The sequence below is a fragment of the Nostoc foliaceum FACHB-393 genome (genome assembly GCF_014698505.1).
Lineage (GTDB): Bacteria > Cyanobacteriota > Cyanobacteriia > Cyanobacteriales > Nostocaceae > Nostoc > Nostoc foliaceum_A.
In genome coordinates, this window is the sequence record NZ_JACJTD010000029.1 from 1 (window position 1) to 57671 (window position 57671).

Here is a 57671-nt window from a genome sequence, read left to right on the forward strand (position 1 = left end):
TCGAGTTGAGGTTATTAGCAAAGGGGAAGTCAGAAGCGAGAACAGCACAATAAGCGCTCAACTCGTACTTCCCAATTCCCTTGTTATCCATCCAGTAGCGAAGACAAGAATTACGGATAAAACGAGCGGTCCGAATTGCTTCATCAAGCTTTTCGTATTGCTCGTTACTACCCTTAAGTTTTGCTTCAAATACAAGCATGGTTACGCTGCTACACTTAGCGTAATTATATCATAAATACGAGCAAAAATCACGAAAAAGCCGTGCTAGAAGCACAGGGCTTTAGATCCAATCTTTCGGTAAAGAAGCACTTTTGACCTGAGATTATGCACTCCTCTAAAAAATCCCTCACTTACCCATCCAGTCACAAGAACAATCAAGTCGATAACTACCACGGTACTTTAATCGCAGATCCTTATCGTTGGTTAGAAGATCCTGACTCTGAAGAAACAAGGACTTGGATTGAGGCACAAAATCAAATTACTTTTGGCTACTTGAGTGAAATTCCTACCAGGGAAAAAATTAAACAGCGCCTCACCAAACTTTGGGATTATGAAAAATATGGTATCCCTTTTAAAGAAGGTGAATCTCTGCAAGACAGTTCTACCGAACGCTACTTTTATTTTAAAAATGACGGACTGCAAAATCAAAGTGTCCTCTACACTCTGAAAACCCTCGACGACCAACCCAAAGTTTTACTCGACCCAAATAAACTTTCAGAAGATGGCACTGTTGCTCTTTCAGGATTATCTATTAGCGAGGATGCTAAACTTTTAGCATATGGTTTATCCGCCTCTGGTTCTGATTGGCAAGAGTGGAAAGTCCGGGATGTCGAAACTGGTGAAGACCTACAAGACCAGTTGAAATGGATTAAATTTTCTGGTGCGTCATGGACACATGATAATCAAGGTTTTTTCTACAGCCGTTACGATGAGCCAAATGAAAAAACTCAATTAGAAGATGTTAACTATTATCAAAAGCTCTACTATCATCAGCTAGGTCAACCCCAATCAGAAGATGTACTGATTTATCATCGTCCTGACCAAAAAGAATGGGGTTTTAGTGGCGGTGTTACTGAAGATGGATGCTATCTAATAATTTCAGTTTGGCTGGGTACTGACTCCAAAAATTTGGTTTTCTCCAAAGATTTGACTAACCCTAATGCTGAAGTCTTAGAGCTAATTAACCAGTTTGAGGCAGATTACAGCTTTATCGACAATGATGATAGCGTGTTTTATTTTCGCACAGATTTAAATGCACCACGGGGAAGAGTTATTGCGATTGACACGAAAAATCCTGCCAAGGAAAATTGGCAAGAAATCATTCCTCAATCAGCAGAAACATTGGAAAGTGTCGGGATACTCAATAACCAATTTGTTGCTGATTACCTCAAAGATGCTCACAGCCAAATTAAAATTTTTGACCTCAAAGGTGCATTTATTCGAGAAGTAGAACTACCTGGACTCGGTTCAGCAAGTGGTTTCGGTGGTAAGCGTCATGATACCGAAACTTTTTATAGTTACACCAGTTTCACTACACCAGGAACTATCTATCGCTACGATATGATAACTGGTAACAGTACTGTTTTTCGCCAGCCAGAGGTAGATTTTAATCCTAACGATTATGAGACAAAACAGGTTTTTTATCAGAGCAAAGATGGTACTAGAGTACCCATGTTTATTACGCACAAAAAGGGCATTAAATTAGATGGAAATAACCCCACTTATCTCTATGCGTATGGTGGTTTTAATAACTCAATGACTCCTGGTTTTTCTGTGAGTCTGTTGGTGTGGATGGAGATGGGTGGTGTCTATGCTATGCCCAATATACGCGGTGGTGGAGAATATGGCGAAGAATGGCATCAAGCAGGAATGAAGGATAAAAAGCAGAATGTCTTTGATGACTTTATTGGCGCAGCTGAGTGGTTAATTGCTAATAAGTATACTAAGACTGATAAGCTAGCGATCGCAGGTGGTAGTAACGGCGGTTTATTGGTGGGTGCTTGTATGACGCAACGTCCCGATTTATTTGGTGCAGCTTTACCAGCAGTCGGCGTGATGGATATGTTGCGCTTCCACAAATTCACCATCGGTTGGGCTTGGACTTCCGAATATGGTTCCCCGGATAATCCAGAGGAATTTCCTGCACTCTATGCCTATTCGCCATTGCAGAATCTCAAACCAGATACAGCTTACCCAGCAACCTTAATTACCACAGCCGATCATGACGATCGCGTTGTCCCTGCTCATAGTTTCAAATTTGCCGCAGCTTTGCAAGAGGCTCACACAGGTGATGCGCCAGTGTTAATTAGAATTGAGACTAAGGCAGGACATGGTGCAGGTAAACCCACAGCTAAAATTATCGAAGAAGCCGCAGACAAATGGGCTTTTTTGGTGCGTACTTTGAATGTTGAAGTTTAAGGGTTGATTTATTTGTGAGTGCGTTAACGCAGTGTAACGCACTACATTTTCTTGATTAGACATATTATAAATTTTGCTTGATTACCTGCATCAGGCGGGGTAGTTTAGATACTCATCTAACATAAAATTCCGCTTATGCGCCTGACTTCACTGGATGTTTTTCGCGGCATTACCATAGCTGCGATGATTCTCGTCAATATGGCGGGAGTCGCAGATGATGTATATCCTCCCTTAGCCCACGCCGATTGGCACGGTTGCACACCAACAGACTTGGTATTTCCCTTCTTTCTCTTCATTGTCGGCGTAGCAATGACTTTCTCGCTGTCAAAATACACCAAAGATAACAAACCAACCTCAGATGTTTACTGGCGTATCTTACGCCGCGCTGCCATTCTCTTTGCCTTAGGCTTGCTACTCAATGGCTTTTGGAATCAAGGTGTTTGGACTTTTGACTTAAATAGTATCCGCATGATGGGAGTATTGCAGCGCATTAGCATTACCTATCTGCTGGCTTCCTTGGTAGTTCTCAACCTTCCGCGTAAAGGGCAATGGATACTTGCAGCAGTGCTACTTATCGGCTACTGGCTAACGATGATGTATTTACCAGTGCCCGATTATGGAGCGGGAATGCTGACGCGAGAAGGTAATTTTGGCGCTTATATTGACCGCCTGATTATTCCCAAAGCACATCTATATAAAGGTGATGGTTTCAACTTTATGGGAGATCCAGAGGGGCTGTTCAGTAGTATTCCCGGTATAGTAAACGTCCTCGCTGGCTACTTCACTGGTCAATGGATACGCAGCCAACCTGTACAGTCACGCACAAGTATAGGTTTAGGATTATTTGGAGTTGCTTGTTTAATTATCGGTTGGGCGTGGGGGTGGATATTCCCCATTAACAAAAAGCTATGGACAAGTTCTTATGTAGTTTTCACCAGCGGTTGGGCTTTACTTTTATTAGCAGCTTGTTATGAACTCATCGAAGTCCGGCTGATACGTCGCTGGAGTAAACCTTTTGAAATTATGGGCTTAAATGCGATCGCACTTTTCGTTCCATCCGTTTTGTTGATTAAAATCTTAGTCAGAACCACTATCGGTACAGGCAAAGACGCTCCCAGTACCTACAATTGGATTTACCAGAATTTTTTCGCATCTTGGGCGGGAGTCTTGAATGGTTCCCTGTTGTTTGCCATAGTCACCGTGTTGTTGTGGTGGGCTGTTGGTGTTCTGATGTATCGGCAACGCTGGTTTCTCAAAGTGTAATAATTGCGATGACCTCCGGTCGGTCGGAGACCATCGCCTACGGCGGGCGCTTGCGCCATCGCAAGGTTTTTAGGTTTGCTACTCTAGCCTACGAGAATGCTGAGAACAAGCGATCGCAAAAACACTTATTTGAGCGGACATGATATAAACTCTGGCTTTTTCTATCAAACGCAAATATGCAAAGTTTTTATTTGCGTTATATTTTGTATTAGCCAATATTCTTAATTATTGTACTTAAAAACAGGCGTAATAAAGTAAAAATTTTTTGTGCTTTACGTTTGGGTGTTAGCTAGGTTACAACAGGTATTAAGTAATCCTTTTTTCACACTCAAGGAACAAAGACGAGCGCAGCATTATCTTTACTCTTGATCAACTTATTTCCGTTCTTCTTAGGGGACTGATCGGAGTTTTGATATCTGGCAAAAAGCCGCTTCTAAAATTCCGAATAAAGAAGCGTCTACAAACTTCTGTGTGTGTTGAAAATTATTATTTCTTCTAATTCACTAAATTAATCCATACAAAATTGTGAGGTTATAAATGCATCGCATTAAATTTTGGGTATTTTTGCCAGCTGCCCTAATTTTCGGCTGCTCAAATCAATTGTTTCAATCTAGTCCGTCTGTGGCAAACTCTAATCCAGCAGTAGTTCAACCAACTAGTCCAACTTTATTAGCAAAGGCGAGTTATCTTTCACCGCTGGAACAACAGGTAATTGTGGAAACAAATAAGGTACGAACAAACCCCAAAGCATACCTTCCAATTATGGAAAACTATAAAAAGCGCTTTGAGGGGAACCGAGTCAAAATTTCTAATAATGCCTATTTGCGAACTCAAGAAGGAGTCAAAGCAGTCAATGAAGCGATCGCATTTTTGAAATCAGCACGTCCTGTAGGAGCATTGAGTGCCTCGAAAGGTATGTCTTTAGGAGCAAGAGACCATGTTAAAGACCAAGGCCCAAAAGGTGCTACAGGTCATGATGGTAGCGATGGTAGCAACCCCTTTAATCGCATTAACCGCTATGGTAGATGGCAAACAACCGCAGGCGAAAATATCAGTTATGGCCCAAACACCGCCCAAGATATTGTCATGCAGTTAATTATTGATGATGGTGTGCCCGATCGCGGTCATAGAAAAAACATTTTTAACGCCGCTTTTAAAGTGTCTGGTGTTGCTTATGGAACCCACAAATCCTATAGAACAATTTGCGTAATTAACTACGCTGGGGGGTATAGGGAACAATAATTTGAGGTGGACAAGGAGAAATAGAAAGAATATATCTAGCAATTAAAAATCGTGGCTACACAAACAGGAGCTACACCTCCGTGGGCTAAGAGAAAATTAAGGTTTTTTAACCAGCGGAGGCGGGTTTTGTCTGTGTAGACGCGGTTTGTAACCGCCCATTTAGCGTTAAGTTGACTATTCCTGTGCAACCCAAGCACCATGAAATCCATAAGGCACTCGTTGAGGAATTATCACCCGCGCTACAGGTTCAGCAGTTACATCTTGGGCATTCACCACTACTAATTCGGAAGTGTTTGAATTCTCATCGTGGACGAAAGTTATAAGCCAACCATCATCCTCAGCAATTGCACCAGGACGCGGCGCAAACACAGCTTCACCGCCATAGCGCCCCTGTCCGAATTCGTGGGTTTGGGACTGTCCATTGCTGAAGTCGTACTTAATGATCCCTTCAAATAAAGGTAGGGGACTATTTGCCATTTTGTTACTGTAGCCATATCGGGTTTTTCGCCCCAACAGATTTTCGTTGACGCGGGGAAATTCTGAAGCTACATCGTCCAACATCTCTTCACGCACTGTCCCCGTACTGAGATTAAATCGCCAGCGATGTAAACGGGGGATATTTCCTTCTGGGTCGAGTTGCGAATCATCAGAACTCAAAACAGTAGTAGAACTCATGCGACAGGCAATAAGGACTACTTCATCTCCCTCTTCGTAAGCATTGAGGGTATGGAAGACGTAGCAAGAGGGACTTTCAAACCAGCGGATATTACTGTTATCACCGTGACGTGGTAGAATGCCAAAACGACTTGGGCGATCGCGCTCAAACATCATAACGGGTTCTCCCCGTTGCGATCGCTCGGCGCTAAAAGTCAGCGGCAAATCCATAAAGATCGTATAGTTTTCAGTGATGGCGAAATCGTGCATCATCACTCCCATTGGCAGGTCAATTGGCACTGTCCGCAACAGTTCGCCTTGGGCTGAGACTACACTATATTGCAGATACGGTGGCACAAACAGAGAGTAGCCAAAGAAGATCATTTCGCCTGTAACCGGGTCTACCTTAGGATGGGCTGTGAAGGCAGAAACTAGTTTGCCATTATAGGTGTACTCACCAATAGTTTCTAATTCAGGAAGCTTGATGGTGTGAGGTTTACCTCCCTCGTTCAGCGCCAACATCTGACCAGCGTGCCACACTAAGGCAGTATTGGCAGTATTTTTGTAGCCACCGTGGGGGTTATCCATTTGTGGTGGTTCTAACAACCCACTCCAGAGAGCCTTACCCGCTTCTCGTTCTTTTTTCCATGCGGCTGTCTGGACGTAGCGGTTACAATATGTAGCTACGCCGTTGCTAATTTGCACACCATGCAACATCCCATCCCCATCAAACCAATGATATTCACCGATGGGTGTCCATTGAGGGTTAGGGCCATTTCGGACAAACATCCCCGATAGGTCAAGGGGTAATTCACCGATGACTAGCAATTTGTCTGTGGTAATTTCTTCATGGATTGGAGCAAAATTGCGATCGAGATACGGATTGACTGCTATTGTTGTCATTGCCTTGATTTATAGAATCTGATAATGTGATGCATATGGTTTTTGGTGACTGATAACATTGATCGCTATCTTCAACCAATTAATATAAGTCTGTTCTCTTCGGATCAACAACTCCAGCACAAGCCTTTGCATCACCTGCTCACGGTTGGCAGACTCATCATCAAGTGATGGCAAATCAATGATTTCACATTCAGCAAGCTTTTTGCTTCGGGCCGCCAATTCTTGTTCCAGTAGGTAAATGATGGTTTCATTCGGCAACTGGTCTGCAAAATGCAACTGGACAAGCATTGGTTCTCGTACAGTCGGTAACGGCTGATGAGTCCCAAGCCATCGGGCAAATTCGGCTTTCCCTGCCTCCGTTACGCTGTAGACTTTGCGGTTAGGGCGATCGTGCTGAATCTCAATCTTACAGGTAATCCAGCCTTGCTCAACTAGCTTATCGAGAGTTCTATAAATTTGTGCCTGGTCAGCTGGCCATAAATAAGCAATGCATTGATCAAAGCAGCTCGTTTTGAGGTCGTAGCCTGTCATTTCTTGCTGCTGAAGAAGACCTAGAATTACATATGCTAGCGACATTAAGACTGTTTTCCCATAATTGATATTTTCTCGATAGGTTCTACACTATGTACTTCTTATAAGTTTATGCTAATATATGAGTAATCAAATATAAGATATAACAGTTATAAAAAGATATGTTAAATGTCATGCGTCTTAAAAAGGATACCGAATACATGAACTGAGATTGGGCAGATGACAATACGGTTCGGATAAGATCCCCCCGCCTGCCGCGATCCCCTTCCCCTTACAAAGAGGGTGAAGAGGAGAAAAAGCCCGCCAATTTATCGGGGGATTGGGCGGATATTCGAGAGACAAACCTGTTAACCGAAACGTATTAGGGCAGTTGTTCGCTACAGTCTATTCGTGATGAATACCGACGCAGAAATTATTTAAGCCATTGAAGACTATCGTAATGAAAGGATGGGTAACATTGACTTCTAACACACTTTCACAAAGAATACGTCAACATCAATATCTGCGTGATTTACGAAACAAATTACTCCACCTTCATAAGATGTTGCTGGAGACAGAACGTATTGCCTACGAACAGGTTAGTGGACGAGTATCAAGCGGAGAACTTCTTCAGCTAGTTATCGCTCATGAACAATTTGCTTGGCTACATCGCATTTCTAAGGTGGTTGTGCAAGTTGATGAAATGCTCGAAGCAGATGAACCGATATCGATGGACGATTTTGAAAAGTTGATTGCTGATGTCCGCACGCTGATTGTACCGTTAGAGACGGGCAACACCTTTGAGAGAAAGTATTACAACGCTCTCCAGCGCGAACCTGCTGCTGTGTTGGCACATGCAGAAATATCAAGATTTCTCACGACTAAGGTTTAAGAGTAGATATGGCAAGACTTGGGGCTTAAACCCCAAGTTCTAATGACCATCAGTTCATTCGACTCTTGCGGGAATACAAAATACCTTGAAAAGGCTACAGCGTTTATCTTGTAGCCTTTTTTCGTGAAAATAGATAGAGCGATCGCTTATTTGAAGCGATCGCCATAATATCATCTGCGGTTAAACACAAATCAATTGCGATCGCAACATCTGCCGTTTAGATTTATTTCCCCTGTCTCCGTTGTTTAACAGCATAGCCGTAGGGCAAAGGCCAGTTTGGTTCCTCATCCAAATGGTAACGGGCATGAATCGACCAATATGGATCGCGGAGCATTTCTCGACCGACGAGAACCAAATCCGCACATCCACAAGTAATTACTTGGTTGGCATACTCAGCCTCCTTTATCATCCCCACAGCCCCTGTTCTAATCCCAGCCTCTTCTCGGATTTTGGCAGCAAAAGGCACTTGATAACCTGTCTGCACGGGAATCCTGGCATGAGGGACTAAGCCTCCTGTGGAAACATCGATTAAATCAACGCCTAATTCCTTTAGTTCACGGGATAATATCACTGACTGCTTGAGATCCCAACCTCCCTCTACCCAGTCGGTAGCAGAGAGGCGCACAAAAAGCGGCATCCCGCTTGGCAGAATCTCTCGGATTCGTCTTGTAACCTCCAGTAACAAACGCATTCGGTTCTCCAACGAACCTCCGTAACGATCTGTTCGTTGATTACTTAGCGGCGAAAGAAAAGAATGCAACAGGTATCCATGAGCTGCGTGGATTTCGATAATCTGAAAGCCCGCTTGAAGGGCACGCTGCGCTGTGGCAACAAAGGCTTCAATCACCTCTTCAATCCCAGCCTCATCGAGGGGTATGGGAACGGGGCCGCCCTCTTGAAACGGAATTGGGCTTGGCCCGACTACCGGCCAACCGCCTTCTTCAGGTGTTAACGGTGTACCACCCAGCCAGGGAACATTGCAACTCGCCTTTCGGCCAGCATGGGCTAATTGAATCCCTGCGATCGCTCCTTGTTGGCGAAGAAAGCGGACAATGCGAGCTAGTGGCTCGATGTGCATATCGTCCCAAAGACCAAGGTCACCGGGGGTGATTCGTCCTTGGGGTGTCACGGCTGTCGCTTCGACTACAATCAGGTGAGTGCCTCCAGTAGCCCGACTCCCCAAATGGACAAAATGCCAATCATTTGCGAATCCATTCTCTGCCGAGTATTGACACATTGGTGACATCGCTATGCGATCGGGCAGGGTGATATCTCGAATTTTCAGTGGACTAAACAAGTCAACTTCCGGGACATCCGAATCGTGCAGACTCGTTGATTGACAACCGGGGGAATCTATGAATTCTAATTCGGTCTGGGCTGGAGATGATGGCAAGGTACTTAGTTTCTCTGTAGTCATGCTGTTACTTTTCCGTGCTTTGTGGACTAAAACTCGTGTCCGAGTTAGCTCGTCAAAATCAATTCTGGATAGGGAGTTTCAGATATTGGGTGTCCGATTTTTTGTGACTTACCAAAGGATTTTTAACTAATCCCCGTAATTCCCCATCCCTCTATAGTGTAGAAATGTAAGGAACTTCCACATAAAAAAACATCCCATTGCCAAGGGACAAGAATGACAAGGTAAAATTTTCTTTCCCAGCTCCCTTATAGCCCAGCAAACCACTCATAGCCCTGATCCTCCCAATAGCCTTTACGAGGTAACAAATTGCTGACGAATGTAATTTGAGTCACCCACTTGCTTTGCTTGTAGCCAAGTTTAATTGGGGATGCTAGGCGCATAGGTGCACCATTATCAACTGATAAAGGTTGTCCATTTTTTTGATAAGCCATGAGAGTTTGGGGATGTACAGCAGAGGCAATATCCCAGCTTTCATAGTAGCCATCCGCAGATTTGAAGTAGACATAGCGGACATTTGACTTAGGCTGTACCAGCGCTACTAAGTCTCGCAATCGCACACCTCCCCATTGAGCGATCGCAGCCCAGCCTTCAACACAGACATGGCGAATTACCATTGAAGTCAAGGGAAGTTTTTGAATATCTGCCATGCTCAATTGTATCGGGTTACTAACCTCGCCATCAATCTTCAGGCGAAACTGCGCCGGATCAATTTGCGGGGTGAAGTCAAAGGTATTAATCAGCAATTTGTCTGGTTCTATGGCACTGACAGGAAATTCAGGTACAGGTTTTTGAGTTAGCAGGAGTGCTTCAAGACTTTGGTTTAGTGGCTCAGATATTTGCCGCAGATTATCTGAGAACAAACTTGTTCCACAGCCACCTAAAAGAAAGCCTACGCCTGAAAGTCCAGATACTTGCAGTAAGCGACGACGGGATAAAGTGCGTTTGGGAAGAATCAGACTCATAGAACCTCTACAGGAACATAGATTTAATTAGACGGATGCTTCCTACCTTCAGGGCAAGTAAGAAATGAGCAATTGTAAATAGTATGACAGTGATAAAGTCACTAGACCCAGAAGACCACATCGCCTAATCCACAAAGTTTCAGAACCAACAATATCTCTGGCTGGCTATCCTAAACTTTGGAACATCTAGTGCAATCATCCGAAAGCTGACAAAAATTGGTACCTAAGGCTTGATATGCGATGCCTATGACGGCAAGCTACGCAATCCAATTTCTGTATGTAATATTTTATTATTGAAGAATATCTGCGCTTTGATGCTTCTGATACTAATCCATGCGCGACACAGGAACAAAGCGACTTTTAAGCAACCGCTGGGACATCCCAGCCCTAACTAGCGATTAGGGTGGGCACTTTTCCCACCCAAACACTCTAACTTGCTACTGCCTCAGCAGGGGCTGCCTCAGCAGCAGTTATGGGTAAATAAACACTAACCTTTTTACGGGTTTTGCCCTTTCTCTCAAACATTACAACACCGTCGATTAAGGCAAACAGAGTGTCATCGCTACCAATACCGACGTTGTTACCAGGGTGGAATTTGGTACCACGCTGACGCACGAGAATGTTTCCTGCACGCACAACTTGACCGCCATAACGCTTTACACCCAGACGTTGGGCATTAGAATCACGACCGTTGCGTGTACTACCTGTTCCTTTCTTATGAGCCATGATTTCCTCTTGTGTATCTTCTCTTTATTATTATTCAGCAGCGGTTTCAACTTCTTCGGCAGGAGTCTCATCTAAAACGGGGGTTTCCTTCTCCGGTGCTTCTTGGGCAGCAAACACTGCACCGTTAAGAGTGATGGAGTCAATCATAAGTCTGGTAATTTCCTGACGATGCCCCCGCTTTTTGCGGGTTTTCTTTTTGGGCTTCATCTTGTATACCAGAACTTTACGACCCCTGTAATGTCGCATTACAGTCCCTTCTACAGTCGCACCTGTCACTAGTGGCTGTCCAATGGTGACTTCACCATCGTGCTGCACGAGTAATACAGCGTCTATTGTAACTTTTTCATCTGGTTCGGTCGGAAGCAGTTCAATATCGTAAAACCGCCCTGGCTCTACTCGTATTTGTTTGCCGCCAGTTTCAATAATCGCGTAGGTCATGGAATTGTCCTTGAGGTTGCCGTACAGGTAGCTGGTTTTTATCTCGTGTAGAGAGGCTTTTGCCAGCTTTTGTAATATGTCTACCTGATCCGAGCAGGAATTAGACAGACAATCTAACATACTATTTTATTAACAGGTGTCAAGTCAAGCTTTCATTTGCTAAAAATCGTCATGGCTGAATTATCCACGCGAAAAATGTAAAATGCATTTGCAATTCAAAATCAATCTTATTTAGATAAATACAGCTTCCCTCTTAGGGCTTAATTCTAAAAATTAGCAGAAACATTTAAAATAAAACTTATATTTTCTTATCAGAATCTACACATTTTTATTCTTTGTTTTAAAATTAAATTTACACACTTAATCTAAAGGTTATTCACAGAATTTAGTGAATCCACAGGAATCAGATTAATACATTCAAACCTGATATTTAAAACAGGAGACAGACTGTCATGACACAGGAAAATGCTACCCGACTTTTTCAAGCCGTAAAACAAGATCAAGCATTACAGCAAAGACTCAAAGCAACAGACGATCCAGAAGCCTTCATTAAGATTGCTCAAGAGCGTGGCTATGATTTCAGTGTCGAAGAACTAGACAGTGAAATCAACAAATTGTCTGAAGAAGATTTAGCTGCCATTGTCAATCCAGGATGGGGGACTAGACGGCACATTAATCCTAGATAATTCCTTTTCTAGGAAACCGAAAGTATCAAAACAACTGAATTGACAAGTTTTGCTCCTCAAGGGGATATCGTTGCATCATCTCCTTTAGGGGCATTTCTGTTAAACTAAGCAACTCTTGGTATTAGTCATTGCTCATTGGTCATTTATTCTTCTTCTCCTCCTCTACATCCTCATTCCCCACTTCCCACCTGCTTAACTCATGAGTTAGGATGACTATATTTTATTCAGGTGATATGGAAAGAATAGAAGTTGAGCAAAGAACTATTTTAATTGGTTTGGCAGGTAGCCACGGCTATGGTTTAAATCGTCCTGATTCAGACTTTGATTATCGGGGAGTATTTATCGCACCCAAAAGGTATTACTTAGGATTTGATCGCATAGAACAAAAGGATACTGGTTGGGATGAACCAGGAATATTTCCATTCATTGATGGCAACAAAGACACAGTTATATATGAATTAAGAAAAATCCTTCAGTTATTAGCGGGCGCTAATCCCAATGTTTTAGAATTGCTGTGGTTAAGTAACTATCCTTTTTTAAGCGCAGTCGGACAGCATTTAATTAATCATAAGCAGTTATTTTTGAGCAAGAAAGTAAAACATACTTACACTGGTTATGCCTTTGCCCAAATCAAAAAGATGGAAACTCATCGAAAATGGTTGTTAAAACCACCGCAAAAAAAGCCAATACCATCTGACTTCGCTATAGAAGACGAAGCACCCCTCAGCAAAGATGAGTTAAATGCTTTTCTGGAATATCTTTATAACTTAATCAGAGGACGGATTGAGTTTTTGGAAGAAGCGGAACAACTATACCAATTGCTGACAGCAGATATTGATTTTAAAGGCGTGTTGAAACAATACACTTTGCCAGATGAAACTTTGGAATATACCCAAAAGTTAACTAATAGCCGTAAAGATTTTATCCGCCTGCTTCAGAAAAGCCAAAGTTATCAAATAGCTTTAAGAGAATGGAAGGCTTACTTATCTTGGCAGGAAAATAGGAATCCAGCTAGAGCAGAAATGGAAAGAAAATCGGGTTTTGACCTCAAACATGGAATGCACTGCATTAGATTGTTACGCAGTGGAGTAGAAATATTGCGGCGGGGTGAAGTGATTGTAGATAGGAGAATAGCTGGTGATTTTGAGGATTTAAAAGCTATTTTAAAGGGTGAATATTCTTATGAGCAGGTGATGAAAATGGCAGAAGATTTGGTCACCGAAATGGAAATTGTTTATGATCAATCTGCCTTACCTCACAAACCTGATTTGGAGCAAATCAATGATTTGTGTATGGAATTGGTGGAAATGCGGAATTGGTAATTGAAAAGAGACGCGATTAATCGCGTCTGTACATGAGTTAGGAGAGACACGATTAATTTCTCATTCATAACTCCTAACTAATTTTATAGAGTGTACATTAAGTCAGCAAAGCCATAGAGGCTGATGATAAGCAATAGCGATGCTGTTAGTTGGGTAATTCGTGTCTGAGGTGAGGGGGCGATCGCTTCTCGCACTAAGATGGAAATAGATGCCCCAACTACTAAGCTCAAGCCTAAAATTAAATAGGGTATATCCGGTAAAATACTGGCTATTGCCAGCATAGCGATTGCTAATAAAAGCATCAATAATTCTACAAACCTGGGCGGGTTGTATTGGCTAGATAAAATAAAGCTGTTGAACCAAAAAGACCAAAATCTCATAGTGAGTGTTGAGTTAGGAGTTAGGAGTTAGGAGTTATATAGTCAGTGTTGAATGCTGAGTTAGGAGTTGTGAGTTATATACTCAGTCTTGAGTGAGGAATTAAAGTTGTGAGTTATAAAGCAGCTTTCCATTCAAAACTCCTAACTCCTCACTCTTAACTTTTAACCCCTAGCCCCTAACTTTTGACCTGTGCCGTTCTTTTGTGCAGCATCACTTTCTGGTAGTTCGACACCAAAGACGCGGCTAAAAACTTTGGCGACTTTGTAGCCAGAATCAATCGATTCTAAGGGGTCTTTCCGCAGCCTGTGACGCAAGCATAGCGTAATTACGCGGTGGATATCATCAACCGTAACTTCAGTACGTCCTTCGTATGCTGTTAAGGCTTTGGCGGCGCGGTTACTAACAATGTCACCCCGCAAACCATCTACATCCAGTTCTGAGCAGACTTCAGAAATTTTTACCCGCAGATCATAGTCAAGCTTCACTTCTGGCAAAAGCTGTTGAGCATTGACAATTTGCTGTTGCAATGCTTCTTGCTGGGGTTTGTACTTTTCGAGAAACACTAGAGGATTTTGGTCAAAATCCGCCCGTTGTTCCACGATTTGCACCCGCAAGGCTGGTTCTTTTACGGTGTGAATTTCTGCGTGCATCCCAAAGCGATCGAGCAGTTGCGGGCGTAGTTCGCCTTCTTCCGGGTTTCCAGAACCCACAAGAACGAAACGCGCTGGGTGACGGATAGAAATACCTTCCCGTTCTACAGTGTTCCATCCACTCGCGGCGGAATCTAGTAGCACGTCTACGAGGTGGTCATCTAGTAAGTTGACTTCATCCACATAAAGAATGCCCCGGTTAGCCTTTGCCAGAAGTCCCGGTTCAAAGGCTTTGACACCTTCAGATAAAGCTTTCTCAATGTCGATTGTGCCACAAACTCGGTCTTCTGTAGCTCCTAGCGGCAGGTCTACCATTTGGACTTTTTTGTGAGCTATAGGAATTTCCGCCCCTTGTTCTAACAGTTGGCGGACTTCATCGCTCATCAAGTCGGGGTCGCTAGGATCGCTACTGAAGGGGTCATTGGCAACCACAGAAATTTCTGGCAGCAGATCCGCCAGCGCCCGGATAGTTGTGGATTTCCCGGTGCCGCGATCGCCCATGATCATTACACCACCAATTTTGGGGTCAATCACGTTCAATAGGAGCGCCAGTTTCATTTCTTCCTGGCCCACAATTGCCGTAAAAGGAAATACCACGCGACGCGCACTTGCCGTGGATTGAGCAGTTGGACTCACTAAATTACCTTAACAATATTTTTCTTATTACAGTTCTCTATTGTGACACAGGTGGGGTGTGGGGGAGTGTGAAGATCGGGAGCAGGGGGCAGGGGGAGCAAGGGACAAGGAGGACAAGGAGGACAAGGGGGAATTATTGAACAAGTCTCTTCCTTGTCTTCCCCCTCTCCCTTGTCTATTCTCTATGCCGAATGCCTTATGCCCCATTCCCCACGCCCAATGCCCTATTCCCCATACCAATATCTATTGGGCAATTGGGCACAAATGCCTACTTGCTGCGTCAACTATCTTAAATATTGTCTGCTTTAGTTTTTCTGGTGCAAAAGTTCCATAAGCAGGGAACGAACAACTACCAACTCATCAATCCTGTAGTAAGCATAAATACTTGTAGACTATATGGTTAGTAGATTCAATTGTAAAAGCGAGCAATGGCGTGTGTGGGTAGCTAATGCATCATTCAAATCTATGAAATCACCTTTTATTGTTCAAACTTGGCGGCGACTACTCAAGTCTCTTTTTCCGGTTCTCATTTTAATATCCTTTTTTACCGTATTACTGGTGGACAGTTTCACCCCTGCCGTCGCACAGTTACCCCGTCAGGAAATTCGCGGGGTTTGGATGACCAACAATGATTTTGACACTCTCAAAAATCGGGACAAAGTGCAAGATGCGGTGAGTCAATTACGACGGCTGAACTTTAACACAATCTATCCTGTGGTTTGGAATTCTGGCTATGTAATGTACCCTAGTGCGATCGCACAACGTGCAGGTATTCAACCTTTTGTCTACAAAGGTTCAGATGGACATGATATTCTTGCAGACCTGATTAACCAAGCCCATCGCAAAGGATTGCTAGTAATTCCCTGGTTCGAGTTTGGTTTTATGGCTCCCCCAACCTCAGAATTGGCAATGAATTATCCTGATTGGTTCACACAGAAGCGGGATGGTAGCCAAACTTCAATCAGTGCGGCGGGTGAGGTGATGTGGCTCAACCCGTTCCATCCAAAAGTGCAACAGTTTATCACTAATCTAGTGTTAGAAACTGTTACCCAATATGATGCCGATGGCATTCAGTTTGACGATCACATGAGTTTGCCTCACGAATTTGGTTACGACCAATATACAGTTGCTTTGTACACCAAAGAAACCAAAAATGCTCCCCCAAATAACCCCCAAGATGCGGCATGGGTCAAGTGGAGGGCAGATAAAATTACAGCGTTCATGGTACAACTTAACCAAGCTGTGAAGCAGAGAAGACCCCAGGCGATTTTCTCTGTTTCTCCTAATTACTATGATTTTGCTTACAAGTTTCACCTGCAAGATTGGCTGGGTTGGATGCGGCAAAATATTGTGGACGAGTTAATCGTGCAAATTTATCGTCCGGATCTGCAAAGTTTTGTGGCTAATATTTCCCGCCCAGAAATTCAAGAAGCACAACAAATAATTCCAACTGGAATTGGCGTTATGACAGGGTTACGAAATAATCCAGTTCCTATGCAGCAAATTAAGTCTCAGGTGCGGGCTGCTCAAGAACGCGGTCTAGGCATAACTTTCTTTTATTATGAAAGTCTTTGGAACGATGCTCTAGAACCTTTAAATGAGCGGCAAGCTGGATTTGCAACTCTATTTCGGTCTCCCGCGCTCCGCGCCAAAGTTGAATAACTTTTCTGTTCAAGATTATGTTATGGCTAGTAAGGGCATGGCATTGCTATGCCCCTACGATCATCTAGATTATGTATCGGGGTTTTCGTGAATTGGTATAAGGTTTTTGCACCTAATGTTAGTGCCTTGCCTGTTGCAAAAGCTGAGATTCCCGGCTTATTGTAAAAGTCGAGAATCTTGTTATAACCGCTTCAGATGTGTACTTCTATCCATTCTGAATTAGCTTTTGAAATTAACTCTAAAATTAGATGAATCGGACAACTGTTCGACCTTGCAGCCTACCAAGCTATCCGACTCGGTTTTATATTCGGAAGTCGTCATCAACCTCACTGGATTAGGCCTGGACTCTTTTTTGGTACGCCCGATGAATTCCCATTCACCAGTTCTGACACAAAAGAGTACTGCCACGAACCAACACAACCCGAAAACCCACGTTGTTGTTACGATTGTCACGCGCGTTATAGTTGCGATACGCCGAGCGGCAATTCCTGGGATTGTTGTTCCACGAACCACCACGCAGCAGCCGGTGTCGCCTACCCCATTATTTAGATTAACACGATAGACTCGCAATACTGTTTGGTTAAGACAAGAGACGCGATGAATCGCCGTCTCTACAATAATCAGTCTTTTGTCTTGGCGGCAATTTATCGCGTCTTTGTGATCTATAATTTTCATCAAAAAACCTTAACCGAACCGTATTGGATAGGCTCGGAACTAAAAAATTGACTTACAATATTTTCTAATTGCTAAGTAATAAATATTTGCTGGCGTAGTTGCCATGTATCACCATACTTTAAGTGGGCAACCCAACTCTGCATTGATTGGGATATTTTTTCATATTCAATTTTTCCTTGATCGTATTCCCAAAGCATTTTTCGTAATCTTTTTCTTGCCAGACGCAGATTATCACTGCGTACCCGAATCCGGTCTGGTAAAATGCGAAATCCAACAAAATTAGCTCCGTGTTTTGTTTCAAACAATTGGCTTTTTATTGGATGAATTTTAACTCTTAAACCAGCAAGATATTCCTCTATTCTGATTCTGGCGTTTTGCAAAAATACTTTGTCATCTGAAAATAAGGCAAAATCGTCTACATAACGAATATATTGAGATGCTTTTATTTGTTCTTTAACAAAATGGTCAAAGCTATTTAGATATATATTTGCAAAAAATTGGCTGGTTAGATTGCCAATTGGTATACCATGTCTTCTTTCGAGAGGTGTGAGTAAATCATCTCCAGTAAAATAATTAAGTACTAGTTCTTGATGATTACTGCTATCAATAATGATATTAATTAACCAGAGTGTGTTAGGACATTTAATTTTATGATATATCTGTGATTTCAATATTTCATGGTCGATACTAGGAAAATATTTACGAATATCAGCTTGCAGAACATAACGGCTGGAACGAGCAAATTTAGTAAAACGATGTAAAGCGCGATGAGAGCCAAATCCAACACGATTGGCGTAGGAATCGCTGATAAATGTGCGTTCAAATATGGGAACAATGATGTTACAGAGAGCATGATGTACAACTCTATCACGATAAGGAGCGGCTGAAATTATTCGCGGTTTGGGTTCAAAAATTTGAAATGTGGTGTAGTTTCCAGGAGAGTATGTTTTTAACTGTAATTCTTCTTGCAATTGAAATAATTCTTGCTCTAGATTGTAGTTAAACTCTAAAACATTTTCGCGAAAACGTTTACCCCGTTGTGCTTGCTGGGCGGCTGATAGTAAATTTCCAAATGCTATAATTTCATTCCAGAGATTCCCGTATTTTTTCATCAATTTAACCCAGGTTCGCCCCTGGCATTGTAGCTGCACTTTCTAACAAGTTGTTTGCAAAGTGTTTCGCTGTGACTTTAGGAACTTTTAGATCCCCCCTAACCCCCCTTAAAAAGGGGGGAACCGGAATTAATCAAAGTCCCCCTTTTTTAAGGGGGATTTAGGGGGATCTCCAAGGGTTAGGTGTATACAAAAACAGTTTTCAGACATCCTCTAATCGCTAGGTATAATTGCCTTGATTTTTTGCTGTTTTATCCATCCACCCAAATCAGTGCCAATATCATTTAAAAGTTTTTGAGCATATTCATAACGCTCTGTCTTAATTAAGTCAAATTCTAAAAGTAGGCGAGTTTGATAGCGTAAAATATCTAGTTTACTATTCAATAATTCTAAATGGGCTAATTTCTGTTTAGCATACCGTGCTATGATTCAGAATATCTAATAAATTGTATAGTTCTGTAATAATTCGATTTCCTAGCAAAAACTTATGATCTCTAGGAAGCCGATTTAAAATTGGCACATACCACTTGATTAAATCGTAAGTTTTTTGTATTATTGGTAAATCACTCATCCATGCAAAATTTGAAAAAAAAATGATCGCGCAGAGCGCGAGACATTAAGAAGGGTAAAGAAATAAAGAGCAGAGTGCTAAAGGGCAAGAGTATAAAGGGCTACTAAGTCCTGCCACGAACCAACACAACCCGAAAACCCACGAAGTTGATACGAGAGCCACGCGCGTCATAGCGGCGACACGCCGAGCGGCAATTCCTGGGAGAGCTGCCCCACGAACCACCACGCAGCAGCCGATTTTGATTATCAACTAACCAAGCGCTTCCGTCTTTTGGCGCTCCTTTATAATTTTCGTGCCACTCATCCTGACACCATTCCCATATATTACCATGCATATCAAATAAACCAAAGGGGTTAGCAGGAAATTTCCCCACATCTGTTGTTTGCTGACGATATTCACCCTTTGGGGCAGAACCATAAGTATAATTACCGTCGTAATTCGCTAAATCCGTTGTAATCGTTTCGCCAAAATAAAACGGTGTAGTCGTTCCCGCACGACAAGCATATTCCCATTCTGCCTCACTGGGTAAGCGATAGGTTTTCTCAGTCTTTTTAGATAGCCTAGCGCAAAACTCAATTGCATCATCCCAAGAAACCTGTTCAACAGGTCGATTAGCACCTTTAAAATTGGTTGGTTCGGGATTTAAATCAATATTAACCTTGGGTAAATCAGCAACGGCTTTCCATTGGCTCTGAGTTACCGTAAATTTCCCCATAAAAAAGGGTTGAATGGTGACAGAGTGCTGTGGACTTTCATCGCCACTTCTTTCTGGCTCACTCTCTGGCGAACCCATGATAAATTTACCACCCGGAATTGCAACCATTTCCAAAACTACGCCATTACCCAAGTCTTCTGTAGCAAACTCGGTTTGTCGTTTTTGATACTCTATTTCTTGTTCTTTTTTTAAGCGAACTACATCCACATCTTTAAGCAGATAATATTTCTGCAATGTCTCTAATTCAGCTTCAGTTTTTTCACCCAATGGATATCCCTGTTCATCTACAACCCTTGTCAAGTATTGCTTGTATTTATCTAGATTTTTCTTATATATTCCGTAAGGCTCTAATGCTTTTTCTCGAGATGCAATGTCTTCTTTATCTGTTAATTTTAACTTTTCTTGTAAATCTTCTAATATATAAGATTCCACAGAAGAAATCTCGCCATCAGACGCAAATTCCTCAGCCTTTTGAAGATACTCAGCTATAGCGGCTTCCTTCCTTACCCGCTGTTGTTCACGTTCCTTAATTAGTTGTTCAGCCGCAAACTTAATTCCCTGAGCTACATTCGTGAATGCATCATCTTGATTACTCCAAGACTTAATAGGTTGAGCATTTTTGGGCAGAGCTTGTAGTTTAGCAAATGGTGCATCTTGCCAAAAAACGTTTCGCAGAATAATTGGAATGACACAAGCCTCCCCATTTGCGTGGCGTTCTATTGCTTTGGTAACTTCAACATCCCAGCAGTATTTAGAAAATATAAAGTCTGAACTGACTAGTAATAAAATGATATCGGCTGTATTTAAATTTTCATTAATCTGCTGATCCCATTCTTTTCCAGGTGGTATTTTGCGATCGTGCCAAGTTGAAGTTATACCTTGGCGTTCCAACATCGTCAGGTGTTTAGCCAGTTCATCCTTTAGGGGTTCGTCGTTGTGAGAATAGGAACAAAACACCTTGAGTGGTTCCAACGAAACATCTGCCATTTTGCGTCTTCAGGGGTAGTATAAATTACGCTTCTCACAAATTATAGTATTTTTGCCTGATTTCCTTGATAAAATAACCGCGATCGCCAGTGCAACTCTTCATCTCGTCGTCTAAACCCGGAGATATGGTATTGCGATCGCTATTCTATTTTGATGGTATTGCGATCGCTTATAGCATAGAAGGCGAGGCTTTTTCTGGTATTGCGATCGCTGTATTCTTTTATATATTTTGATGGTGCTGCGATCGCTGCATAAAATCGATAGGGTAACTTTTATCAAAAATCTATTCATCGTTCACATCTGCAAATATAGATTTTAAATCTCGATAACCGCTAATTACCCGCACAATCACAACACTATCTTCAAAAACTCGATAAAAAATAATGTAGCCATACATTTACTGGCAGACGAATTGTTGAAGGAATCAAGTTTAGTTCCATCGGATGCTGAGGACAAAGTAGCAAGTCTTGGTTTATATGATTCTTTTGAAGCTGCTGCGGTTTGAGCGAAGGCATTAGCAGAAGAAAAAGCGGCAACACATGGTTGAGAAAGTTAGATTTGCATTTACTGAGGTAAACCCAGATTAGCGTTTGATGTGTGCTTCTATCGTTCGGAATTAGCATTTGAAATTAGCCCTAAAATAGCCTGATGGAAATAGTGAAACCCAACATCATATTAAGTTAACGTTGGGTTTCACAGCATTCAACTAGCTTGATTAGGCGGTATTTCTTCAGGTGGTGCTTCCGCTGGGGGAGCGAGTACCGCATCCGGCGCAATTTCTTCTACGGGAATCGGTTGCTTATCCTCAGTTTCCGCATCTGGTTGCGCTGCTTCCACCAATTCAGGAGATGGGGGATGTGGTGGAATCGCTTCCGGTACACTCTCGGTTTTTGCTTCGGTGTCAGTCGTAACTGTCTCCTCTGCTGGTTTTTCTGGTATAGGAGTAGTTTTATCGATAATCTCAACAGCAGGTTTCTCTGCCAGAACAGAGGTAATGTCTTCAGGTCTGGGGGTTGTGGGTGTTTTTTTGCTAACAGTCTGTTGCACCTTATCTTTCACGCCACTGAAGGTGCTACCAAGACCTTTTTGCAACTGGCCCAGCTGTTCCTGAAGGGACAATTTATTTACCTGTTCCTGAATGCCAGTTTTCACCGTCTCAGGACTAGGTACTTGGGTTTGTTGTGCCTGCGGGGTTAGTTGGCGACGTAATGATAGAGTTTGCCAGCCAAACCAAACTAAAAGAGCCACACTAGCCACATGACCCAGCAACAAACCCCCAGTAATACGTGGTGCAAACACCCATAAGACTAAAGCGTAGAAAAGTCCTACACCACTCCAGATAAAGTCATTCTTGCGGTGGATTTCTGGGAAAAAGAAAGCTGCTATATAGATGGCTAAACTACCAAGACCGACCACCAAAGCTAGGACAAATGCCAGCATTATTTGGTTACTCCTTACTGCGTCCTTTGACTATTTAAATTTTGCAAATTTTGCCAGTCAATTGTTGATTTAGATACAAATTAAAATTAATTATCCGTGTTAGTTGTGGATTTTTGCCCTTTATTCAAGTCTTAAGGTCTTCTTTAGGGGAGAACGGAAAATATCGGACTACCCTTATAGGTAAAGGATCTGCAAGAGTTAGCCAGAAATTTTTTATGACACTACAAAGCTTTGGTGTGATTGGATTAGCCGTTATGGGTGAGAACATCGCTCTAAACGTGGAGCGCAATGGCTTCCCAATTGCAGTTTACAACCGCTCCCGAGAAAAAACGGATGCGTTTATGGCGCAGCGTGCTACAGGACGGAACGTCAAAGCCGCCTTTACTCTAGAAGAATTCGTCGCCTTATTGGAACGTCCCCGCAAAATCTTAGTAATGGTGCAAGCTGGTAAACCAGTGGATGCGGTGATTGCTCAACTCAAACCCTTGTTAGAGGAAGGCGATATCATTATCGACGGTGGCAACTCTTGGTTTGAAGATACGGAACGACGCACTCAGGAATTAGAACCCGCAGGGCTTCGGTATCTTGGTATGGGTGTCAGTGGCGGTGAAGAAGGAGCGCTAAATGGGCCTTCACTGATGCCTGGAGGTACAACAAGCTCTTACGAATATCTATCGCCAATTTTCAACAAAATTGCTGCCCAAGTCGATGATGGCCCTTGTGTAACCTACATTGGCCCTGGTGGTTCTGGCCACTATGTAAAAATGGTACACAACGGCATTGAGTACGGCGATATGCAGCTAATTGCTGAAGCCTACGACTTGCTGAAAAATGTCGCTGGATTAGACCATAATCAGCTACATGAGGTGTTTGCTGAATGGAACACCACCGATGAACTCGATTCATTTTTGATTGAGATTACGAAGAATATCTTCCCATATATTGACCCAGAAACAAAAAAACCCCTGGTGGATTTGATTGTTGACGCAGCAGGTCAAAAGGGAACTGGACGCTGGACTGTGCAAACTGCATTGGAATTGGGAGTTGCTATTCCCACAATTACAGCAGCAGTTAATGCCCGGATTATATCTTCGATTAAAGAGGAGCGGGTTGCAGCATCTAAAGTCCTCACAGGCCCCAGTGGCAAGTATGACGGGCAAACTAAGGACTTTATCAACAAAGTCCGTGATGCTCTCTATTGCTCAAAAATCTGTTCTTATGCTCAAGGGATGGCCTTGCTATCTACAGCTTCAAAAACATATAACTGGAATTTGGATCTGGGCGAAATGGCGCGGATTTGGAAAGGTGGTTGTATTATTCGCGCTCGCTTCTTGAATAAGATTAAGAAGGCTTTTAGCGAAAATCCAGCTTTGCCTAACTTGCTGTTAGCTCCCGAATTTAAGCAGACAATTCTTGACAGACAGACAGCTTGGCGGGAAGTGATTGCAACAGCTGCAACAGTGGGAATTCCAGTACCTGCATTTAGCGCATCCTTGGATTATTTTGACAGCTATCGCCGCGATCGCTTGCCTCAAAATCTAACTCAAGCACAACGCGACTACTTCGGCGCACATACCTACCTGCGTCTTGACAAGCCCGGAAGTTTCCACACTGAATGGGTACCCATTGCTGAAGCCGAGAAGTAAACTTTCGTACATCTAAATTTTCAATTTATTGAGAAAGTTTAGACTGTTTCAGAATAAATATTACAAGTGACTCTGAAACTCAGAGTCACTTTCTTTTTAATGCTGAGTTAAATGCAAAATAAAACTGCTGTATCTTATTGATTGATTTTAAGGCAATACGCTTGGGTTAAGAGTTATTGGTGTAGGTAATTGGTCTTTGAAGACGCGAGAAATCGCCGTCTCTTAATTGGTCTTTGAAGACGCGATAAATCGCCGTCTCTACAAGTGTTTTGGTCTTATCTGAACTGTATTAGATTTTAAGGATTATTATTACCAAGATATTTGGCTTTTAATTGTTCTAATTCTTCATCTATTTTATTTGTACTAGAAGGCTGAGATGTGGGATTTGGTGGCTGTATTTTATTTGGTTGAGGTTTGCTGCTACCCAAAAACTGGGTTTTCATTTCCTCTAATTCTTTCTCAAGTTGACTCGGAGATTTCGATACAAAAGCGGCTGGAGATTTGAGTGGTGATTGAGGGATAGGTTTTGGTGCAATAGCTGGTGTGGCTGCTACTTGCGACTGGTGATTTAAATCGTTGAGAACTTCATCTACTGTTTGATAACGCCGAATTGGAATACTTTCTAGCATCTTGTTGAGAATGCGACTCAACTGATTACTGATGGGAGTTTGCAAGTATTGCTGCCAAATCCAAGTATCGTTATTAGTATCATAAGAATCGAAAGGCGATCGCACTGTTAATAAATTAACACAAGTAGCCCCCAAACTGTAAATATCGCTGGCAAAGACAGCCCTACCTCTCATTTGTTCAGGGGCAACGTATTCTGGACTACCAATACTTGTACCAGTTTGATTTAAGGCAGCGCCAGTGGCAGATTTAGCAGCACCAAAATCTACTAATACTAGTTTGCGATCGCTTTCGCGCAAAATAATATTTTCTGGCTTAATATCGCGGTGAATTACGTGTCTGGCATGACAAAATTGCAAAACTGACAATAAATCATTTAATAGTTGCTGGATTTGTATTTCATTGAAAGCACCTCTATGCGCCAATTCCTGAGCTAAGTTTTTCCCGTCGATAAATTCTTGTACAAGATACTGCCGATCTTCTTGAGTAAAATATGCGAGTAGTTCGGGAATTTGAGGATGTTTACCCAATTCATCTAACTGCACCGCTTCTTGGTTAAATAACTCTACGGCTTTTGCAAGAGTGTTAGTGCCTTGAGATTGGGGATAAAATTGCTTAATTACGCAGCGTGGTTTTGAGGGCTTATCCTCATCCACAGCTAAGAAGGTTTTGCCAAAACCACCTTGTCCAATTGGTTTAATAGCACGGTAACGTTCTTTGAGGAGTAACTTAGAACCGCAAGCCTGGCAAAACTTGACATGATCAGGATTTTCAGGCTTGGGACAATGGGGATTAAGGCAGTAGCTCATACAGGCGATCGCTCTTATATCTCTTTATTTTACTGGCGTTGAGGGTGGGGAACTTTTGCAAATGGGTTAAACTATGAGCGATGTCTATGACGAGCTACGCCTACGCACTGCTAGCTAACTACCCTATACCTTGTATAACTGGATGGAAGTAGAAGGCGAACCCCAACACTGTATAGGTAGCTAATAATAAAGTGCCTTCAAGCCAATTGGACTTACCATCAGAACTAATACTGTTTGCAATCAACACTGACGCAACCACAGCTACTAATTCAAAAGGTTGGAAATCCAAATCCATTGGTTTACCCATTACCCGCCCTGCTATAACTAACACGGGTGCGACAAATAGGGCAATCTGCATACTTGATCCCACAGCTACCGAAAGGGAAAGATCCATTTTATTTTTCATTGCCACGGTGACTGCTGTGGCGTGTTCAGCCGCGTTACCGACGATGGGAACCAAAATCACCCCTGTAAACAGCGCCGTTAAACCTAGCTGAGATGTGGCCACCTCCAGAGAATCGACCAACATTTCTGACTCAATTGCCACCATTAAGGTACATACTAGCAACACGCCAACCCACAACATCATATTTGGTTTAGCATGAGGGATTTCCTCTTCTTCTGTCTCTGCTACACCCACATCATATAAATAGGAGTGGGTTTTCATCGAAAATAGCAGAGTTAAGGCATAAACCAGGATTAACACTACAGCAACAGCAATAGAAAAATTTTGCAGTGTTTGTTCGTTAATTCCTTGAGAGGTATAATTCATCGCCGTTGGCATCAAAATAGCAATCACCGCCAAATTCATCGAATCAGCATTCACCCGCGCCACAATTGGTTGAAATGTCTGTTCTTTGTAGCGCAGTCCTCCCAAAAGCATGGAAAAACCCATCACCAGTAGTAAGTTGCTAATAATCGATCCCGTGATACTGGCTTTGACTACATCTATTAACCCAGCGTTCAGCGCCACTAGGGCGATAATTAGTTCCGTCGCATTGCCAAAGGTGGCGTTTAATAAGCCCCCCATTGATGGCCCTACTACGACAGCAATTTCTTCTGTGGCTGTACCCATCCAAGCTGCTAAGGGCAAAATTGCTAATCCAGCTGTAATGAAAACTATCAATTCTCCCCACTCTAGAAAGTGGGCTGCTACAGAAACCGGGATAAACAGTAATAAAGCGAAAAGAATAATGTTTTTGGTTGACATTTGTTGTCTTGAGTTGAGGGTATCATTCACAGCGAGCAATCCTAAATTTTAAATTTGGAGTGTTGAATTAACAATTACTTTCACTCAGCACTCCCATAGGATACTCTCAACCGTCTGTAGAGCAATTCAGAAATTGTACTGTTTTCAGTTCACTGCTGTGTATGTAAAATTAAATTGCGATATAATTAGATTCTGTAATTTTTTGTTGCAAAACTATGAATTTGAGCAAAAGTTTTACACCAAAAATGGGGTTTAATATATTAAAAGACAATTAAAATTTTGATTGGCGCTGCTAACGAGAAAACCCCTAACTGAGGCTTTGTTCAATGGCTAATTATTTTGAGCCTTCAGGGAAAGGGCTGTGCGATAACGCAGATTTCCCACTACAATAAAAACGCTTTGTCAAAAATTTGGTTGGATTCCATAGTTGTTGTTTATACCGGATTTTGTGTGAAAACCATTGTAGAAAGGTTTATGCACAATGTTTTCGGTGCAACTGCAAGTTTTTTGTTTTGGATAAATATACATGACTTCTGCTGCTGAAATGCCAGCTAGCTCTGGCTCAACGTTAACATTACATTCAGATCCCAAAAACACCAAAGAAACCGATCCCCTGAGAAAGGCTAATGGTGTTTATGTGACGGTGCATGGTCATTTTTACCAGCCACCAAGGGAAAACCCTTATCTGGACGCAATTGAACGCCAACCGAGCGCTGCACCTTTCCATGACTGGAATGAGCGGATTCATTGGGAATGCTATCGCCCGAATGCTTTTGCCAGAGTCTTAAATGACCGAGGCGAAGTGGTGAAGATCGTCAACAATTATGAGTATTTTAGTTTTAATATTGGCCCAACGCTGATGTCGTGGCTAGAACGCTACGATGTGGAGGTTTATCAGCGGATTTTAGAGGCGGATGCCAAGAGTAGCGATCGCTTGCATGGTCACGGCAATGCGATCGCGCAAGTATACAATCACATCATCATGCCCCTGGCGAACGAACGCGACAAATATACCCAAATTCGCTGGGGTAAAGAAGACTTCCGCTCCCGCTTTGGACGCGATCCCGAAGGAATGTGGCTAGCGGAAACAGGTGTAGATTATGCCACCCTAGAAGCTCTGGTTGCTGAGGGTATTCGCTTCATTATCCTTGCACCATCTCAAGCACTGCGTTGCCGTCCCGTCCCTACTCCAGATCATCCCCATCCTGAATGGCACGAAGTCGGTGGTAGTCAGATTGATCCCACCCGTCCCTATCGTTGTTATTTGAAGCCCACGCTAGACACTTCTTCTTCACCTCTAAGTGCTATCACCACTAGCCCCAAGGATGATAGTACAGAAGAATTACCCTACATTGATATCTTCTTCTACGATGGGCCGATATCGCGGGACATGGGTTTTAGTGATGTTGTTTATAATTCCAGTCACTTTGCCGGACGTATTGGCTCGGCTGTGCGTGGGGATCATCGGCCAACACAGTTAATCTCTGTGGCGACGGATGGAGAAACCTTCGGACATCATAAGAAGGGAACTGAGAAAACTTTAGCCTACGCCTTTACCAAAGAGTTTCCCCAGCAAGGTTGGACGGTGACGAATTTCGCCCACTACCTCAGCCTCAATTCTCCCGGTTGGGAAGTGGAATTGAAGTCAGTCACAGCCTGGAGTTGCGCCCACGGTGTAGATAGGTGGCAAGATGACTGTGGTTGCGGTGGAGAAGGCAGTATTTGGCATCAGAAATGGCGTCGTCCTCTGCGGGATGCCCTAAATTGGCTGCGAGATCAGCTAACTGAGGTGTATGAAGAACATGGTAGGCAGTTATTTCGTGATCCCTGGCAAACACGAGATGAATATATCCAAGTGATGCGCGATCGCACTGCTACCAATGTCAACCGTTTCCTAGCCCGTCATCAAACCCACAAACTAACCGCAGCCGAACAAGTAGACGCACTACGCCTATTGGAAATGCAGCGTCACGCTTTGTTGATGTTCACTAGTTGCGGTTGGTTTTTTGAAGAAATTTCCCGTCCAGAGGGGACACAAATTCTGCGCTACGCCGCCCGTGCTTTGGAATTAGCAGGGGAAGTGGCTGGCGTGCAGTTGGAAAAAGGCTTCGTCAAACGTCTTGGTTTAGCCCCCAGCAATGTGGATGACTTCAAACACGGTGGCGAAATTTATCGGCAACTCGTGTTAACTGCCCAGCTTGGCTTTAAGCAAGTAGCAGCCCATTACGCTATTACTTCTCTGTTTACAAATCAGAAACCAGCACAGACGCACAATTCTTTGCCTAGAAAAGATGCTGCTGATAAACAGTCTCAGCGTTACCACAAAAAGGTTTATTGCTACGCTGCTAATGAGCTAGATTACCAGCTGCAACGTATGGGATCGCTAACTCTGGCTGTGGGAAATTTAAAGCTGGTATCAGAGATTACTTGGGAAAGCGAGCATTTGGTATTTGCGGTTCTCCATTTGGGAGGCTGGGATTTCCACTGCTGTATTCAACAATTTACTGGGCGGCGTGACTACAGCCAATTAAAAGAAAAGCTGTTTGGCGCACTAAAACAAGCTAGTGCAGCTCATACTATCTTGGCGATGACGCAGCTATTTGGCGAAGAAGCTTTCAACTTGCAAAATCTATTTGCTGAAGAACGCCACCGGATTATGCGACTGCTTAGTGAGGAAACGCTGACACGCTTAGGACAGTTGTATACCCAAGCATACCGTGATAATTACGGTGTGCTGATGGCGTTTCATCGAGATGAAATAGCAGTACCACAAGAATTGCAGGTAGCAGCCGATATTGCTTTAGGGCATCGCTGTTTGATGACATTGCGATCGCTTGAGCAAGATATCGCTGATCCCCAAAAGAGTTGGAGTCACATAATAGAATTGGAAGCGATCGCTACTGAAGCAAAACATCTGCGTTGTCGGCTGAATATTCCCGACGGTAAGCAGATGTTAGAACAGTTAATTGCGCGATCGCTCTGGCAATTGTTGCATGATGCTAATGGTAGCTTTAATGCAGATATCCAACTATTGGAGAGATTGATTGATGTCGGGGATCAACTAAATATTGACATTTCCCTACAGCGATCGCAAGAACTATATTTTAGTTGTCTGCACAGTCAGATCGCGCCAGTGTGTATCACTAGCGTTGGGAATGAAGGAGATAATCAGTGTCTTCAGTTACTTAAGTTGGGCAAAAAGTTAGCCGTTGATGTTAGCATGATCTCAAATCAGTTGGGATAGATGTAGACACGCACAGCGGTGCATTGATATCAACTTAAGTGAGTTGGGGGAAATTTTCACACACAGAGAAGGGGATAATTATCCCCTTCTCTTTTTGATTTGCTTGATTATGATGTCCGCCAAATCACCCATAATACAATACAGTTCAGAATGAGCAACAAAACCCAGATGTAGAGACGCGATTTATCGCGTCTTGAAAGACCAATCATCTACACCAATAACCCTTAACCCAAGTGTATTGACCCATAAGAAGCATTTTTTGGTATGGACTTCAGTCACCAAAGCCAGGACTTTAGTCCTTACTACGAACGAACATTTTTTATTCCGCTTGATTAACCGGACATGATATTACTTAACCTGGGAGCGATCGCAATGGTAAGGATAAAGCCATTCACACTTGAAGAGTCCGTGGGTATGTTTCTCAAAAAAGGTTCCTGCATGGCGGCCAGGTGATATATCGATCCCAGCTTTCGTTTTAATCTCATATAGCCAAGGAAAGGCTACTACTAAAATAGCTATGACAGCGAAGAGGTAGAGAATCGTAGTTCTAATATTCAGAAATCTTAGGGAATTGCTATTGTGATTTTGAGGCATAGATCGTGAGAGATTAATAGCTCATCCAATCCTAACCTAAAGCTGAAAATATCGCTGGAAGCGGGAATCAAGGTTGCTTGATTTCTGCTGATTGCACGTTAAACAGAGGGTTTGTAGATTGCTAATATCATTTTACCACCACGGAAGAGGGGAATAATATGGTCAATACTGAGATTAGTTTCTTCAGTGGTTTTACCGCAACTTTGGCATTGGTATTTGTCACGTTTAAAAACATATTTCTTTACTTCCGGCGGGATACGAATGCGAGGAGTTTTGCTCATTTTTACTTTAGTTGCTAAGAAATCCTTCCAAGCTTGGTACGTCTACCCAGCTTGCTTTTGTATGAGATTCATGGGATAAATCCATCAACAACTGAGAATAAATTCCTTCTCGCAGCGATGGTGTAATTTCCTGATTGCAGTTAATTCCTTGTACCCATTGGTTTACTACACGGATAAATGCAGAAATGCGTCCATCAGCATAATTTTTGGGAAAAATTAACCGATTCGGTATTTCTATTTCCGTTAGGGGTTTACCTGGCTGGGAAGCCCAAACACGAAAGCCGTGTATATAGTCTTTTTGATTTTCACTACCTACTATTAATGTACCGCGATCGCCATATACTTCTATCCAATGGGTTCTTGGTGCGTGAACAACTGCACTGATAGAAAGTTGGCAAGGTGTACCATCTGCTAATTCCAGCGTTAATATACAGTTGTCATCTGTATCCACTGGCTTAGATTCTCCACTAATAGGGTCAACTCGTGTGGGAATAGCAGTACTCAAATGGGCGTTTAATCTACGGACTGGCCCGAATAACCAGTGAATGTAATCGAAGGCGTGGGAACCCAAAGATCCTAATGCACCGCCTCCTTTAGCTTTGTCAGAATACCAATTCCAAGGGCGTGAAGTATCAGCACGAGAAGAACCTAACCAATCAATTTTAATTAAACGCAATTTACCCACATAATCTTCTGACAATAATTCAGCAAATAACTGCCATGCTGGTACAAAGCGAAATTCAAAGTCTACAGTCGCAATAACACCTTTTCTTTTAGCTAACTGATAAAGTTCTTTAGCCTCAGATGCATTTAAGGTTATAGGTTTTTCTAGTAATAAATGTTTCCCCGCTTGCAGTACAGTTTTTGCCATTTCATAATGCAAAAATGGCGGTGTAGAGATGCTAACTGCTTGCACTTCTGGCAATGCCACAATATCTGTAAGTGAGTCAGAGGCGTGGGGGATCTTATGAGATTCTGCTATAGCTTTAGCTTTATTTATATCTCGGTGATAAACAGCAACTATCTCAGTCTGAGGATGTGCTTGGAATCCAGGGATGTGGACTTTTTGACCAAATCCAGTGCCTGCGATCGCAATTCCAATCATATCATTATTTACTCCCATATTTGTATATTTTACTATTCACTTAATAATATCATTTTGTCTATGATATCTAATATATCCGAGTCTTTACTTGTATAAAATTTTTTAGCGAGTAATTTTTCTGATTGCCTAATATTTTCAAAATCCTGTAGAAAATTCTTGGATGATAGGTATTAACGTCACTTAAAGTATCATTGCGAAATTATGGAAATCTAAAAAGTCTTAAGTTTGTATCATGCTAATGTATCTCATTACATAAGCAATAAGGTGTAAAAATTTAATGCTTTTTCAAAATTGTAGATGTTAAATAACAGACGTTTAATCATTTTTTACCGTAAAACTCTAATTGTCAAAGGATAACGATAATACTCACCCTTGTAAGCTTTTATAGCGGCAAAAGTCACTACAAACGATTGTAGTACAAGTTTAAATAGAATTAATGACGTAAGTACAATTAATAAGCTATCTAAAGTATTTTTGATCTCATTACTTGAACCATTGATAGTTACTGCTCGACCAAAGGTAGTTAAGACTATAACTAAAGATATGGCTATAATAATTAAGGTATATATTGTTAAAGAAAATTGAAAATTTATTGATTCCTTGCCTTGTAAATCAATCCAGGGATATTGTGTTTTTTTAAATAGCCAAATTATTAGTGGAGCTAAAAGATTTAAGGGTAAATATAAAGGGATACCAATAAATACTAAAAAAAACACTAATATCCATCCTAATAAAGCCGATAAATGACACAAAGTAGCCCATATACGCATTTGCTGTTTAGGTTTTTCTCTCATGGTTTTTTATTTGTAAGTGGATTTAGCAGATAATTCTCCATTGTAATTATCTATAAAAAAGCCAAATAAAAGCTTAAAACCTGAGTATTCCTCTGTCATAGTATTCGGAAAGAGGTTCTATTTCCCAAACTATACCTTTTTCTGGCAGCAGCGCAACTTCTAAACCTTTGAGGACTTTATCAACTTGAGCGATGGCGTAACCGCCCGCCGGAGGCGATGGTCTCCGACCGGAGGTCATTGCAAGCTGAAAACCATCTGACAGTTTATACTGAGTACTGGGAAAACAAGCAGTTGGCTTTTGCAATACCCAATAGCAAGGATCATATAGAACTTACGCATAAGATATCCGCTCTATGTCGTAAACTTAATAACACTAACGGATTTTCAATATGCGAGTTCAAATAACTGTAGTTGCGATCGCAGTAATGTTAGTGGGCGGGAAAAATCCAGAGGCCCTCGCAGACTCGCAATTTTCTACTCAGGATGGGTTTAGTAGTATTGCGACACCGGAAGCTACGATCCATATAGAGGGGGAGTATGCCAAATATGGTAATTATATAGGAGCGACTTCAGGAGATAGCCAGACGCTTGTATTTTCCCAAAAAGTTGTCAAAGACATCCAGATTCGTTTTATTAATGACAAAGATGAGTTGCTCGATGACAAAGGTCAGCCCATCAAAGGGCGTACTCAGACAGATTTTATCATTGGTCTGCTGAGACTCAAACCTGGTCAGGTATTCCGTGAAGATTTACTTCAAGCAGACTTGCAACGATTGAGAAGATTAGAGTCATTTAATCAAGTAAATGTTGAGCGAGAAGAAGATGCCTCCAGTGTTAATATCATCTATGAAATCAAAGAACGTGCCTTCCCTTCTCTAATTTTAGGAGGCGGAAATAACGATGATGTTGGACTATACGGTCGGGTGGGTTACAAAGATGCAAATATCAGCGGTCTTAACGATGAATTAGATACAACTGTGCAGTTCAGCAGTGAAGATGTCCAGTTTAATGGTCAATTCATTAGTCGTTATCGTCCTGGAGAACCAAACCGCTTAGGCTATAGCATTAGAGGTTTTCGTAGTCGAAATATATCGGGAACCTTCAACGAAGATATCAGATTGTCTAACGGCAACAAAGTGCGGGAGGGAAGGTTTGGCGGTTCTGTGGGACTCTTACAATCTTTCGATGATTGGGATACAACTGTGGCTCTCAACTATACCCGGATTAGCCTACGCGATCAAGAATATAACGTTGCACAGGTAGATAGATTAGGGAGTCCCCTATCTGTCAGCGGTACTGGTATTGATGACCTATTTACAGTATCATTTGCTGTATCCAGAGATCAACGCGATCGCCGAGATAATCCGACTCAAGGATCAATCTTCACCCTCAGCACAGAACAAGCGATTCCCATTGGACTGGGCAATATTTCTAGCAATCGCCTACAGGGAGACTATATTCAGTATTTACCAGTTAGTTGGATAGGTAATGGTAAACCGACCGACAATCCAGAAATGTTGGCAATTAATTTACAAATTGGCACCACAATTGGAGACTTTCCACCAGCGGATGCCTTTAATATTGGTGGACTAGATTCTGTCAGAGGTTATGGTTATGGTAAAGTTGCCAGTGGTCGCAGTTATGGTTTAGCTTCCGTGGAATATCGTTTTCCAATTTTCCAGTCAATCGGAGGAGTTATCTTTACTGACTTCGCCTCAGATTTCGGGTCTAGCGAAACCGTACTAGGAGAACCAGGAGTACTGCGAGACAAACCTGGAAGTGGCTTTGGTTACGGCTTAGGATTGCGAGTCAAGTCATCCTTTGGGCTGATTCGAGGTGACTTAGGAATTAGCGACCAAGGAGAAGTTAGATTTGAAGTTACTACAGGTCAGCGATTTTAACTTTTTCTAAATAAATACACTTCGCTTCAAACTTAGATTAATTGCTTCTGGAAGTAGATGCTTCCAAGATAAGAATGAAGCGATCGCCCATTTTGGTACTATTGAGCAAGTTGCATCGGGCGTTGTCATTCTCAACCTAAACAATGCGCGGAAGGGTAGGTGTACAAATTTCACAGCGCCAAAAAAGTGCTTCTATCCCAACTCCAGTAAGGCTTTTAAACCATTATCTGCCGAATCCTCATCCGCGCAACCTTTGAAATGCTTATCAATATACAATTTCAGCCTTTAAACTTTCCTAATGCTCTTTCCAAACGAATTCTCTAATGCTATGATTGCCCTTGAATCGCGCAACCGCACCTTGAAAACTAAATATAGCTTGGCTTTCCGGCCCCCGCCATTGCAATTCATTAAAATCCCTATTAGGGATTGAAACAGCAATTTCATTACTAATCACATCGCTCAAAATTACATTGCAATTCATTAAAATCCCTATTAGGGATTGAAACAGTTTGGCTCTGGAAAGTCTCTCTATCAATTAGAGCTTATTGCAATTCATTAAAATCCCTATTAGGGATTGAAACACCAATTTCATTACTAATCACATCGCTCAAAACTACAAATTGCAATTCATTAAAATCCCTATTAGGGATTGAAACACCTACCCCACTGCCACAATCATGAGTGGCAACTTATTGCAATTCATTAAAATCCCTATTAGGGATTGAAACACTTCACTACCTACGGGAGAAGAAGCGACTGTAATAAATTGCAATTCATTAAAATCCCTATTAGGGATTGAAATGCAAAATTAGCTCTGGATGCTTAAATTGTTAATTGCAATTCATTAAAATCCCTATTAGGGATTGAAACTTCAACTCTGGCTTTTCATCTTTATAATTATTCAATTGCAATTCATTAAAATCCCTATTAGGGATTGAAACAGCATCGATGCAGAGCAATCCCTCCCAAGTTCCACCGGATTGCAATTCATTAAAATCCCTATTAGGGATTGAAACGTACTATTCTCGATGCTGCGGGTGCTCTTGAGAAAGAGGATTGCAATTCATTAAAATCCCTATTAGGGATTGAAACAAATTATGCTTATTGCTGAGATGGGGGCGGGTAAAATTGCAATTCATTAAAATCCCTATTAGGGATTGAAACGAAAAGTTCAAAGCACTCTAAATATACTGATTGAAGAATTGCAATTCATTAAAATCCCTATTAGGGATTGAAACAGTTTCCCGCTCAAAGCTTGAGGAAGAAATACGGATTGCAATTCATTAAAATCCCTATTAGGGATTGAAACACAAAGCCCAAAGGATAAAGTAGGTACCGAGGATGATTGCAATTCATTAAAATCCCTATTAGGGATTGAAACGTAGGGGAATACTCACACCGAAATCTAATCGCCACATTGCAATTCATTAAAATCCCTATTAGGGATTGAAACGGGTTGCAGTGCAAGAGCTAAGGCTTTATTGGTGGATTGCAATTCATTAAAATCCCTATTAGGGATTGAAACATCACTTTTAATTCCCCTGGCATTGATAGTCAAAGATTGCAATTCATTAAAATCCCTATTAGGGATTGAAACAAAACCCTGAAAGCGTCATCTTGATTTTGAATCAATTGCAATTCATTAAAATCCCTATTAGGGATTGAAACGGGAGATTTTGATAATTTAGAATACGCTTGGTGGCTGCAAATTGCAATTCATTAAAATCCCTATTAGGGATTGAAACTGACACTAATACCATTTCACTTTAATAATAATGATACAAATACACTGGTAAGGGCATGGCAATGCCATGCCCCTACGATAAATCTATATGTATCAGGATTTTTGTGAATTGATATAAGTCTTTGGCGGATTCTGCAAGCAAGGCTATTGCGGATTTTGCCCCTTGTCTGGCTAAAAGGAAAATAGCAAGAGAGTGTCAATTGCTCAGTCTTAGGAACGATTTTGAGGGAACAGATAGGCGATCGCAGCATAACCCGAAACACTAAGAAAACTAACCAAAAAAGCAGCCAGAAGAAAAGTAGACATAATATTACACTTATGCATTTCCAAAATCTCGGCATCCATCAAAAAACCTAGATTTCGGATACTTTCAAATTAGCAATTGGGTATGACACAGCCGTGGCTACCTTGTGTCAATCCCTTGTATCTCATATCATGTCCGCTTAATTAGTTATTATTCAGGGCATCTATGCAAAAATCTTAAAACTCTCTTTCCCCCTGCTCCCTGCCCCCAGCGAGAAATGCGGTCTTAATGATAAGTCTTTTACCGGACATGATATCAAGGGTTTTGACTTAACTTAAGCCAAAGGCAGAAAAAACCGAAACGTACTGCCAACTCCTAACTCGCTTTCTACTTGAATCTGACCGCCTTGTAGTTCAATTAAACGACGGGAAATAGTTAAGCCAACACCCGTGCCTCCCGAATGGCGATCGCGCGATTGGTCGGCTCGCCAGAAGCGTTCAAACACATGAGGCAAATTTTCTGGAGCGATACCAATGCCTGTATCTATAACCGCAATCCAGAGTTGAGATGCTTCAGTCCCAGCACGAACGGTAATTAAACCTTCATTAGTGTAACGCACTGCATTACCTAGTAAATTAACCAATACCTGTTCTGTGCGGTCAATATCTGCCAATACAGGAGGCAGCACAGATGGACATTGTAAGAGCAGAACTGGCCCATCTTCCAACAATTGGTCGGTGAATTTCTCCACTAATGACTCTAACAACGGACGCAGATTTACCTGTTGTATATTAATTGGTAGATAACCAGCTTCTGCCTTAGACAGTTCTTGTAAATCGTTTACCAAGCGCTCTAACCGCCTAGTTTCTTTAGCTAAACGCCGATAGATTTCAGGAGACGCTTCAATTTCCCCATCAGCCAGTTCTTCCAGGTAACCGCGCACCACTGTTAACGGTGTTCGTAGTTCATGGGTCATATCTCCAATCACTTCTCGCCGCCGTGCTTCAACCCCTTCTAAACTGGCTGCCATCCGATTGAAACTAGCACTCAGTCCACTGAGTTCTGGAATGTCAGACACAGGTAATCGTGCATCCATCTGACCAGCAGCAAATTTTTGGGTGATTTGTTCCATCTCGGTCAACCGCTGCATAATCCGTCTGGACACCCAGTAACTCAATCCTCCAGCTGCGGTGGTGCCGGCTAAGACTGACCAAATAGTGCTTCGTTGCCAAGCAAGTTCAAATCCTGTAACTAATTCAGTACGGATATTGATTAAATCGAACCCTCGATTTTCTAATCGTTCCAAATGCAAGACAAACAAGCGGGGAGAAGAGATTTTGCTGATGCTCACCAGACTAGCTACCCCCACTATCATCACCACTAAGTGGGAGAAAAATAGGCGTGTTCTCAGCCCCATCTTCATAACATTTACGCTACCAGAGGATCTTCAAATTTATAGCCCACCCCAACAACAGTTTTAATAAAAGTAGGATTTGCCGCATCAGGCTCAATCTTTTTTCGCAATCTAGCTACATGAGTATCCACCACTCGTTCATCGCCAAAAAAGTTATCTCCCCAAAGTTTATCAATTAGTTGAGTGCGGTTCCAAACTCTACCAGGATTGCTGACAAAGGTGGTTAGTAAGTTAAATTCTAGGGTAGTTAAGTCCAAAATTTCCGGTTGTTGAGAATTCAACTGACGACTGGCAGTTCGCTGGTCTACATCGACAATAAAGTGTTGGGTACGATTGATTTGATGTTGTCCTCCTTGGCGGAGACTACGCCGCAATAGTGCCCTCACCCTAGCTACCAACTCTCTGGGGCTAAAGGGTTTAACCATATAATCATCAGCACCAGTAGACAAGCCAATAACGCGATCGATTTCCTCACCCTTAGCCGTGAGCATTAAAATGTAAGGATCTTTTACACCTGGTTTTTGGCGAATTCTAGCACAAACTTCCAACCCATCCAAATCAGGAATCATTAAATCTAGAATGATTAAATCAGGTGGTTGCTCCTGAAACATCCGTAAAGCATTCATACCATCGCGGCTAATGCGACAAAAAAATCCTTCTTTTTCTAAAGAGAGTTTGATTAAATGAGCAATTTCTGGTTCATCTTCAACTATTAAAATATCCATTTCAATTAATAACAAGACTTGGAAAAGGCTTGGGGCAAAATTCCCTTGTTAAACATAGGTAAACTTGCGCCATAGTATTGGCTACTTTAAGCTCATCCCAACTCTAAAAGGGGATGGGATTTCACTTTGACTGATGACAGTTGACGGTTAACAATCATCAGTCATCTATGGATGGGGATTCAAACCCCACCCAACCTGATAAATCTTCTACAGACTTGCAATAACTCAGTAGAGATTTCGATAGATTTGAAATAAAGTTTTAAAGATTTGAATTTGAGGGCGTGCGATAACTATAGCCAACATTAGAATCTTTTTGAATGTGTGCTTTAATACTATCGAGATCAATGAAGCAGTCAGCAACATCAATCAAGCTTTCGCTAGTAGTAGTTTGTAGACTAACCACTTCTACTCGCACCCCCATTCTGCTGACAGCGTTCACAGCATAGGCTAGATCCCCATCTCCACTGACTAAAACCGCAGTATCATAATAAGGAGCTAAAGTTATCATATCTACAGCAATTTCTACGTTCAGATTTGATTTTTTGAAATTCTCTGCTGGTTGCATGATATCTTTAGCTACTACACGATAGCCATTACGACGCATCCACAATAGAAAACCCTGTTGCTTTTCATTGCTTATATCAACCCCAGTATAGAAGAAAGCACGCAACAGCCTTGAACCGTTAGTTAAATGACAAAGCAATTTAACATAATCAATTTCGATGCCGAGTTGTAAAGCTGTATGAAATAGGCTTAAGCCATCAATAAAAATAGCAACTCGACCACGATTTAAGCTATTGAAAATCGAGCTATCAGTTGCAGTATCTTGCATCTTGTTATCTTTACCTTTGACAGCAGTATCGTTCAAATTTTGCCCTTGCCAATGTGGTTTAGCTTTGAGTACTTTAGGTTCTTTAAATTCATTTCTTTGTTTGCTAAGATTAGTTATAATCATTGATACCTCTGATTTTAAAGTGGGAATAGTTTTGGGTAAATTGTCTATACTATAGTCTGTGCTGATTTATAACCCTAGAAGGTAATGGTATTAAGCCAATACATACAGATAAACTTAACTGGCGCTCAACAGGATTAAAAGTAGACAGACCAAGGGTTTTTCACTCTTGTCAGGGTTTGTTTAAAGAGATATTGCGTCTGTCCACAGATATGTTAATCTTCACCCACCCAGACAGCAAGAGTTTGGAGAAAATAAATCCTTCTGTAAGGGTAGGGGCAAGAATCCACAAACATCATCTATCTATATTTTATTTTACAGCCAGGAAGTTGAAATTTACCGCAGACTAAGGACGTTCAAATATTGACAAAGTTAGAATCACCAATAATGTAATATGCAATCGCCCCTCAAAAGGTAAGTTTAGTAAGGTATTTAGGTAATCTTTAATGCAGTTTTTTTAAAGTTTATCTTAATGAGGGAGTACTCAACAGTTAAGAGTCAGAAAGCACTGACGAATATATAAGATTCCCGACTTCTTGAAATAAGTCGGGAATATGAGTCTTAGCCTTTAGCTAACTTATTGTTGGATGTGTAGTAAACCTTACTACCAGTATCAGGGACAAAATGGCAGCTGATACATGAATTCCATACTGACTTCCAAATCGGTTCTTCCGATTTGTGGAAATACTCACCCATCACTGGTTTTATTGCCTCAGTTGCCTTAAGCAAATTGTAGTGAGGGATGTTAAGGAATATATGGTGAGCAACATGAGTACCAATATCGTGATGGATATGATTAACTAAACCATAATCACGGTCAATACTAGAAATTGCGCCTTTAAGGAAAGTCCAATCTTCTCCACGATACCAGGGAAGGTCTGGCTCAGTGTGGTGTAAGAATGTCACCAAATCTAGCCAAACTATGAACACAAGGTAGGGCACAGCGTAATATTTCAGCAACCACATCCAACCCCATTGGTAGGTGAGGAAACCTAGCAAACCTACCATGCCAATCAAAAGTACAGTACTAGTGATGACATCCCATTTTTCCGATGGTTTGAAAAGTGAACTACTGGGCAAAAAGTGGGAGCCTTCTTTATTAGGAGAACGCTTAAACAAATACACAGGATAAGCCAAAAGAAAAACATAATATCTGCCGATCTTTTGGGCTAAAGGCATCTCCTTGTATTGTGATTCGGTCACAGGATACCAGCTTTCATCGTTATCGATATTGCCAGTATTTTTGTGATGAGTTCTGTGACTAATCCGCCAACCATGATAAGGAACAAGTATTGGTGTATGAGAAAGATGTCCAATCAAATCATTGAGCCATTTCTGCTTAGAAAAAGATTGGTGTCCGCAGTCGTGTCCGACTACAAACAAAGCCCAAAACATCGTTCCTTGCATTAGCCAGAAAATCGGGAAGAAAAGCCAAGAATCCAGGTAATTAGCTACTGCATAAAGCAGACCGATAATCAGGATGTCACGAAAGAAGTAAAAAAGTGATTTTGTTACATTGGGCTGAAAGCATTCAGCAGGAATTGCAGCTTTTAAATCCTGAAGAGTGAAAGGTAATTTAGTCGTATCCTCAGACGTTTCACAGCCAGGAGGATTATTGAAACTGATGGTATCTAATTGCACTGGATTCTTTTGTTTAGATATAAATCGGAACTTGATTTGAGACAAGATAATCTCATCTCTAGGATGCCCACGACACTAGCGATCGCTAACACACAAGAGGATAATTTCTGGCAATTTATCTAAAATTTTATTCAGTAAACAATTGCCAGATTCTATTAAAACACAGCATGATAAACGCTCTCGTTGGTTCAAGAGCGGGAGTGTAATCACAGTGCTATTTATTGCTCTGTGTAATGTTCGTTGAAAGTCTTATAGCCAACATCAGTTGTGTACAGTTGACACTCATCTGTAATCTGCTTCATTAAAGGCCAAGAAAATTGACACTCATTATGCAGATAAGGCTGCCAATTTTCTTTGATGCTGCTGTAAGCTAGCCGCAAATTATAAGAAGGAATAGCAGTGGAAATATGATGAGGGACATGAACGTTGATATCGTGGCACAAGATTTCTACCCAACGCGGATAATCGCAATGAATAGTGCCATTTAGCTGTGCTAGAGCTTCGTTCCACTTATTCGCTGTCGCAAAAGGAACATCTGCGGCAGTGTGGTGAACAATAGTAAAAGTACTCATCCAAAAATGGTAAATCATCCAGGGCACTAGCCAAAACTTGACAAATCCCCAGATACCAGTTGTGGCGATGAGAATCGGAAAAGCGATCGCAGCAAACACAACTACTACAGCCACAGAAAGCTTGATACTTGATTGGTCTTTAGTTTTGAAGTTCCGCCAATCAAAATGCACAACAGCCCAATGTCCAATGGAACCTACCCACCAGAGGCGTTTACGCATAAACAGCTTAAAAGCAGACTGTCGGGTTGTATCCCAATTTTCAAACACTTCTGGTCTGATTGGATGCCAAGCATTGTCCTCATCCAACTTGTTGGTATGAGTATGGTGATAATTATGCTTAATGCGCCAACTGTGAAAGGGGTAAATCAACGGCATCATGAAGAAGTGTCCCACCAAATCATTTACCCAACGACGTTTGGCAAAAGACCTGTGACCACAATCATGGCCAATTACAAAAAAACCTGTTAAAGCAGTGCCCGTAAAAATCCAAGCTAGGGGCAAAAGAAACCAAGGAGTGATGATCAGGCTGTAATAGCCCAAGGCAACTGCCAAGACACTGAGCATTACTTGTGTCCAAGCTTTGCGACGGTTCTGCTGAAAACATTCCCGTGGCAGGGTTTTGATAATATCTTTGAGCCGGAAGTCGGAATTAGCAGGCTCGTCACTTAGTTTCTGGCTATTAATTATTGATGTAGTCATGGACACCTGAAAAACAACAAAATCCTCCACCAAGTTACCAAAAAGCAACTTGCCGCAAAATTTCTTCACATTAGCGCTTCGGATTATAGCAACCTAACTGGTACAAGCGCACCCGTAAATAGCTTTTTGAAAAGTTAGGAGTTAGAAGAGATGAGTTTAAAAAGGTACACGTCCTAACTCTTAACTCCTAACTCCTAACTCCTAACCCCTAACTAGTTTTTGTTGGGGCCAACTTCACATTAGTAGCCAGACCAACCGCTTGTAGCAATTGAACAGTCATCCAAGTTAAATCGATTTCCCACCATTCCAGCCCATGACGAGCTGAGTATTGAAAAGCATGATGGTTATTATGCCAGCCTTCACCGAAAACTAGTACGGCTACCCACCAGCAATTAGTCGATTTATCACCAGAATCATAGCTCTGATAGCCAAATTTATGAGTAGCGCTGTTCACTAACCAAGTGCAGTGGTAAACCCAGACAATGCGAACAAAAATTCCCCAAATAACAAAAGGCCAGCCACCCAGAGCCAAAAGCAATACACCCAGAGCAACCTGGATCAAAATGAAATATTTTTCTAAAAACTGATAAACTGGGTCTTCGGCAATGTCTTTGGTGAAACGAGGAACATCAGCGTGAGCGGGACAATAATGAGTCAGCCAACCCATGTGGCTCCACCAGAAGCCTTTATTAGAATCATGGGGATCAGTGTCAGTATCAGAGTTTAAATGATGAATGCGATGTGTCCCGATCCATTCAATTGGGCCTCCTTGACACGAGAGTGTGCCGAAGAAAACCAATAGATACTCTAGCCACTTGGGAGTTTGAAAACTGCGGTGGGTGACAAGGCGGTGAAATCCTAGAGTAACTCCTAAACCACCTGTTACCCAGTACAGCAAGAAACCCACACCAACTGCCGTCCAGCTAAAGTTACCAGGAACAAAGGCAAATAAAGCGCCGATGTGCAGTCCAATGAAAAACAGGGTATTAACCCAGTTAATTTGAGGTTTGGTTGAAGTAGCAATTGTCATGCAGTAACCTGAATTTGAATTTTCCAGCCTAATCTGCGCGATCTTAAAATCCGCATATCTATAATTTTTTTTGAACGAGGAACTGATGAACAGCTTAGAACAGCTGCGGCAAGCAGAACATGCACTGTTAGAAATTTTTTCTGGAATTGACACTCAGGTCAAGCATAATCTAAAACGAGTGCTGGATGCTTTTCGTAATCACCGTGTAGGCGCACACCACTTTGCTGGGGTAAGTGGCTATGGTCACGATGATTTAGGACGAGAAACTTTAGATAAAGTTTTTGCCGAGGTTATGGGTTCTGAAGCTGCGGCCGTGCGGGTGCAGTTCGTTTCGGGAACTCATGCGATCGCTTGTGCTTTGTTTGGTGTTCTCCGTCCCGGAGATGAAATGTTAGCAGTGGTCGGTTCTCCCTACGATACGCTTGAAGAAGTCATTGGTTTACGAGGTCAAGGCCAAGGCTCCCTTATCGAGTTTGGCATAAATTACCGACAATTGGAGCTAACCTCCGAAGGAACTATAGATTGGCAAGCTTTAACTACTAGTGTGGCTGAAAACACTCGTTTAGTGTTGATTCAGCGTTCTTGTGGCTATTCTTGGCGACCTAGTTTATCAATTGCCGATATTGAAAAAATCGTCCACTTAGTTAAACAGCAAAACCCGAACACCGTTTGCTTTGTGGATAACTGCTACGGCGAATTTATCGAAACAAAAGAACCTACAGCCGTAGGTGCTGATTTAGTGGCGGGGTCATTGATTAAAAATCCTGGTGGTACCATTGTCAGCGCTGGCGGTTATGTTGCTGGTCGCGCCGACTTAGTGGAAGCATCGGCTTGTCGCCTCACTGCTCCCGGTATCGGTAGTTATGGCGGCGCTACTTTTGACCAAAATCGCCTGCTGTTCCAAGGATTATTTCTGGCTCCGCAAATGGTAGGAGAGGCGATGAAAGGGACATACTTAACTGGTTATGTATTTGACAAACTTGGTTATCCAGTGAATCCCGCACCCCTGGCTCCTCGTGGAGATGTAATTCAGGCAATCAAACTCGGTTCTGCCGAAAAGCTAATTGCCTTCTGTAAGGCGATACAACAGCATTCTCCCATCGGTTCTTACTTAGACCCTATTCCAGATGAAATGCCGGGGTATGAGAGCAAGGTAGTCATGGCTGGGGGGACATTTATTGAAGGGAGTACCTTGGAATTATCAGCAGATGGGCCTTTGCGTGAACCGTATGTGGTTTATTGCCAGGGGGGAACTCATTGGACTCATGTAGCGATCGCATTGGAGGCTGCGATTAATGCAATAGGAAGTGCTGGTGATTGATTACAGGATATATTCCGCACGGCATCAGGTTTATTGAGAAATTAGTGAAAGGCGATGCCTACGGCTGGCTACGCCTACGCATTTGTTGATTTGGCGATCGCATTTGTTATTTCGGCGAACCCATTTGTTGATTTGGCGAACCCATTTGTTGATTTGGCGAACCCATTTGTTGATTTAGCGATCGCATTTGTTATTTCGGCGAACCCATTTGTTACTTTAGCGATCACATTTGTTATTTCGGCGAACCCATTTGTTGATTTGGCGATCGCATTTGCTATATTACCGATCTACTGATCCCATGATGATATCGATACTACCCAATACTACAACCAGATCGGCAACCTTCACGCCGCGTAAGATTTCGGGTAATACTTGCAAGTTATTGAAATCGGCGGGACGAATTTTCCATCGCCAGGGGAAGATGTGATCATCGCCAATTAGATAAATTCCCAATTCACCTTTACCACTTTCTACACGAGCGTAAATTTCCCCCTTAGGAATCTTAAAGGTGGGGGCAACTTTTTTGGCGATGTACTGGTAATCAAAGCTATCCCACTCAGATTTTTTCCCTGCTGCCATGCGCTTGGCTTCCAGGTTCTCAAAAGCACCACCGGGAAGTCCTTTGAGAGCTTGGCGAATAATCTTCACTGATTCGCGCATTTCCCGAATTCGTACCAAGTAACGAGCATAACAATCACCAGCAGCATCCCACTGCACTTCCCAGTCAAAATCGTCGTAACATTCATAATGGTCTACTTTCCGCAAATCCCATTTCACACCAGAAGCACGTAACATGGGGCCAGAAAGCCCCCAATTGATGGCTTCTTCACGAGCGATCGCGCCAATGCCTTGAACGCGACGGCGGAAGATGGGATTATTGGTAATTAAGCGTTCGTACTCATCTACTTTGGGAAAAAAGTAATCGCAGAAATCTTCGCACTTGTCTACCCAGCCATAAGGTAAATCTGCTGCCACGCCGCCAATGCGAAAATAGTTATTGTTCACCATCCGATAACCTGTAGCGGCTTCCCACAAGTCATAAATCAACTCCCGTTCTCGGAAGATGTAGAAAAAGGGAGTTCCAGCACCCGTATCAAGTAAGAATGGCCCCAACCATAGCAGGTGATTAGCAATCCGGTTCAATTCCAGCATGATGACACGGATATAGCTAGCACGTTTTGGGACAATAATATCAGCTAATTTTTCTGGGGCATTAACTGTAACCGCTTCGTTAAACATCCCAGCTGCATAGTCCCAGCGACTAACATAAGGTACATACATGACATTGCTGCGGTTCTCAGCAATTTTTTCCATACCTCTATGCAGATAGCCAAGAACTGGCTCACAATCGACAACATCTTCACCATCCAGGGTGACAATCAATCTAAAACACCCATGCATAGAGGGATGGTGAGGTCCCATGTTGAGCAGCATAGGTTCAGTTCTTGTTTCAATCCTTCTGCCGACGGTCATAATTAAATATTTTCCCTTTACCAAAGATTGAAAATGAGTGGCGATGCTTCGCTTTGATCAGGAATGATTTGAAGAAGAATTCAGGAGCCAGAATTCAGGAATGTGTGGATTCAGACCTGCCACTGATTGCACCAAATCGTAGATTTGGTGGTGATTTTAAACCCACTTATTTATCCGCCAATCGTACAGAATTTATTCTGAATTCTGACTCCTGACTCCTGAATTCTGTTTCGATAAAGAGCGAAATTTAGTTAGGAGTTAGATGGAGGCTATTCATAGAGCGAAACACTTTTTATGCTGATTTTTAGAATCACGATCGCAAATCGTGATAGTACAGCGCAGCGTAAATCAAGCTAGATTTTAAAACTGCAAAAGCCTTGATATACAAAACTTTTGACTTTTCATTTCCCCTTTGCGGTACTAGCCTCCATTATTTAAATAATATGGATTGTAGTCTTGTAGATTCGTCCGATTTTTGGACATTTTTCCTATTTTTTATATTTTTGTTCCAGCATTTTAGGGGTAACTCCCATGAGACGCTTGAAGTGGCGATTGAGATGGCTTTGATCGACAAAACCAACTTGACTAGCAATCTCTGCAATGGAAAGTTCTCTTTGAAGCAACAACTGTTTAGCTTTTTCAATTCGACAGCGAATAATATATTGATGTGGAGTCGCACCCGTAGATTGTTTAAACAGTTGTGAAAAGTAATGAGAACTCATTTGGACAACGGCTGCAAGTTCCTTTAAACTTAAGTCTTGGGCTAGATAAGTATTTATATAGTCAATCACGTGCTGCAACTTGTGTTTTGGTAGACCGCCTGAATATTCCCGTAATACAAGTTGCTGTGTACAGTAGTGCTGCAACAGATGAACGATTAGGGCATTTGTCATTGCTTCTGCATATAGCCGACTATCTGCACCATAATTTTCGAGGGCAGATTTGAGGGCTAGCCCAATTTGGTAAACCAGTGGATCGGGTGTGGCAAAGTGTGGTAAAAGTTCAATGCGATCGGGATCGACTGATTCGTAAATTGCATGAGCGAAAACAGTTGGTTCAAATCCTAAAATAATTACACCACCTGCTCTATCCCAGCAGGCACGATGTCCAATGTTAGCAGGGGAGACAAGAATATTACCTTGAATTACTTGCTCACTTTGAAAGCGACCATCGAGCGTCCGTTCTGCCTGAATTGGTGTTGGCACTTCGGTAAAAATAGCAACACCATGCTGTTTAGACAAAACCTCTGGAGTCTCGCCAGCCATTTGCCAGTCGTAAGCAAAATAGACATTATTCCAGTTTGCACTCAAACTGGTCAGAAGTGGCGATCGCGAAAAAATTCGCTTATACCCATCTTCCTTTTCTTTGGAGAAGTCAACAGATAAAGATTCCTTTTCTAGCATCGCTCTCACTGGTTCGACGTTCTTAATCTATCAAACTACCAAATCAGTGCTAGCTAAGATATGTTCATCTGCCAAAAATTCCCCCAATCCTGTTGGGGGAGTCAAGCGTTATTAGAACAGATGTGAATGCAACTCTATGCCAATGATTAGCCACCAATAGTTTTTGTACGCTCAATCAAAGGGGGTGCGCTCGAACCGTTGCCTTGTGTCTGTGGCATTTTCGAGGTACCATGCAGTCGTGGATCGGGCACAGGAGGTTGCGGTTCTGGGCCTAGTGGTTGGGGATTTTCCACATACTCAAATTCGCCTTTGCCATCCATTGAGGGGCCTTTCGCCCAACGACCTTCAGAACTTTCTGTGCCTTCTGAGTGATTCCAGAACTGATAGGCAAATTCGCGTTTCTCTAATTCCAATGGGAAGGAACTGGGAACTGGCGTGGTTTCCAATCCAGAGCTTTCTAAATCCTCAATGGTTGCTAGCCACAAATTTTGATGCATGGTATCACGAGCGATCATAAAGCTCAAGGTATCTTTCACCCCTGGATCATCCGTCATTTCATACAGCCGTACTGCTTGCAAACGTCCCTGACTTTCCGCGTGGAGATTAGACCGGAAATCTGCCAACAGGTTACCACTGGAGACAATAAAGCGACCGTTCCAAGGATAGCCGACGCTATCAGATGGTGTTGCACCCAAACCAGATACAATAGCGTGTTGGGGGTTCATCGCCGCCGCCATAATTACATCTCGTGGGCTACTACCGCCCATCACAGCACCTACTACCGCATCTTTTGCACTTTCTTCTTGCATTTTGAGCGGCGCTTTATCTAGAAGATGGGCAATCATCGTTGCCAGCATCTCAATATGACCGATTTCTTCAGTACCAACATCTAGCAGCATATCTCGGTATTTGGCAGGGCCTCGACAATTCCAACCCTGAAATAGATACTGCATCATCACGGTCATTTCACCAAAAGTCCCGCCGATGAGTTCTTGAATTTTCATTGCGTAAACTGCATCTGGTTTTTCTGGCGGCTTAAAATATTGGAGTTTCTTATTGTGATAAAACATTTGAATTCCTCGTTAATTGCAGATGTCGCTGACGCAAAATCAAAACAGTTGCCAAACTTTTATGCGATTTTGTGTAGCCTCTTATTACTAGGAAACTAATCAAATGCTTTATCTTCATCAGCCTCTAGTCTGATAAAAAAAATACTTTTAAATAAGTATTCCGACTAGGGCTTTTTTATTTATAGTTCTGTCTAGGAAAGGATTTCATAAACTTCTGGCTTCTTTCGAGAAAGGTATAACCAAAAGACAGTAGGGGCGCACAGTTGTGCTGTGCGCCCCTACGAAATACCTCCATTAAACACAATTAAAAACGGCTTGTTATCTATCGCTTAGTTTTCATCCCGTCCGTGGACTTGAGCCGGCGGACTGGTTGCTTCAACAGCCGTGAATGGTTCCAGGATTTTGTATGTATGGCTGGCTCCTTTGGGCACAACCCAAGAACTCCCAGGCTCTAACAAAACCATTTGCCCTTCAATGTGCAATTCGGCACGACCATTAATTACATAACCAACTGTTTCATAGTCGCGCGAACTTGGTTCTTTGTCTTCGCTTGGTTGTTCGTCTTCCCAAAGACGCATGGAAAGAGATTTACCAGAAGCAAGATACTTCTGACCGAGTTTACCTTTAGGGGAATGGGTAGAATCTATTTTTTTAACGCTGGTATCGCTCATAATCACCTTACGGTTTGAGTACAACTTTGATACAGTTATCTTTCTTGTGCTTAAAAATTTCGTAGCCGTGGGGCGCTTGTTCTAGAGGTAAAGTATGGGTGATGATAAACGTTGGATCGATTTCACCGTTTTGAATCCGCTCTAGCAGGGGGCGTAAATATTTATGGACGTTAGTTTGTCCCATTTTGAAGGTCAATCCCTTGTTCATGGCAGCACCCATCGGGATTTTATCTAAAAAGCCACCATACACACCCGCAAGTGATACGTGACCACCTTTACCAGCAGACACTATTACTTGCCGTAATGCGGTCGGACGGTCTGTTTCTAGACGTACTGCTTGCTTTACCTGGTCGTAGAACGCCATAAAGTCAGTGCCGTGTGCTTCCATTCCTACTGCATCTATGCAAGAATCGGGGCCACGACCGCCAGTCATTTCTTTGAGTGCTTCGCCAATATTCACTTCTTCGTAGTTGAGAACTTCTGCTTTGCCGTATTCTTTAGCCATTTGCAGACGTTCAGGAACGCGGTCAAAGGCGATAACACGTTCCGCACCTAGCATATATGCGCTTCTGATGGCGAATTGTCCAACTGGGCCACAACCCCAAACAGCAACAATATCGCCGGGTTTGATGTTGCAGTTCTCGGCTGCCATATAGCCAGTGGGAAAAATATCTGTTAAAAATAGTACTTGCTCATCCGTTAAACCATCGGGAATTTTGAACAAGCCTACATCCGCAAAGGGTACTCTTGCATACTCTGCTTGACCACCAGCGTAACCGCCAAATAAATGAGAGTAGCCAAATAGACCTGCTGGTGAATGTCCCATTTGCTTTTCTACTAACCAAGCATTGGGGTTAGAGTTGTCGCACAGTGACCATAAATCTCGATTGCAGAAAAAGCAGCTACCGCAAGATATAGTGAAGGGAACAACGACGCGATCGCCTACGCTCACATTTTTAACTGCACTTCCAAGTTCTACGACTTCTCCCATGAATTCATGACCAAGGATATCGCCCTTTTGCATGGTGGGAATGTAGCCGTCATAAATATGTAAATCAGAACCACAAATTGCCGTGGAAGTAATTTTAACAATGGCATCGCGTGGGTTGAGGATTTTGGGGTCGGGAACTGTATCTACCCGCACATCGTTTGCTCCATGCCAGCAAACTGCTTTCATAATTATTTATTCCTTAATTAGAATTAATGGCTAAATAATATCAAGATAAATATCTTGATTAGGTCTAATTTAGAGACGCGATAATTATCGCGCCCCAGTAAGTGCTCAAAGCTTATGCGACAATATATTTAGTCAAACAATGAGACAAATTGTTATAAGCTTAGACCCTATCTCTTCATTATCTGGTAGTAGCAGGAGTTCGGTAATAACCCTCTTCAGTTTCAGTTAATGCTTGACCATTTTCTCTAACCTTGTTTTTTGTAGAATTCAGAAACTCTTTTGTAGCTCTAGGAGTTTCTTCGTCCAAATTTAGCTTTTCACGGATATTGTCAGCAGCTTCTTTTAATGGATTTTGGCTCTTTGTTCTTTGGGTATCGTTTCTGATTTCACCTTGTTGGTCTGGTATTCCTTTGTAATAAGTGCCCTCTGGGGTTATAACATCAGCTTGTGCTACACTAACGTAACTAAAAGCTTGACCCAGTAAAAACATAAATCCTACCAGGAAAACTACAAGGATTTGGGAAATGCGAATATTTCGTAGCCAAGAAGTTACTCGATTCATAAAAAACCTCAATTCCATTATGTAAGGTGTACAAATCCAAACACTGAATGACTATTCACCATTTAGGGTTTAAGAACAACTTTGATACAGTTGTCTTTTTTTTGTTGAAAGATGTGATAGGCGTGAGGTGCTTGCTCTAGAGGCAATTGATGGGTGACAACAAAAGATGGATCAAGTTTTCCATCCAAAATCATCTGCAATAACAAATGCATATATTTTTGTCCATGCATTTGTCCCATCCTAAGGGTTAGACCTTTATTGAAGGCTGCACCAAATGGCATTTTGTCTACAAAACCACCATAAACACCCATGATTGATAGAGTCCCGCCTTTACGACAGGCGACCATCATTTCCCGCAGAACGTGGGGACGGTCGGTTTCCAATCTGAGCTTTTGTTTTGTCTGGTCATAGAAGTCTTCTAAACCAACGCCGTGTGCTTCTAAACCAACAGCATCGATGCAAGCATCGGGGCCACGACCACCAGTCATCTCTTTCAACGCTTCGCCAGCATTAACCTCTTCGTAGTTAATCACTTCTGCTTTGGCAAACTTTTTCGCCATTTCCAGGCGTTCGGGAAAGCGATCAATCGCGATCACTTTTTCGGCTCCCATCATGTAGGCGCTAATCATGGCAAATTGTCCAACAGCACCGCAACCCCAAACGGCTACAGTATCACCCGGTTGGATATCGCATAATTCTGCGCCCATATAACCAGTGGGAATAGCATCGGAGATGAATAACAACATCTCATCCGGTAAGTCTGGCGGAACTTTGACGACACCCACATCAGCAAAGGGTACACGGATATATTCTGCTTGTGCGCCTGCATAACCACCTAACATGTGGGAGTAGCCATAAATTGCTGAGGTGATATTGCCAAACAGTTTTTCTTCAATCCAACCGTTGGGATTGGAATTATCGCACAACGACCACATATCACGCTGGCAATAATGGCAATTCCCACAGCCAATTGTAGAAGGAACAACAACGCGATCGCCAATTTTTAAATTGTTGACTCCTCTACCAACTTCCACGACTTCCCCCATAAATTCGTGACCAATAATGTCACCCTGTTGCACTGTGGGAATATAGCCGCCATAAATATGTAGATCGGAGCCACAAATCGCAGTGGAAGTAATTTTAATAATTGCATCACGCGGGTTAAGAATTGTCGGGTCTGGTACCGACTGTACCCGCACATCATTAGCACCGTTCCAGCAGACTGCTTTCATAGTTATTAATCATTGGGCATTGGGCATTGGGCAAATAACTAGTACAATGCGGCGTAAATCCTTAGATATAAAAAACTTTTGACTTTTGACTTTTGACTTTTGACTTCCGCCTTGCGGTACTAGCTGCGTCCAGAAGGTTGACCTTCGGTTGTGGCAATTTCGCCTGCTTCCATTAGCATTTTGAAGCGGCGCAATTCATCACCAATTTGCTGTTCTGGTTCTTCACCAAAAAGTTTAGCTACAGTGGCTGCCAATGCTCCACCGGGTGGGTTATACTCCAAAACAACCTTGACTTCCGTGCCGCGATCGCCTGGTGCTTTTTTGAAGCGAACAAACCCAGAATTATCAACGTCTGCACCTTCTACAGAAGCCCAAGAAATGAATTCATTTTCTCGGTCTTCGAGAATATCTGCATCCCATTCTACGCTGTTACCCAAAGGTGCATTAGCTATCCAATGAGAACGTTTTTCGTTATGCACCTTGACAGATTTGAGATGCTTCATAAATGTGGGCAAATTCTCAAAGTCGTGCCAAAAGCGATACAGTTCATCTGCTGGTTTATTGATCGTTACTGTCTTTTCAACTTTGATGGGTTTGTTTATCCCTATTGCTTCCTGCGCTTGCTGAATTGTGCTTTGCTTTGTTGCACCTTGATAGAGCAAACCACCACCAGCCAAAGCCGTCAGCGCTCCCCGCAATGAACCTTGCCTTAAACCCATCAGCACCATCGCACCGCCACCAATGAGAGATGCCCAACGCTCTACTTCACTAGCTTCAGCCTGATTGGTACTTGGTTTATCACCTGATGTTGAAGTCACTTTTTTATATCTCCATCACAGTAAATTCACCACGGAGGCGCAAATATCCTCTTCTTTCTATCTCTGTGTTATTTGCGCCTCTGTGGTAGCCGTCTACGTTCAAAAAACCTTACATTGAAACAGCAGCCCCTGTAGTCGGCTTAGGAGGCTGAATCTGAGCGCCTAACCGTGCCCGATACAGTTCTACCAATCGTTGTTCATATTTCAATGAATCGTGGTAAATTTCTTTGAAAATAGCTGTTGCTACTGGGTCAGTGTACATTGCACACAAGTTGCCAATATCGCCGATACCAGTTTGCACATCACCTAGAGCAGAACGTAACTGATATATATCATCACTTCCTGTCATGGCAGTTTTCACCTTGGCATACTGATTAGCAATATTTGCCCCTAAAGAGGGTTTTTCGCCCAATCTGTGAAGATAAGTTTCTAGCTTTTCAATGTGGCGCTGTTTATTAACAATTATTTCTTGAAAAACTGATTTTACTTCGCTATCTGAATCCTTTTCAAAGTATTTTTCAAATGCTTCTAGTGCATAACGTTCACCACTAAGGGCAGTATTTAAACCTCTGGCAATATCACCTTTAGTTGAGCCGCCCCAAGCATCAGCGAGTTTCCACCATTCAGCACTTGTGTCTTTTTCATTCGGCAATGCAGCATCTTTGCCACCATAACCCAAACGGCTTAATATCGCTGTGGTGAAAATTGGTAAGTCTGCGGGTTCACGGGATGTAATCAAATTTCCGTCAACTACCACTGGCTCATCTAGATAATTTGCGCCAGCGTTAATCATATCTTTGGCAATAGCGCTAAAACCGGTGGCTTGTTTACCTCTGAGCAAGTCACCTTCAATTAAAACTTGTGGCCCGTGACAAACAGCAGCGACTAATTTTCCTTGTTGTATAGCTTCTTGGACAAAACGCACCGTATTGATGTTCCGCCGCATTCTGTCGGGAGCCATGCCACCGGGAATCACAACTGCATCGAATTGGGCTGCGATCGCTTCTGTCGTAGTACCATCAGCTTGAATGCTAAGTTTGCCGCGTTTACCCTTATATTTTTCATTCATCCGGGAACCGAGGACTACTACCTCCATTCCTGCTTGTTTTAGTCCATTATAAGGAACTGTAAATTCTGCATCCTCTACTGCCTGTTCAATGAGGATAGCAACTTTTTTCTTACCGGAATGATTGTTATGGTCAGTCATAGATTGTATTACCTGTTTATTTCTAGTATTTAACTAGCTAAAATATTTATCGATTAGGACAGTTAAATAAATAAAATAGCTAGGATTTCTCCTGAGGAAATTTATTTTAATTGCCTACTAAGCAGGTACTTCACTTGTTGGTGAAGTCCCAAATAGTTCTTCATAATCGTGAGAAAAATGGGTGTGTAAGGCAGCAAATAGTTCTGGGCTAATAGCATTTTGCAACACAGCAAACACAGCCCGGACATGAATTGCCGCAGTGGTTGGTTCTATATTTTCTTTTTGGCTTGCACGGGTAATAAATTCTTGCAAGTTGAAGGATTCACCATCATCTCCTTCTCTTCCTCGCAAATAATCGCCTAGTTGTTGGGGCAAATTCGCAGCCAATTCTTGGGCATCATCACCTGCTATCCGTTCTTTAAGGGTTTCTAGTGTGGCACGGGTAGCACGTTCTGCCTCTTCACGAGAATCTGATTGGGCAAGGCTTTGTACATGTGTAATGAATTCGTTGTATTCCACTGTCTACCTCCGCTTATCAAAATTCTTTAATGTTTTGTTGTTTAGCATTCAGGTCGTTAAAAGCATTAATTAATAAAAACTTAAAGATCGCTAAAATTAAATTTTCCTTTTAGCTCGTAATAAAAAATAGTTATGAGTGAAAAGTTGACTACTGAATAATTTCGGTTTGATAACTCCTAACTCATAACTAAAAACTTCAACTACAAGTTGCTTGACCATGAATTCATATTTACAATAGTATGGCGCGATGGTTAGTTTAGCTTCGTTCCTAGGGGATAGATTATTTTCTTACTAAAGCTATACATCTCTAGTAAGACAACTTGCTGACAGGAAAACGTTATTGTGAGAATGCAGAAAAGGGCTAGTATCATGGCAGAAAAAAATCATAATGACGAAATTGAAAGCAATGATTTGCCACAGGAAATTACGGAATCCTACGGCACTGGCGTGAAAGACTTGCCAGGATACAATATTGGTGGGCGCTCAATGAGAGCAGAAAGACAGCAGTACACAGAAACTAGTCCTGAACTTACTGGTGGGGATGTTGACGCTTATTGGCAAGATGCAGACGCAGTTGGGGATGAAGCTGTTGGTGGTAGTACTTCCACTCCCGATCAAAATGTAACTGAAGAGATAGAAGCAGCAGTAGGGCTAGAAATGGATGATTTTGCGTTTCTGCGTACCAACGATATTTTAGAGGAGCGTGACGATTCCCGCTGGGAGTTAGATCCTAAATCTTCTGAAGATTATCAAGAACGACGAGAATAAGCTCAATAAAAGCAGAAGCCGTATTCCTACTCTATATTCAGAAATTGGAAATCGATTTAATCAATTAATGCTACTATAATGCGGCTAAATTGTGACAGTGCTTACAAAAGCACTGTCACAATTTAATTTAACATCTATCCATCGAAATATATCCTGATAATGTCTCCATTTTGCCGCATTCCAATTGCCAATTCCTTCACCTTGCCCTTACCAAGCATTATTTGGTTTTGATATTGGGTTTATATCTAACAGTAATATTTCTAATGCAGTACTTCACTCTACCCGATTTATGTTCTGTCTATAATTGTTATTCTTTATGATTCCAAGACTTCTATCTTCAGTAGGGTAAAACGCTAAATGTACATTTGATAACCTTGGTAATGAAACTAATTAATGGCAATTGGAGTTAATAATGACATTTACACAAACGAGCGATCCAATTATTCGTGAACATGTTCAAGCTTGGCAACAGTTGGATGTAGATCAACAACTGGCTTTGTTTTGGTTCATTTACAAAGAAATGGGTAGCTCAATTACGCCAGCGGCTCCTGGTGCCAGCACTGTTTCCCCAGAAATTGCCGAAGGTTTATTTAATCAAGTTAAGGAATTAACTCACGAACAACAATTACAAGTTCAGCGTGACTTGATTAATAAAGTAGATACCCAAATTTCTCGTGAATATGGTTCTTTAGGTGATACCACCAAGCTACTATTTTGGTATCGATTATCTCAAGGTATGGATAATGGTACTATCATTCCGGTACCTTCTGACTATGAACTTCCCTCAGAATCTAAAGCATTGTTTGGCAGAATTCAAGGATTAGGCTTTGAGCAACAGATTACTCTTTTCCGTGATTATGTTTCGCCAATGGGTGCCGAACCAAAAGCAGGTGCTGAAATTTAGTACTTTTGAAGTTTTTAGGCTACTTGAGGCTACCTTTTTAGCCATCCGGTCAGAACGACTGTAATACCAAGTTAATTTGGTTGTAGTAGAAGGATTCAGAAATTAGAATGTCTTTACTCTCCAGCAGGTTTTTTAAACTAGGTGATTGGTGTTAGCGTAGCGTTACCAACTCTTGCCTGCTATATGCAGCTTCCCCCTCACGAGGAGGGTAAGCATATTATACGCATTTATAGCCCTTTTGTTAAACCTTGCTATATTCGCCAGTCACTTAATATCAAGCTGTATTTTGATGACTGGTGTGTTTATTTTTTCTAATAAATAAACACAGAGTAAAAACTAAAGCTCTTACTCTGTGCTCATCTATGTCCTCAGGCCAGTTGCACCCTACAGTCGTAACGCCCTTTGTTTTGTACTCAATATATTAAAAGTAATTATAGTTGATTTAATCTGTCTTTTGGTTGGTTTAAATATGCTTAGGTTATATTAGAGTTCCATCTTTTTATAGTGTTTTATTTAGAGCTAAATGTTTAAGATTTAGAAAGGTATAAAAGGGATAGTTCAAATTTTTACATTGCAGATTTAATTATTCTTTTCATAACTAATGCAAAAATACATCTAAGGAAAATTCAAAAATGTAACTAATTTACCATACGTTATTATAGCTGACAAATATCTTGAACAATGAAAGCTATATGTCTCAGTTTTTAATACTTTAAATAGAAGCGATCCCTTCCCTACATTCGCGCCGCGTTTCGCAGACAGATGCTACGCGTAATTTGCTTCCCGATAGGGATACGGCTGGCTACGCCTGCTTACACTAGACAATTTTCACAGTTATTTAATACTTAAGCTATGATCCAATACCCACTAATAGAATAGATACATTACTAACATAAATTTCTGCCGATTTGAACCATCACAATTCAAGACTGATACATCAAATGACAGTTATTTGCTTGGCGTGATTGTTGCCAGCAGCACAGAGTTACCAAAATTAAGTGATGTTCTTTCGCTGTGTTTCCGAACAAAGTAATAGTCAAACTGGCTGAAGG

General features: G+C 42.0%; 51 protein-coding genes, 3 pseudogenes and 1 CRISPR repeat array. Of the genes and pseudogenes, 18 read left to right on the forward strand and 36 right to left on the reverse strand.

What is annotated here, in order from left to right; genetic code table 11:
• Nucleotides 1–199 (reverse strand): annotated as a pseudogene (locus H6G92_RS22140) (RNA-guided endonuclease TnpB family protein); the annotation flags it as partial.
• A 125-nt stretch (nt 200–324) separates the two neighbouring features.
• On the opposite strand from H6G92_RS22140, the gene H6G92_RS22145 reads away from it, so the two are divergent.
• From H6G92_RS22145 to H6G92_RS22155, 4 genes are all read left to right on the forward strand, one after another.
• A complete protein-coding gene (locus H6G92_RS22145) occupies nt 325–2418 on the forward strand; it encodes a prolyl oligopeptidase family serine peptidase (protein WP_190895766.1) in 2094 nt (697 codons plus the stop codon).
• 135 nt (nt 2419–2553) lie between these two features.
• Nucleotides 2554–3681 carry an acyltransferase family protein gene (locus tag H6G92_RS22150; RefSeq protein ID WP_190895768.1) on the forward strand — a complete coding sequence of 376 codons (1128 nt, stop codon included), beginning with the start codon at nt 2554–2556 and terminating at the stop codon, nt 3679–3681.
• 8 nt (nt 3682–3689) lie between these two features.
• On the forward strand, nt 3690–3824 hold the full coding sequence (locus tag H6G92_RS40430; RefSeq protein WP_277926773.1) for a hypothetical protein: 135 nt from the start codon (nt 3690–3692) through the stop codon (nt 3822–3824).
• Nucleotides 3825–4218: 394 nt separating this feature from the next.
• The gene (locus H6G92_RS22155) at nt 4219–4923 is read left to right on the forward strand and encodes a CAP domain-containing protein (protein ID WP_190895770.1); all 705 of its coding nucleotides are present in this window, start codon (nt 4219–4221) and stop codon (nt 4921–4923) included.
• Between the two features lie 174 nt (nt 4924–5097).
• On the opposite strand, the gene H6G92_RS22160 is transcribed toward H6G92_RS22155, so the two are convergent.
• Together H6G92_RS22160 and H6G92_RS22165 are read right to left on the reverse strand one after the other, a co-directional pair.
• Nucleotides 5098–6480 carry a carotenoid oxygenase family protein gene (locus H6G92_RS22160; RefSeq protein WP_190895772.1) on the reverse strand — a complete coding sequence of 461 codons (1383 nt, stop codon included), beginning with the start codon at nt 6478–6480 and terminating at the stop codon, nt 5098–5100.
• Between the two features lie 9 nt (nt 6481–6489).
• Nucleotides 6490–7056 (reverse strand): PadR family transcriptional regulator, encoded by a 567-nt coding sequence (locus H6G92_RS22165; RefSeq protein ID WP_190895774.1) that lies wholly within the window; start codon nt 7054–7056, stop codon nt 6490–6492.
• A 412-nt stretch (nt 7057–7468) separates the two neighbouring features.
• Between H6G92_RS22165 and H6G92_RS22170 the strand changes: the two genes are divergently transcribed.
• Nucleotides 7469–7882, forward strand: a complete 414-nt coding sequence (locus tag H6G92_RS22170) for a hypothetical protein (RefSeq protein ID WP_190895776.1) — start codon at nt 7469–7471, stop codon at nt 7880–7882.
• Nucleotides 7883–8105: 223 nt separating this feature from the next.
• Here the strand turns inward: H6G92_RS22170 and H6G92_RS22175 are convergent, their stop codons facing one another.
• From H6G92_RS22175 to rplU, 4 genes are all read right to left on the reverse strand, one after another.
• On the reverse strand, nt 8106–9299 hold the full coding sequence (locus H6G92_RS22175; RefSeq protein ID WP_190895778.1) for an NADH:flavin oxidoreductase/NADH oxidase: 1194 nt from the start codon (nt 9297–9299) through the stop codon (nt 8106–8108).
• 245 nt (nt 9300–9544) lie between these two features.
• On the reverse strand, nt 9545–10261 hold the full coding sequence (locus tag H6G92_RS22180) for a molybdopterin-dependent oxidoreductase (RefSeq protein ID WP_190895780.1): 717 nt from the start codon (nt 10259–10261) through the stop codon (nt 9545–9547).
• A gap of 429 nt (nt 10262–10690) precedes the next feature.
• Complete coding sequence (rpmA, locus tag H6G92_RS22185; RefSeq protein WP_099099325.1) at nt 10691–10987, reverse strand: 50S ribosomal protein L27; 297 nt, start codon at nt 10985–10987, stop codon at nt 10691–10693.
• Between the two features lie 30 nt (nt 10988–11017).
• On the reverse strand, nt 11018–11425 hold the full coding sequence (gene rplU, locus H6G92_RS22190; protein ID WP_190895915.1) for a 50S ribosomal protein L21: 408 nt from the start codon (nt 11423–11425) through the stop codon (nt 11018–11020).
• 452 nt (nt 11426–11877) lie between these two features.
• On the opposite strand from rplU, the gene H6G92_RS22195 reads away from it, so the two are divergent.
• Together H6G92_RS22195 and H6G92_RS22200 are read left to right on the forward strand one after the other, a co-directional pair.
• Complete coding sequence (locus H6G92_RS22195) at nt 11878–12111, forward strand: Nif11-like leader peptide family natural product precursor (protein ID WP_190895782.1); 234 nt, start codon at nt 11878–11880, stop codon at nt 12109–12111.
• A 233-nt stretch (nt 12112–12344) separates the two neighbouring features.
• Nucleotides 12345–13433 carry a nucleotidyltransferase domain-containing protein gene (locus H6G92_RS22200; RefSeq protein ID WP_190895917.1) on the forward strand — a complete coding sequence of 363 codons (1089 nt, stop codon included), beginning with the start codon at nt 12345–12347 and terminating at the stop codon, nt 13431–13433.
• An 83-nt stretch (nt 13434–13516) separates the two neighbouring features.
• Here the strand turns inward: H6G92_RS22200 and H6G92_RS22205 are convergent, their stop codons facing one another.
• Both H6G92_RS22205 and bchI read right to left on the reverse strand, forming a co-directional pair.
• A complete protein-coding gene (locus H6G92_RS22205; RefSeq protein ID WP_190895784.1) occupies nt 13517–13813 on the reverse strand; it encodes a hypothetical protein in 297 nt (98 codons plus the stop codon).
• A 162-nt stretch (nt 13814–13975) separates the two neighbouring features.
• A complete protein-coding gene (gene bchI / locus H6G92_RS22210) occupies nt 13976–15100 on the reverse strand; it encodes a magnesium chelatase ATPase subunit I (protein ID WP_190895787.1) in 1125 nt (374 codons plus the stop codon).
• 465 nt (nt 15101–15565) lie between these two features.
• Between bchI and H6G92_RS22215 the strand changes: the two genes are divergently transcribed.
• The 3 genes from H6G92_RS22215 to H6G92_RS40435 all read left to right on the forward strand — a co-directional run bounded on the left by H6G92_RS22215 (nt 15566) and on the right by H6G92_RS40435 (nt 17488).
• On the forward strand, nt 15566–16762 hold the full coding sequence (locus H6G92_RS22215; protein ID WP_242059271.1) for a glycoside hydrolase family 10 protein: 1197 nt from the start codon (nt 15566–15568) through the stop codon (nt 16760–16762).
• A gap of 364 nt (nt 16763–17126) precedes the next feature.
• On the forward strand, nt 17127–17324 hold the full coding sequence (locus H6G92_RS41345; RefSeq protein WP_449289982.1) for a hypothetical protein: 198 nt from the start codon (nt 17127–17129) through the stop codon (nt 17322–17324).
• Nucleotides 17325–17359: 35 nt separating this feature from the next.
• A complete protein-coding gene (locus H6G92_RS40435; RefSeq protein WP_277926774.1) occupies nt 17360–17488 on the forward strand; it encodes a hypothetical protein in 129 nt (42 codons plus the stop codon).
• 20 nt (nt 17489–17508) lie between these two features.
• Here the strand turns inward: H6G92_RS40435 and H6G92_RS22225 are convergent, their stop codons facing one another.
• The 3 genes and pseudogenes from H6G92_RS22225 to H6G92_RS22235 all read right to left on the reverse strand — a co-directional run bounded on the left by H6G92_RS22225 (nt 17509) and on the right by H6G92_RS22235 (nt 20822).
• Nucleotides 17509–18549 (reverse strand): RNA-directed DNA polymerase, encoded by a 1041-nt coding sequence (locus H6G92_RS22225; RefSeq protein WP_190895792.1) that lies wholly within the window; start codon nt 18547–18549, stop codon nt 17509–17511.
• A gap of 213 nt (nt 18550–18762) precedes the next feature.
• Nucleotides 18763–19120: pseudogene (avd, locus tag H6G92_RS22230) on the reverse strand (diversity-generating retroelement protein Avd).
• Between the two features lie 103 nt (nt 19121–19223).
• On the reverse strand, nt 19224–20822 hold the full coding sequence (locus H6G92_RS22235; protein ID WP_190895794.1) for an SUMF1/EgtB/PvdO family nonheme iron enzyme: 1599 nt from the start codon (nt 20820–20822) through the stop codon (nt 19224–19226).
• Nucleotides 20823–20911: 89 nt separating this feature from the next.
• Between H6G92_RS22235 and H6G92_RS22240 the strand changes: the two genes are divergently transcribed.
• Entirely contained in the window at nt 20912–21055 is a 144-nt protein-coding gene (locus H6G92_RS22240) for a hypothetical protein (RefSeq protein WP_190895796.1), read from the forward strand.
• Nucleotides 21056–21524: 469 nt separating this feature from the next.
• Here H6G92_RS22240 and H6G92_RS22250 read toward each other — a convergent pair whose 3' ends face one another.
• Entirely contained in the window at nt 21525–22262 is a 738-nt protein-coding gene (locus tag H6G92_RS22250; RefSeq protein WP_190895798.1) for a Ycf66 family protein, read from the reverse strand.
• Nucleotides 22263–22477: 215 nt separating this feature from the next.
• Between H6G92_RS22250 and gndA the strand changes: the two genes are divergently transcribed.
• Nucleotides 22478–23908: an NADP-dependent phosphogluconate dehydrogenase gene (gene gndA, locus H6G92_RS22255; protein WP_190895800.1), complete on the forward strand. Its 1431-nt coding sequence runs from the start codon at nt 22478–22480 to the stop codon at nt 23906–23908.
• A gap of 296 nt (nt 23909–24204) precedes the next feature.
• Here gndA and H6G92_RS22260 read toward each other — a convergent pair whose 3' ends face one another.
• Both H6G92_RS22260 and cax read right to left on the reverse strand, forming a co-directional pair.
• On the reverse strand, nt 24205–25344 hold the full coding sequence (locus H6G92_RS22260) for a serine/threonine-protein kinase (protein WP_190895802.1): 1140 nt from the start codon (nt 25342–25344) through the stop codon (nt 24205–24207).
• 118 nt (nt 25345–25462) lie between these two features.
• On the reverse strand, nt 25463–26584 hold the full coding sequence (gene cax / locus H6G92_RS22265) for a calcium/proton exchanger (protein ID WP_313889988.1): 1122 nt from the start codon (nt 26582–26584) through the stop codon (nt 25463–25465).
• Between the two features lie 496 nt (nt 26585–27080).
• Here cax and H6G92_RS22270 point away from each other — a divergent pair, with 496 nt between their 5' ends.
• A complete protein-coding gene (locus H6G92_RS22270; RefSeq protein WP_190895807.1) occupies nt 27081–29798 on the forward strand; it encodes a DUF3536 domain-containing protein in 2718 nt (905 codons plus the stop codon).
• Between the two features lie 348 nt (nt 29799–30146).
• On the opposite strand, the gene H6G92_RS22275 is transcribed toward H6G92_RS22270, so the two are convergent.
• The 5 genes and pseudogenes from H6G92_RS22275 to H6G92_RS22295 all read right to left on the reverse strand — a co-directional run bounded on the left by H6G92_RS22275 (nt 30147) and on the right by H6G92_RS22295 (nt 32810).
• Nucleotides 30147–30392 (reverse strand): hypothetical protein, encoded by a 246-nt coding sequence (locus tag H6G92_RS22275; RefSeq protein ID WP_190895809.1) that lies wholly within the window; start codon nt 30390–30392, stop codon nt 30147–30149.
• Between the two features lie 36 nt (nt 30393–30428).
• A pseudogene (locus H6G92_RS22280) lies at nt 30429–30673 on the reverse strand (HNH endonuclease).
• A 7-nt stretch (nt 30674–30680) separates the two neighbouring features.
• Nucleotides 30681–31778 carry a Gfo/Idh/MocA family protein gene (locus H6G92_RS22285; RefSeq protein WP_190895921.1) on the reverse strand — a complete coding sequence of 366 codons (1098 nt, stop codon included), beginning with the start codon at nt 31776–31778 and terminating at the stop codon, nt 30681–30683.
• Nucleotides 31779–32104: 326 nt separating this feature from the next.
• Nucleotides 32105–32572, reverse strand: a complete 468-nt coding sequence (locus H6G92_RS22290) for a DUF4870 domain-containing protein (protein ID WP_190895811.1) — start codon at nt 32570–32572, stop codon at nt 32105–32107.
• Nucleotides 32573–32645: 73 nt separating this feature from the next.
• The gene (locus tag H6G92_RS22295; RefSeq protein ID WP_190895927.1) at nt 32646–32810 is read right to left on the reverse strand and encodes a hypothetical protein; all 165 of its coding nucleotides are present in this window, start codon (nt 32808–32810) and stop codon (nt 32646–32648) included.
• Between the two features lie 151 nt (nt 32811–32961).
• On the opposite strand from H6G92_RS22295, the gene H6G92_RS22300 reads away from it, so the two are divergent.
• Nucleotides 32962–34473, forward strand: a complete 1512-nt coding sequence (locus H6G92_RS22300; protein WP_190895813.1) for a BamA/TamA family outer membrane protein — start codon at nt 32962–32964, stop codon at nt 34471–34473.
• A 396-nt stretch (nt 34474–34869) separates the two neighbouring features.
• Nucleotides 34870–36218: direct repeats of the CRISPR family, unit length 37 nt; unit sequence ATTGCAATTCATTAAAATCCCTATTAGGGATTGAAAC.
• A 577-nt stretch (nt 36219–36795) separates the two neighbouring features.
• Here the strand turns inward: H6G92_RS22300 and H6G92_RS22305 are convergent.
• From H6G92_RS22305 to H6G92_RS22330, 6 genes are all read right to left on the reverse strand, one after another.
• Nucleotides 36796–37884, reverse strand: a complete 1089-nt coding sequence (locus tag H6G92_RS22305; protein WP_190895815.1) for a sensor histidine kinase — start codon at nt 37882–37884, stop codon at nt 36796–36798.
• Between the two features lie 5 nt (nt 37885–37889).
• Nucleotides 37890–38600, reverse strand: coding sequence for a response regulator transcription factor (locus H6G92_RS22310; RefSeq protein WP_190895817.1), 711 nt, complete (start codon nt 38598–38600; stop codon nt 37890–37892).
• Between the two features lie 259 nt (nt 38601–38859).
• Nucleotides 38860–39555, reverse strand: a complete 696-nt coding sequence (locus tag H6G92_RS22315) for a LabA-like NYN domain-containing protein (protein ID WP_190895819.1) — start codon at nt 39553–39555, stop codon at nt 38860–38862.
• Between the two features lie 558 nt (nt 39556–40113).
• The gene (locus H6G92_RS22320) at nt 40114–41193 is read right to left on the reverse strand and encodes a fatty acid desaturase (protein ID WP_190895923.1); all 1080 of its coding nucleotides are present in this window, start codon (nt 41191–41193) and stop codon (nt 40114–40116) included.
• Nucleotides 41194–41411: 218 nt separating this feature from the next.
• Nucleotides 41412–42464 (reverse strand): fatty acid desaturase, encoded by a 1053-nt coding sequence (locus tag H6G92_RS22325; RefSeq protein ID WP_190895821.1) that lies wholly within the window; start codon nt 42462–42464, stop codon nt 41412–41414.
• A gap of 208 nt (nt 42465–42672) precedes the next feature.
• The gene (locus H6G92_RS22330; protein WP_190895823.1) at nt 42673–43494 is read right to left on the reverse strand and encodes an acyl-CoA desaturase; all 822 of its coding nucleotides are present in this window, start codon (nt 43492–43494) and stop codon (nt 42673–42675) included.
• An 85-nt stretch (nt 43495–43579) separates the two neighbouring features.
• Here H6G92_RS22330 and H6G92_RS22335 point away from each other — a divergent pair, with 85 nt between their 5' ends.
• Complete coding sequence (locus tag H6G92_RS22335; RefSeq protein WP_190895825.1) at nt 43580–44815, forward strand: methionine gamma-lyase family protein; 1236 nt, start codon at nt 43580–43582, stop codon at nt 44813–44815.
• A 54-nt stretch (nt 44816–44869) separates the two neighbouring features.
• Nucleotides 44870–45109: a hypothetical protein gene (locus tag H6G92_RS22340; protein ID WP_190895827.1), complete on the forward strand. Its 240-nt coding sequence runs from the start codon at nt 44870–44872 to the stop codon at nt 45107–45109.
• On the opposite strand, the gene H6G92_RS22345 is transcribed toward H6G92_RS22340, so the two are convergent.
• The 10 genes from H6G92_RS22345 to H6G92_RS22390 all read right to left on the reverse strand — a co-directional run bounded on the left by H6G92_RS22345 (nt 45095) and on the right by H6G92_RS22390 (nt 54947).
• Nucleotides 45095–46288 carry an NAD(P)H-quinone oxidoreductase subunit H gene (locus tag H6G92_RS22345; protein ID WP_190895828.1) on the reverse strand — a complete coding sequence of 398 codons (1194 nt, stop codon included), beginning with the start codon at nt 46286–46288 and terminating at the stop codon, nt 45095–45097. The two genes, H6G92_RS22340 and H6G92_RS22345, sit on opposite strands and share 15 nt — an antisense overlap.
• A gap of 488 nt (nt 46289–46776) precedes the next feature.
• Entirely contained in the window at nt 46777–47691 is a 915-nt protein-coding gene (locus tag H6G92_RS22350) for an AraC family transcriptional regulator (RefSeq protein WP_190895830.1), read from the reverse strand.
• 146 nt (nt 47692–47837) lie between these two features.
• On the reverse strand, nt 47838–48761 hold the full coding sequence (locus H6G92_RS22355; RefSeq protein ID WP_190895832.1) for a manganese catalase family protein: 924 nt from the start codon (nt 48759–48761) through the stop codon (nt 47838–47840).
• A 329-nt stretch (nt 48762–49090) separates the two neighbouring features.
• Nucleotides 49091–49432 carry a cupin domain-containing protein gene (locus tag H6G92_RS22360; protein WP_190895834.1) on the reverse strand — a complete coding sequence of 114 codons (342 nt, stop codon included), beginning with the start codon at nt 49430–49432 and terminating at the stop codon, nt 49091–49093.
• Between the two features lie 7 nt (nt 49433–49439).
• A complete protein-coding gene (locus tag H6G92_RS22365; protein WP_190895836.1) occupies nt 49440–50609 on the reverse strand; it encodes a zinc-dependent alcohol dehydrogenase in 1170 nt (389 codons plus the stop codon).
• Nucleotides 50610–50787: 178 nt separating this feature from the next.
• Nucleotides 50788–51171 (reverse strand): hypothetical protein, encoded by a 384-nt coding sequence (locus tag H6G92_RS22370; RefSeq protein ID WP_190895838.1) that lies wholly within the window; start codon nt 51169–51171, stop codon nt 50788–50790.
• Nucleotides 51172–51233: 62 nt separating this feature from the next.
• The gene (locus H6G92_RS22375; protein WP_190895840.1) at nt 51234–52403 is read right to left on the reverse strand and encodes a zinc-dependent alcohol dehydrogenase; all 1170 of its coding nucleotides are present in this window, start codon (nt 52401–52403) and stop codon (nt 51234–51236) included.
• A 119-nt stretch (nt 52404–52522) separates the two neighbouring features.
• Nucleotides 52523–53221, reverse strand: coding sequence for an SRPBCC family protein (locus H6G92_RS22380; RefSeq protein WP_190895842.1), 699 nt, complete (start codon nt 53219–53221; stop codon nt 52523–52525).
• Nucleotides 53222–53330: 109 nt separating this feature from the next.
• Nucleotides 53331–54428: a DJ-1/PfpI/YhbO family deglycase/protease gene (locus H6G92_RS22385; protein ID WP_190895844.1), complete on the reverse strand. Its 1098-nt coding sequence runs from the start codon at nt 54426–54428 to the stop codon at nt 53331–53333.
• 117 nt (nt 54429–54545) lie between these two features.
• Complete coding sequence (locus H6G92_RS22390) at nt 54546–54947, reverse strand: DUF2267 domain-containing protein (protein ID WP_190895846.1); 402 nt, start codon at nt 54945–54947, stop codon at nt 54546–54548.
• A 369-nt stretch (nt 54948–55316) separates the two neighbouring features.
• Here H6G92_RS22390 and H6G92_RS22395 point away from each other — a divergent pair, with 369 nt between their 5' ends.
• A complete protein-coding gene (locus H6G92_RS22395) occupies nt 55317–55715 on the forward strand; it encodes a DUF6335 family protein (protein ID WP_190895848.1) in 399 nt (132 codons plus the stop codon).
• 412 nt (nt 55716–56127) lie between these two features.
• Entirely contained in the window at nt 56128–56619 is a 492-nt protein-coding gene (locus tag H6G92_RS22400; protein WP_190895850.1) for an orange carotenoid protein N-terminal domain-containing protein, read from the forward strand.
• Nucleotides 56620–57671 lie beyond the last annotated feature (1052 nt).

Coding starts and splice junctions, on each gene's coding strand:
- H6G92_RS22145 (WP_190895766.1), top strand. CDS start 325: ATGCACTCCTCTAAAAAATCCCTCACTTACCCATCCAGTCACAAGAAC.
- H6G92_RS22150 (WP_190895768.1), top strand. CDS start 2,554: ATGCGCCTGACTTCACTGGATGTTTTTCGCGGCATTACCATAGCTGCG.
- H6G92_RS40430 (WP_277926773.1), top strand. CDS start 3,690: ATGACCTCCGGTCGGTCGGAGACCATCGCCTACGGCGGGCGCTTGCGC.
- H6G92_RS22155 (WP_190895770.1), top strand. CDS start 4,219: ATGCATCGCATTAAATTTTGGGTATTTTTGCCAGCTGCCCTAATTTTC.
- H6G92_RS22160 (WP_190895772.1), bottom strand. CDS start 6,480: ATGACAACAATAGCAGTCAATCCGTATCTCGATCGCAATTTTGCTCCA.
- H6G92_RS22165 (WP_190895774.1), bottom strand. CDS start 7,056: ATGTCGCTAGCATATGTAATTCTAGGTCTTCTTCAGCAGCAAGAAATG.
- H6G92_RS22175 (WP_190895778.1), bottom strand. CDS start 9,299: ATGACTACAGAGAAACTAAGTACCTTGCCATCATCTCCAGCCCAGACC.
- H6G92_RS22180 (WP_190895780.1), bottom strand. CDS start 10,261: ATGAGTCTGATTCTTCCCAAACGCACTTTATCCCGTCGTCGCTTACTG.
- rpmA (WP_099099325.1), bottom strand. CDS start 10,987: ATGGCTCATAAGAAAGGAACAGGTAGTACACGCAACGGTCGTGATTCT.
- rplU (WP_190895915.1), bottom strand. CDS start 11,425: ATGACCTACGCGATTATTGAAACTGGCGGCAAACAAATACGAGTAGAG.
- H6G92_RS22195 (WP_190895782.1), top strand. CDS start 11,878: ATGACACAGGAAAATGCTACCCGACTTTTTCAAGCCGTAAAACAAGAT.
- H6G92_RS22200 (WP_190895917.1), top strand. CDS start 12,345: ATGGAAAGAATAGAAGTTGAGCAAAGAACTATTTTAATTGGTTTGGCA.
- H6G92_RS22205 (WP_190895784.1), bottom strand. CDS start 13,813: ATGAGATTTTGGTCTTTTTGGTTCAACAGCTTTATTTTATCTAGCCAA.
- H6G92_RS22215 (WP_242059271.1), top strand. CDS start 15,566: ATGAAATCACCTTTTATTGTTCAAACTTGGCGGCGACTACTCAAGTCT.
- H6G92_RS41345 (WP_449289982.1), top strand. CDS start 17,127: ATGAATTCCCATTCACCAGTTCTGACACAAAAGAGTACTGCCACGAAC.
- H6G92_RS40435 (WP_277926774.1), top strand. CDS start 17,360: ATGAATCGCCGTCTCTACAATAATCAGTCTTTTGTCTTGGCGGCAATT.
- H6G92_RS22225 (WP_190895792.1), bottom strand. CDS start 18,549: ATGAAAAAATACGGGAATCTCTGGAATGAAATTATAGCATTTGGAAAT.
- H6G92_RS22235 (WP_190895794.1), bottom strand. CDS start 20,822: ATGGCAGATGTTTCGTTGGAACCACTCAAGGTGTTTTGTTCCTATTCT.
- H6G92_RS22250 (WP_190895798.1), bottom strand. CDS start 22,262: ATGCTGGCATTTGTCCTAGCTTTGGTGGTCGGTCTTGGTAGTTTAGCC.
- gndA (WP_190895800.1), top strand. CDS start 22,478: ATGACACTACAAAGCTTTGGTGTGATTGGATTAGCCGTTATGGGTGAG.
- H6G92_RS22260 (WP_190895802.1), bottom strand. CDS start 25,344: ATGAGCTACTGCCTTAATCCCCATTGTCCCAAGCCTGAAAATCCTGAT.
- H6G92_RS22270 (WP_190895807.1), top strand. CDS start 27,081: ATGACTTCTGCTGCTGAAATGCCAGCTAGCTCTGGCTCAACGTTAACA.
- H6G92_RS22275 (WP_190895809.1), bottom strand. CDS start 30,392: ATGCCTCAAAATCACAATAGCAATTCCCTAAGATTTCTGAATATTAGA.
- H6G92_RS22285 (WP_190895921.1), bottom strand. CDS start 31,778: ATGATTGGAATTGCGATCGCAGGCACTGGATTTGGTCAAAAAGTCCAC.
- H6G92_RS22290 (WP_190895811.1), bottom strand. CDS start 32,572: ATGAGAGAAAAACCTAAACAGCAAATGCGTATATGGGCTACTTTGTGT.
- H6G92_RS22295 (WP_190895927.1), bottom strand. CDS start 32,810: ATGACCTCCGGTCGGAGACCATCGCCTCCGGCGGGCGGTTACGCCATC.
- H6G92_RS22300 (WP_190895813.1), top strand. CDS start 32,962: ATGCGAGTTCAAATAACTGTAGTTGCGATCGCAGTAATGTTAGTGGGC.
- H6G92_RS22305 (WP_190895815.1), bottom strand. CDS start 37,884: ATGAAGATGGGGCTGAGAACACGCCTATTTTTCTCCCACTTAGTGGTG.
- H6G92_RS22310 (WP_190895817.1), bottom strand. CDS start 38,600: ATGGATATTTTAATAGTTGAAGATGAACCAGAAATTGCTCATTTAATC.
- H6G92_RS22315 (WP_190895819.1), bottom strand. CDS start 39,555: ATGATTATAACTAATCTTAGCAAACAAAGAAATGAATTTAAAGAACCT.
- H6G92_RS22325 (WP_190895821.1), bottom strand. CDS start 42,464: ATGACTACATCAATAATTAATAGCCAGAAACTAAGTGACGAGCCTGCT.
- H6G92_RS22330 (WP_190895823.1), bottom strand. CDS start 43,494: ATGACAATTGCTACTTCAACCAAACCTCAAATTAACTGGGTTAATACC.
- H6G92_RS22335 (WP_190895825.1), top strand. CDS start 43,580: ATGAACAGCTTAGAACAGCTGCGGCAAGCAGAACATGCACTGTTAGAA.
- H6G92_RS22340 (WP_190895827.1), top strand. CDS start 44,870: ATGCCTACGGCTGGCTACGCCTACGCATTTGTTGATTTGGCGATCGCA.
- H6G92_RS22345 (WP_190895828.1), bottom strand. CDS start 46,288: ATGACCGTCGGCAGAAGGATTGAAACAAGAACTGAACCTATGCTGCTC.
- H6G92_RS22350 (WP_190895830.1), bottom strand. CDS start 47,691: ATGCTAGAAAAGGAATCTTTATCTGTTGACTTCTCCAAAGAAAAGGAA.
- H6G92_RS22355 (WP_190895832.1), bottom strand. CDS start 48,761: ATGTTTTATCACAATAAGAAACTCCAATATTTTAAGCCGCCAGAAAAA.
- H6G92_RS22360 (WP_190895834.1), bottom strand. CDS start 49,432: ATGAGCGATACCAGCGTTAAAAAAATAGATTCTACCCATTCCCCTAAA.
- H6G92_RS22365 (WP_190895836.1), bottom strand. CDS start 50,609: ATGAAAGCAGTTTGCTGGCATGGAGCAAACGATGTGCGGGTAGATACA.
- H6G92_RS22370 (WP_190895838.1), bottom strand. CDS start 51,171: ATGAATCGAGTAACTTCTTGGCTACGAAATATTCGCATTTCCCAAATC.
- H6G92_RS22375 (WP_190895840.1), bottom strand. CDS start 52,403: ATGAAAGCAGTCTGCTGGAACGGTGCTAATGATGTGCGGGTACAGTCG.
- H6G92_RS22385 (WP_190895844.1), bottom strand. CDS start 54,428: ATGACTGACCATAACAATCATTCCGGTAAGAAAAAAGTTGCTATCCTC.
- H6G92_RS22395 (WP_190895848.1), top strand. CDS start 55,317: ATGGCAGAAAAAAATCATAATGACGAAATTGAAAGCAATGATTTGCCA.
- H6G92_RS22400 (WP_190895850.1), top strand. CDS start 56,128: ATGACATTTACACAAACGAGCGATCCAATTATTCGTGAACATGTTCAA.